At 41.4% G+C, this 57,671-nt stretch carries 40 protein-coding genes and 6 pseudogenes (2 of these 46 cut by a window edge); 21 read left to right on the top strand and 25 right to left on the bottom strand.

Translation table 11 applies throughout. From position 1 onward, the window contains the following. From ACX27_RS20975 to ACX27_RS20960, 4 genes are all read right to left on the bottom strand, one after another. Nucleotides 1-4,670 carry the 5' portion of a PAS domain S-box protein gene (locus ACX27_RS20975; RefSeq protein WP_062295276.1) on the bottom strand. 43 nt of this gene lie to the left of the window's left edge, so only the first 4,670 of its 4,713 coding nucleotides appear in the window; the start codon lies at nt 4,668-4,670; its stop codon lies off the left edge, out of view. A gap of 303 nt (nt 4,671-4,973) precedes the next feature. Continuing rightward, entirely contained in the window at nt 4,974-7,673 is a 2,700-nt protein-coding gene (locus ACX27_RS20970; protein WP_062295275.1) for a family 10 glycosylhydrolase, read from the bottom strand. 262 nt (nt 7,674-7,935) lie between these two features. Next, complete coding sequence (locus ACX27_RS20965; protein ID WP_062295274.1) at nt 7,936-9,261, bottom strand: TIGR03279 family radical SAM protein; 1,326 nt, start codon at nt 9,259-9,261, stop codon at nt 7,936-7,938. 104 nt (nt 9,262-9,365) lie between these two features. Beyond that, a complete protein-coding gene (locus tag ACX27_RS20960) occupies nt 9,366-10,325 on the bottom strand; it encodes an undecaprenyl-diphosphate phosphatase (RefSeq protein ID WP_062295273.1) in 960 nt (319 codons plus the stop codon). A gap of 492 nt (nt 10,326-10,817) precedes the next feature. Between ACX27_RS20960 and ACX27_RS20955 the strand changes: the two genes are divergently transcribed. The 4 genes and pseudogenes from ACX27_RS20955 to nadB all read left to right on the top strand — a co-directional run bounded on the left by ACX27_RS20955 (nt 10,818) and on the right by nadB (nt 15,375). Further along, nucleotides 10,818-11,597, top strand: coding sequence for a DUF3120 domain-containing protein (locus tag ACX27_RS20955; RefSeq protein WP_200929830.1), 780 nt, complete (start codon nt 10,818-10,820; stop codon nt 11,595-11,597). A gap of 159 nt (nt 11,598-11,756) precedes the next feature. Continuing rightward, on the top strand, nt 11,757-12,572 hold the full coding sequence (locus ACX27_RS20950; protein ID WP_062295272.1) for a SnoaL-like polyketide cyclase: 816 nt from the start codon (nt 11,757-11,759) through the stop codon (nt 12,570-12,572). A gap of 515 nt (nt 12,573-13,087) precedes the next feature. Continuing rightward, a pseudogene (psbU, locus tag ACX27_RS20945) lies at nt 13,088-13,517 on the top strand (photosystem II complex extrinsic protein PsbU). Nucleotides 13,518-13,698: 181 nt separating this feature from the next. Next, nucleotides 13,699-15,375: an L-aspartate oxidase gene (gene nadB, locus ACX27_RS20940; protein WP_062295271.1), complete on the top strand. Its 1,677-nt coding sequence runs from the start codon at nt 13,699-13,701 to the stop codon at nt 15,373-15,375. 76 nt (nt 15,376-15,451) lie between these two features. Here nadB and ACX27_RS20935 read toward each other — a convergent pair whose 3' ends face one another. The 4 genes and pseudogenes from ACX27_RS20935 to btpA form a co-directional block, all read right to left on the bottom strand. Continuing rightward, the gene (locus ACX27_RS20935; protein ID WP_062295270.1) at nt 15,452-15,712 is read right to left on the bottom strand and encodes a hypothetical protein; all 261 of its coding nucleotides are present in this window, start codon (nt 15,710-15,712) and stop codon (nt 15,452-15,454) included. A gap of 636 nt (nt 15,713-16,348) precedes the next feature. After that, complete coding sequence (locus tag ACX27_RS20930) at nt 16,349-18,553, bottom strand: CHASE2 domain-containing protein (protein WP_062295269.1); 2,205 nt, start codon at nt 18,551-18,553, stop codon at nt 16,349-16,351. A 469-nt stretch (nt 18,554-19,022) separates the two neighbouring features. Next, nucleotides 19,023-20,008 (bottom strand): annotated as a pseudogene (locus tag ACX27_RS20925) (vitamin K epoxide reductase family protein). Between the two features lie 87 nt (nt 20,009-20,095). Beyond that, on the bottom strand, nt 20,096-20,947 hold the full coding sequence (btpA, locus tag ACX27_RS20920; protein WP_062295268.1) for a photosystem I biogenesis protein BtpA: 852 nt from the start codon (nt 20,945-20,947) through the stop codon (nt 20,096-20,098). 653 nt (nt 20,948-21,600) lie between these two features. On the opposite strand from btpA, the gene rimO reads away from it, so the two are divergent. Together rimO and ACX27_RS20910 are read left to right on the top strand one after the other, a co-directional pair. Continuing rightward, on the top strand, nt 21,601-22,926 hold the full coding sequence (gene rimO, locus ACX27_RS20915) for a 30S ribosomal protein S12 methylthiotransferase RimO (RefSeq protein ID WP_062295267.1): 1,326 nt from the start codon (nt 21,601-21,603) through the stop codon (nt 22,924-22,926). 54 nt (nt 22,927-22,980) lie between these two features. Further along, the gene (locus ACX27_RS20910) at nt 22,981-24,507 is read left to right on the top strand and encodes a DEAD/DEAH box helicase (protein ID WP_062295266.1); all 1,527 of its coding nucleotides are present in this window, start codon (nt 22,981-22,983) and stop codon (nt 24,505-24,507) included. 175 nt (nt 24,508-24,682) lie between these two features. On the opposite strand, the pseudogene ACX27_RS20905 reads toward ACX27_RS20910, so the two are convergent. Beyond that, nucleotides 24,683-25,635: pseudogene (locus ACX27_RS20905) on the bottom strand (aldo/keto reductase). Between the two features lie 136 nt (nt 25,636-25,771). Here ACX27_RS20905 and ACX27_RS20900 point away from each other — a divergent pair. Continuing rightward, nucleotides 25,772-26,008 (top strand): type II toxin-antitoxin system Phd/YefM family antitoxin, encoded by a 237-nt coding sequence (locus tag ACX27_RS20900; RefSeq protein ID WP_062295265.1) that lies wholly within the window; start codon nt 25,772-25,774, stop codon nt 26,006-26,008. Then, a complete protein-coding gene (locus tag ACX27_RS20895) occupies nt 25,990-26,394 on the top strand; it encodes a type II toxin-antitoxin system VapC family toxin (RefSeq protein WP_235526298.1) in 405 nt (134 codons plus the stop codon). Before ACX27_RS20900 ends, ACX27_RS20895 begins: the two co-directional genes overlap by 19 nt. An 84-nt stretch (nt 26,395-26,478) precedes the next feature. Here the strand turns inward: ACX27_RS20895 and ACX27_RS20890 are convergent, their stop codons facing one another. Together ACX27_RS20890 and ACX27_RS31110 are read right to left on the bottom strand one after the other, a co-directional pair. After that, nucleotides 26,479-28,284, bottom strand: coding sequence for a PmeII family type II restriction endonuclease (locus tag ACX27_RS20890; protein ID WP_062295264.1), 1,806 nt, complete (start codon nt 28,282-28,284; stop codon nt 26,479-26,481). A gap of 419 nt (nt 28,285-28,703) precedes the next feature. Further along, entirely contained in the window at nt 28,704-28,880 is a 177-nt protein-coding gene (locus ACX27_RS31110) for a DUF1902 domain-containing protein (RefSeq protein ID WP_083468792.1), read from the bottom strand. Between the two features lie 192 nt (nt 28,881-29,072). Between ACX27_RS31110 and ACX27_RS20885 the strand changes: the two genes are divergently transcribed. The 7 genes and pseudogenes from ACX27_RS20885 to ACX27_RS20855 all read left to right on the top strand — a co-directional run bounded on the left by ACX27_RS20885 (nt 29,073) and on the right by ACX27_RS20855 (nt 35,230). Continuing rightward, the gene (locus tag ACX27_RS20885) at nt 29,073-29,345 is read left to right on the top strand and encodes a hypothetical protein (RefSeq protein ID WP_062295263.1); all 273 of its coding nucleotides are present in this window, start codon (nt 29,073-29,075) and stop codon (nt 29,343-29,345) included. Next, on the top strand, nt 29,342-29,710 hold the full coding sequence (locus ACX27_RS20880) for a clan AA aspartic protease (protein ID WP_062295262.1): 369 nt from the start codon (nt 29,342-29,344) through the stop codon (nt 29,708-29,710). The genes ACX27_RS20885 and ACX27_RS20880 overlap by 4 nt, the downstream gene beginning before the upstream one ends. Before the next feature lie 126 nt (nt 29,711-29,836). Further along, complete coding sequence (locus tag ACX27_RS20875; RefSeq protein WP_062295261.1) at nt 29,837-31,270, top strand: BCD family MFS transporter; 1,434 nt, start codon at nt 29,837-29,839, stop codon at nt 31,268-31,270. A gap of 118 nt (nt 31,271-31,388) precedes the next feature. After that, nucleotides 31,389-32,195 (top strand): inositol monophosphatase family protein, encoded by an 807-nt coding sequence (locus tag ACX27_RS20870; protein ID WP_062295260.1) that lies wholly within the window; start codon nt 31,389-31,391, stop codon nt 32,193-32,195. 266 nt (nt 32,196-32,461) lie between these two features. Further along, nucleotides 32,462-33,497, top strand: a pseudogene (locus ACX27_RS31885) (IS630 family transposase); the annotation flags it as partial. 12 nt (nt 33,498-33,509) lie between these two features. Continuing rightward, nucleotides 33,510-34,110 (top strand): annotated as a pseudogene (locus ACX27_RS20860) (hypothetical protein). Between the two features lie 160 nt (nt 34,111-34,270). After that, a complete protein-coding gene (locus tag ACX27_RS20855) occupies nt 34,271-35,230 on the top strand; it encodes an MDR/zinc-dependent alcohol dehydrogenase-like family protein (RefSeq protein ID WP_062295259.1) in 960 nt (319 codons plus the stop codon). 45 nt (nt 35,231-35,275) lie between these two features. On the opposite strand, the gene ACX27_RS20850 is transcribed toward ACX27_RS20855, so the two are convergent. Together ACX27_RS20850 and ACX27_RS20845 are read right to left on the bottom strand one after the other, a co-directional pair. Continuing rightward, nucleotides 35,276-35,563 (bottom strand): hypothetical protein, encoded by a 288-nt coding sequence (locus tag ACX27_RS20850; protein WP_062295258.1) that lies wholly within the window; start codon nt 35,561-35,563, stop codon nt 35,276-35,278. Nucleotides 35,564-35,696: 133 nt separating this feature from the next. After that, complete coding sequence (locus ACX27_RS20845) at nt 35,697-36,485, bottom strand: SDR family oxidoreductase (RefSeq protein WP_062295257.1); 789 nt, start codon at nt 36,483-36,485, stop codon at nt 35,697-35,699. Nucleotides 36,486-36,866: 381 nt separating this feature from the next. Between ACX27_RS20845 and ACX27_RS20840 the strand changes: the two genes are divergently transcribed. The 5 genes and pseudogenes from ACX27_RS20840 (at nt 36,867) to ACX27_RS20820 (ending at nt 40,235) form a co-directional block, all read left to right on the top strand. Then, nucleotides 36,867-37,217, top strand: a complete 351-nt coding sequence (locus tag ACX27_RS20840; protein ID WP_062295256.1) for a transposase — start codon at nt 36,867-36,869, stop codon at nt 37,215-37,217. 22 nt (nt 37,218-37,239) lie between these two features. After that, nucleotides 37,240-37,689 (top strand): annotated as a pseudogene (locus tag ACX27_RS20835) (transposase); the annotation flags it as partial. 124 nt (nt 37,690-37,813) lie between these two features. Then, nucleotides 37,814-38,569 (top strand): reverse transcriptase domain-containing protein, encoded by a 756-nt coding sequence (locus tag ACX27_RS20830; protein WP_062295255.1) that lies wholly within the window; start codon nt 37,814-37,816, stop codon nt 38,567-38,569. Nucleotides 38,570-38,635: 66 nt separating this feature from the next. Next, a complete protein-coding gene (locus ACX27_RS20825; RefSeq protein ID WP_062295254.1) occupies nt 38,636-38,824 on the top strand; it encodes a hypothetical protein in 189 nt (62 codons plus the stop codon). Between the two features lie 19 nt (nt 38,825-38,843). Beyond that, the gene (locus tag ACX27_RS20820) at nt 38,844-40,235 is read left to right on the top strand and encodes a hypothetical protein (RefSeq protein WP_062295253.1); all 1,392 of its coding nucleotides are present in this window, start codon (nt 38,844-38,846) and stop codon (nt 40,233-40,235) included. A gap of 97 nt (nt 40,236-40,332) precedes the next feature. Here ACX27_RS20820 and ACX27_RS20815 read toward each other — a convergent pair whose 3' ends face one another. From ACX27_RS20815 to ACX27_RS20800, 5 genes are all read right to left on the bottom strand, one after another. Next, on the bottom strand, nt 40,333-42,969 hold the full coding sequence (locus ACX27_RS20815; protein WP_062295252.1) for a beta strand repeat-containing protein: 2,637 nt from the start codon (nt 42,967-42,969) through the stop codon (nt 40,333-40,335). Between the two features lie 78 nt (nt 42,970-43,047). After that, nucleotides 43,048-45,192 carry an OmpA family protein gene (locus tag ACX27_RS20810; protein WP_062295251.1) on the bottom strand — a complete coding sequence of 715 codons (2,145 nt, stop codon included), beginning with the start codon at nt 45,190-45,192 and terminating at the stop codon, nt 43,048-43,050. 8 nt (nt 45,193-45,200) lie between these two features. After that, complete coding sequence (locus ACX27_RS20805; RefSeq protein ID WP_235526296.1) at nt 45,201-48,233, bottom strand: TonB-dependent receptor; 3,033 nt, start codon at nt 48,231-48,233, stop codon at nt 45,201-45,203. Beyond that, nucleotides 48,142-48,858, bottom strand: coding sequence for a hypothetical protein (locus tag ACX27_RS34130; RefSeq protein WP_235526295.1), 717 nt, complete (start codon nt 48,856-48,858; stop codon nt 48,142-48,144). Before ACX27_RS34130 ends, ACX27_RS20805 begins: the two co-directional genes overlap by 92 nt. 1 nt (nt 48,859) lies before the next feature. Beyond that, nucleotides 48,860-49,780, bottom strand: coding sequence for a DUF11 domain-containing protein (locus ACX27_RS20800; RefSeq protein WP_062295250.1), 921 nt, complete (start codon nt 49,778-49,780; stop codon nt 48,860-48,862). Nucleotides 49,781-50,872: 1,092 nt separating this feature from the next. On the opposite strand from ACX27_RS20800, the gene ACX27_RS20795 reads away from it, so the two are divergent. After that, nucleotides 50,873-51,814, top strand: coding sequence for an LPS biosynthesis glycosyltransferase (locus ACX27_RS20795; protein WP_200929829.1), 942 nt, complete (start codon nt 50,873-50,875; stop codon nt 51,812-51,814). Nucleotides 51,815-52,116: 302 nt separating this feature from the next. Here the strand turns inward: ACX27_RS20795 and ACX27_RS20790 are convergent, their stop codons facing one another. The 7 genes from ACX27_RS20790 to ACX27_RS20765 all read right to left on the bottom strand — a co-directional run. Continuing rightward, complete coding sequence (locus ACX27_RS20790) at nt 52,117-52,404, bottom strand: hypothetical protein (protein WP_062295249.1); 288 nt, start codon at nt 52,402-52,404, stop codon at nt 52,117-52,119. Nucleotides 52,405-52,839: 435 nt separating this feature from the next. After that, entirely contained in the window at nt 52,840-53,052 is a 213-nt protein-coding gene (locus ACX27_RS34675) for a CheR family methyltransferase (protein WP_250635675.1), read from the bottom strand. Then, nucleotides 53,015-53,554, bottom strand: coding sequence for a CheR family methyltransferase (locus ACX27_RS20785; RefSeq protein ID WP_250635674.1), 540 nt, complete (start codon nt 53,552-53,554; stop codon nt 53,015-53,017). Before ACX27_RS20785 ends, ACX27_RS34675 begins: the two co-directional genes overlap by 38 nt. Beyond that, the gene (locus tag ACX27_RS20780) at nt 53,554-54,618 is read right to left on the bottom strand and encodes a protein-glutamate methylesterase/protein-glutamine glutaminase (RefSeq protein WP_062295248.1); all 1,065 of its coding nucleotides are present in this window, start codon (nt 54,616-54,618) and stop codon (nt 53,554-53,556) included. The genes ACX27_RS20785 and ACX27_RS20780 overlap by 1 nt, the downstream gene beginning before the upstream one ends. A 103-nt stretch (nt 54,619-54,721) precedes the next feature. Further along, the gene (locus tag ACX27_RS20775; RefSeq protein ID WP_062295247.1) at nt 54,722-56,005 is read right to left on the bottom strand and encodes a methyl-accepting chemotaxis protein; all 1,284 of its coding nucleotides are present in this window, start codon (nt 56,003-56,005) and stop codon (nt 54,722-54,724) included. A 12-nt stretch (nt 56,006-56,017) separates the two neighbouring features. Continuing rightward, entirely contained in the window at nt 56,018-56,467 is a 450-nt protein-coding gene (locus ACX27_RS20770) for a chemotaxis protein CheW (RefSeq protein ID WP_062295246.1), read from the bottom strand. Further along, a protein-coding gene (locus tag ACX27_RS20765; protein WP_235526294.1) for a chemotaxis protein CheA crosses the window boundary here: on the bottom strand, nt 56,460-57,671 show its 3' portion. The gene runs 1,050 nt beyond the window's last position; 1,212 of the gene's 2,262 nt are visible here — the last part of the coding sequence; its start codon lies off the right edge, out of view; the stop codon is at nt 56,460-56,462. The genes ACX27_RS20770 and ACX27_RS20765 overlap by 8 nt, the downstream gene beginning before the upstream one ends.

Here is a 57,671-nt window from a genome sequence, read left to right as displayed (position 1 = left end):
AGAGTGACAGTAAAGGTAGTACCTACTCCCAAGGAACTAGTTACAGCAATTTGACCTTGATGTATATCAACACACTTCTTGACAATTGCCAGTCCTAACCCAGTTCCGAGAATATTGCCGACATTTTTAGCACGATGAAAAGACTCAAACAAATGTGGTAAGTCTTCGGGAGGAATCCCAATCCCTCGGTCTTGAATTTCTAAGATTACTTGTGCATCTGTACAAGTTAGGTTTAATTTAACAGTACTCTTCTCTGGAGAATATTTAATTGCATTTGAGAGTAAATTATGAAGAATATGTCCGAGTAATTTTTCATCCATACAGCATGATATGACAGGATATTGACTCGTAAACGCAATCAAACAGCGATTGTTTTGATTGAGTTGTGCTTCTTCAATGACGTGATCACAGTAGGCTACTAAATCAAAAGTCGTAGGCGTGTATTCTATTTTTCCAGCTTCTGCCTTACCAATCACTAAAACATCGTTCAACATTTCATTGATGCGGTTCACTGCGGCTTGAATGCGATGCAGATGAGTAATTTGTTTTTCTTCTGTCCATTTATGACGATAATGTTCCAGTAATTCAGCAGACGACAAAATTGTACTCAAAGGTGTGCGAAATTCGTGAGAAGTCATAGAAACAAACCGAGATTTCAGTTCATTCAGTTCTTTTTCTTTCTCTAGGGCGACTCTGAGTTCCTGTTCTAATTGCTTGCGTTTTGTGATGTCTGCCAAATAACCCACCATTTCCACTGGGTTACCCGCATCATCCCGGACGAGTTTACCTTGGTCAGATACCCAACGGTAAGTGCCATTTTTGTGGCGAAAACGATATTCTAAGCTGTAATGTTCTTGCTGCAAAATTTTATTGAGTTCGGCAAGAACATTCTTCACATCTTCGGAGTGGATATGGTTCGACCAAAAGTTAGGGTCTTCTGTGAAATCCTGTGGTTGATAACCAGTAATGGAACTAATATTGTTGCTGACAAAGGTAGGGCCAAAATTCGCGGCGGCTTTGCTGGTGTAAATTACCGCCGGGCTGGATGAGAGTAAGTATTGCAGTCGCTGTTGACTGACTAGTAAAGCTGTTTCTGTTTGTTTGCGTTCAGTAATATCTGTTTGAATGCCGATGTAATGGGTGAGTACCCCATCAGCGTCGTAGACAGGAGATATATTCAGTTCATTCCACCACAGACTGCCATCTTTGCGATAGTTCCGTAGCACGACAGTACAAGCTCGACCAGCTTGCATGGCAGCTTTGAGTTCTTTTAAACCAGATTGTTCCATATCTGCGCGTTGGAATAAGCCAAAACTTGTCCCAATGACTTCAGATGCAGTGTAGCCGGTCATCCGTTCAAACGCGGGATTAACGTAAATAATTGGGCCGTTGGGAATGCTGGCATCGGCAATGATAATACCATTACTACTGGCAGCGATCGCCCGATCACGGAGTCTTAATCCTTCTTCGGCTTGTTTGCGCGGTGTAATATCCGTATGGATAGCAACCAATCCGGCAATTTTCCCCGTGGCATCTTTAATGGCGTTAGCTCGGAGATAAACTTGTAATAGCCGCCCACGGTGAGTTTGCATTGTCACTTCACCACGCCATGACTCTCCATTGGCGATCGCAGTTAATACTTGAGTTAACTCTTGTGGATACTTGAAAATACTAGTTGCTCCGCCAGATGCTTGATATTCTTCTAAGGTGTAACCGTATATTTCCGTAAATCCCGAATTAATGTAAGTGATGTGACCTGTAATATCCGACATACACACAGCATCACTAGTACTTTCGATGGCTTTTTGAAAGCGAGTTAAAGATTCCTCCGCCAATTTGCGTTGTGTAATATCTGTAGATAAACCACAAACAGCGTAAGGAACCCCATCAGCATCTTTTAAGGGAAACTTCACGGAAAAGTAGGTGCGTAACCCATCTTCTAAGGGGACAGATTCTTCTACTTGGATGGGCAAACCATGAGTCATTACCTGGAGGTTATTCTTCGCAAACCCATCGGCAATTTCTGGTGGCCACAAATCATAAACACTTTTACCAACAATTTGCTCTGGGGTGATATTAAGTAGTTGTTCTATATAACGATTCACCAACATAAATCGATGGTTGGTATCAAAGATATAAATTGCCGCAGCTGAGTGATCTAAAATTGCCTGGAGTTGCTGTTGAGTTGCTTTTAATACGGTTTCAGCTTGTTTACGTTCGGTAATATCTCGATTTGTGCCACGATAGCCAACTAATTTACCATCTGCATCAAAGACCGGCACGCCACTGGTTTCTAACCAAACTAAATGTCCATCTTGATGAACTTGAATGTTTTCTAAACATTTAAACGGTTGTGGTGAGGCAAAAATTGCTGCAAAACCGGGGGCTAGGGTTTCATGCAATTCTGCTGGCATGAAATCTAGGGGTGTTTTACCTAAAACTGCTTCTGGTTCGTAACCCAAAATGTGTTGAATTTTGGGACTGACATAAGTATAAACACAGTTGAGATCCACTTCCCAGATGACATCGTAGCTAGATTCAACCAAGTTCCGAAAGCGTTCTTCACTGATTTTTAAATCTGCCTGTGCTTGTTGACGTTCAGTGATATCTTCCACTGTCCCCAAAAGACCAACTACATTACCTGTAGGGTCATGGATAGGGATTTTACTAATTTTTAACCAACTTTGTTTGCCATTTAAGAGTCGGAGGGGTGAAATCAGATGATGTTCTGGTTGATTTGTCGCCATCACTCTGACATCGCATTCATAGTGAAAGTCTGCTTCTGATTTACTTGCCAGAAAATCATGTCCAGTTTTGCCAATAATATCTTCTGGTTTTTCCACACCTACAAGTTTGGCAAAATTCCGATTACAACCCAAAACCACAGAATTGCAATCTTTCCACAGAATACCTTGGGGAATGGCATCCATGACTAATTGCAACATGGTTTGAGACTGCCGTAATTGCGCTTCGATAATTTGACGTTCGGCAATTTCGGTTAATAATTGCTGATTTGCTTGCTGTAGGGCTGTGGTGCGTTCGGTAACGCGCTGTTCTAATTCTTGGTTGGCTTGTTTGAGGGCGGCTTGTGTTTGTTTGAGTTCGGTGATGTCTCGTCCTTCGCTAATTAGCAATAAGATTTTGCCTGTTTCATCTTTGAGGGGTTTCAGGGAGAAATCTATGGTGCGGACTGTTTGGTTAGCACCTAAAATATCTACTTCGTAACGGATAAATTCGCCTCTAGCGGCGATCGCAATTGCTTGTTTTAATTGCTGTGGAATAGTAGGCGAACTCTGCCACCAGGGAGTTTCCCAAAACAATTGACCGACTACATCTGATGCTTGCAGTCCACCAAAATCCAATAATGTCTGGTTGGCTTCGAGTAAGTTGCCTTCTGGGGTGAGTAAGCCAGAAAATTGAAATGTGCCATTGAAAATTGCCCGGAATCTTCTTTCGCTTTCGTGCATGGCGGCTTCTGCTTTAATGCGTTCAGTCACATCTACATCTATAGCGATGAAGCGATAAATTTGTCCATAATCATTTTTGAGGGGAAAAATTTTGCTAGAAATCCAGCATTGTTCACCATCAGGGCGCAGAATTTGATATCGTTCCGAGAAATCTTGACCAGTGAATAAGTTTTGAAACGCTGCGATCACGCGATCGCGGTCTGGAGCATCAATGGCGGCAAAATATGATTGGGGATCTTCAATGAGGCGATCGCAACTTCTGCCCCAAATTTTTTCGTAAGCTGGGCTAACATAAAGCAATTTTTGTTGATTTGCATCCCAGACATAAAAAGCTTGGGGGAGATTTTCGGTTAATTGGCGAAATAATTCTTCGTTCCACTGTAATGCGGCTTCTGTCAATTTGCGCTCTGTAATGTTGCGGTGGATAGCCACAAAGTGCGTCACTCGTTCTTGATCATCTTTGATCGGCACTAGGTTCATGTCCACCCAATAAGTTGAGCCATCCTTGCGATAGCTAAGTAACTCGGTTCTAATGGGCAAACCCGCTTGCACAGATGCAAACAGTCGATTCATTTCGGTACGACTAGTTTGTTCGCCATGTGAAAATCGCGGTGTTTTGCCGATGACTTCTTCTAGGGTATAGCCCGTCATCTGTGTAAATGCTCTGTTGGCATAAACTATCCTTGGTTCTACTTGGCCGTTAGTGATGTGAGCAGCTGTAATTAAAATTGAATCGTTGGCATTGACTACTGCTGACTCTAGTAAACGCAGTCTTTCTGCTTCGGCGGTGCTTTGAGTTGATTTTTCTAGTACTTGACAAATACTTTTAGGGGTAACTGTCCCAATTAGTTGACCTGCTGTATCAAGAATGGGCAAAATATTTAACTGATGCTGACGTAACAGTGATAATACTACGGTAATATCCTGAAATTCAGAGATTTTCAGTGTAATTACTGGAGATTGCATCACCTCAGTAATTTTAGTAGTTTGACAGTCAATATTTGCGGCTAAAATTTTCACCACATCTTGCGCGGTCAGCCATCCTATAACTTGCGAAACTGAAACTACCAAAACATCCACTCCACACTTTGCCATCAGCGAGATTACCTCTGATACTGTTGCTTCCGGCTGAACCGTTAGTGGCGAAAAGTCAATTGCAGCCTCTAAGCTTTGTAGCCAGAGATGTTGTTCTTGAGTATACATAGATAATCACGATAGCTATCATCAACGAATAGTTATCTCAACTTATATATCCCCGTATGTTCTGGGATTAGGCGGGTAAATTAATAATATTATCCTAATGAAAAATACTGTAAGTATAATGTAAATTTTAGATGAAGAACTCAAAATATAAAGAATGGTTAATATAGCAATTCGATTTGGTTTATAAATTTATTCGTCAAGAAAAGGAACAGGGAACAGGGAACAGATTTGTTTGGCTCTCATTTCGGACGGCTATAGTCATTAGTCCTGCTTAATTCTTCTCCCTTGTCTCCCTTATCTCCTCTACCGTAGTTGCGATCGCCTCTCGCCATAACGCAATAATCTTTCAATCGTGGCTAGGCGATTTTCCCAAACTTTGACTTGATAAGGGTTATTAGTTGCTGCTTCTCTCATCCAAATCCGAAATTGCGTCTGGAAGCGAGTTAAAGAAGCTTTGGCTGTGAGTAGTTTAGCGGGAGAAGGTGCAGCCGCTAATTGAGTTAAAGCTTTTTCGACTACTTCCATTTGATTATTAAAATCAGCAATATTGATGGCTGGGAAAGAGATTTGCTCGTTTTGAATGACCAACTGCCATTCGCGTTTTAACAATCCATAACGCACGACGGCAGTTTCAAAAGGTTGGCGTAGGGGAATTGGTTCATCAGCCACAGATAGCACTTGACCTTGAGTACTATTCAAGATTTTTTGTAAATCATGATTAAAATTCTCAGCCGCAAATAAGGCATAACCACTGGCGGGTAAATCTCGAATCAGTTGTAATTGGTCAAAGGCAGCTAAATTCGGTAACGACAGTAAACGAATTCCTGGTACTAATAAAGTTGAACCCAACTGACTAGAGGCTATCCAAGGTTGGGCAAGACGTTGGAACCTGGCCGTATCTTGAGCATAAGTCATAGGGACAATCACATCTATATCGCCCCGCCTTGCCCACACTTCCCAATGTTGTTGGAGTTTCTGAATCCGTTCTCGTTCTGGTAAGGGAAACACAGCCACAGACAAAATTAAATCCTTGCGCTTTTGCCGCAGCATTTTGGAGACATCAGCTACAAAGCTATCAACTTGTTGGGTACGAAATTCTGTCCACTTTTGCCATAACTCGGTTTGGCTGGGGGAAATCGTCAAGGGATCAACACCAGTCAACTGTTGAAATTGCGCTCTGGCAGCTTTGCCATAACCATAACTTCTACCAGCAAAGGGATCTTGGAAGGGATAGCGAATGTAATCTAGCTGTAAACCATCTACTTGATATTCGCTGACAATTTCCTCAAACAATTTCAGGAGATATTGCCGCAGTTCTGGGTTAGCTGGATCAAAAAATGGTTTGGTTTGGCCAGGAGGAATAGTGTTGCCTTTGTTGTCGTAGTTTGCCCAATCGGGATGGGCTGCCAGGACTGGCCCTGGATAATCGGGATGAACATTAATGACTTGGTTGTGGCGTTGATTTCCAGCCGCAAAAGTCCACACCCAGGCGTGTAATTCCATCTTACGTTCATGGGCTAATTTCACCGCCACGGCTAAGGGGTTCCAGCCACGAGTCAGGGGGTTTTGCTGGGGTGCAACTTTACTAGGGTAAATGGGATAACTGGCGTTGACAGTTTCAAAAAAAACGGTGTTAATGCCTGACTGTGCCAAGCGGTCAAAAATTTCGGCTAATTTCTTTTCACCACCAGCCCGGACAATTGTCCCCCTATCTAACCAGACAGCGCGGATTTCGGCGGGGGCTAATCGTCGGTTCAGGGGAAAATGTTTCCATAAATTGGTTCTGGTGGCTAACCACTGTTGCCGGACTAGGGCATAGTTTTTATTGGCTAGGAGTTGGGGAATATTTTTGGCGACTAGTCGCGCTTGGGTAATGGCTTGTTCTTTACTCTGACTAGATAATCCTGGTCTGGTGGAAGCGACACGGGTTTCATCTTCTTTCAAGGACTGGGGATTGCTGGTGATAGCTTCATCCCGATTCGCTGTCTGAACTGAGGCGGCTAAATGGGCGCTTTCTACCCGACTAATTAAATTTTCTAATTCTTGCTGGAGAGCGATCGCTTCTTTTTCATCAATGGGTGCATTGGAATTTGGTTCGACATTCCAATGTACTGTTTGTTCTAGTTGGTCAATGGCTTCGGCTGGGGATGATGGACGTGGGGCGCGGGGAACGAATGGTGCTTGAGGAACTACAGGCGTAACAGGCGGAATATTGGCGGTGGCAGTCTCAATGGTCGTCGCACAGCGAGAGTCAGCCCCAGGAATTTTTTGCTGTCCTGAAGATGAGGCAGTAATATGATGATCAATGGCAGCTTTTAACCAAGCATTATCTAATTCAAAACTCGAAGCCGCATCTGTTCCCCAACGCCAGCCAAGTAAGGTAGACCATTCTGTACTGACAACGGCGGCAGGATTATCTTGGGCGTTCCAAACGGCGGTGGCTTGACTAGCCCCACCTTCAGGAATAATTACACCGCCACGCACTTGCCCAAATAGTTCTTTTTGGTTAGCCCATCGTTGTGGTTTAGTGGTGGCTGGTTTGATTTGTTGTGTTTCATCTAAACCAAACCCCCAATAACTCCCCAGGAGCGATCGCAACAACTGTCGGACTCCCGGTGCTGATAAACTACCAACTGGGCCACTAGCGATAACTTTACCGCCTTTACTCACCCAGGATTCTAAAGCGATCGCTTGGGCAGGGTTTAAAGTTTCGACGTTGGGTAGAAATAATACTTTGCGATCGCCCCAATCAGCACTGCTTCTCACTTGTGCTAAGGGAATAACGCAATACCTCACCCCAAGTGATTGTAAGCGTTTAGTAATTCCTGTCCATTGCTGTTGATTTTCTGCACTCTGGACTACACTTAATACAGGTTCTGCATCTGCCGCCCTAACTGATAAAATATTAAAACTAGTTAAACAATTAATCATTAAAAAGTTAAAACTAAAAATGAAGAATCTGGCTCGTTTGGTGACTTTGGTTGCAGTTTCCTGATTCTCCACTTTTAATCCTCACTTTAATTTAGTATTAGATAGTACTTATTATTTATCATTCAGCATAACAATAAAATGCCTCCGAAAAACAACTGATGTTTTTATATTTGTCAAAGAGAGTTTAGCAGCAGGATTCAAGATTCTGTTTTTAACGAACTACAAAGGGCGCAAAGGACACAAAGAAGAAGAGAGAAGAGAGAGAAGAAAAAAATTACGCATGATTCATAAACAACTCTCATCCTTGTCCCCCTTGTCTCTTTTACTCAAATAATCATTCTATACAAGTATTAATTAATTCTTCCACTCCCGCGACTGGCAAGATTTTTGTATTTAATTTTGTCGCTAAGTCTGCAACTTTGACATCATCTAAAAATACTAATTCGCCATGTTTAAGCATGACATTTGGCAGCAAAATCCCATCACCTAAATCTTTGTTTTGTAAATTCAAAAGTAAATCATGACCTGTAAGTAAGCCAGTCACACTAATAGCTTGCCCCCAATAATCACTGGCTAAAGCCATCATATTTACTTCTAAACCATCAACAGAATTTAGGTGTTGCAATATCGGTTGAAATGCTTTTTCGACGGCGTTACCTACTACCCAAGTAAATTTTCTGGGTGGAGAAATTTGGCTTGGGAGTAATTGCGTCGCGGCAGATGCAAATTGTTTGATAAATAACTGAATTGAACCGACACCGTTATCAATTTGCGGATAGTCTTCGTATTCTGCTTCTGTTGGTAGTTCTTCCCCAGCAATTAAAAACCATTCATCGGCTAACCAGACAACATTTGAGCCACATTTTTGGCGAAATTGTTTGGCGATCGCTCTCACCTGTAAAATAACTTCTTGGGCTTTCTCTCTAGTTACAGGTATCAGTTCGTCTTCTTGGGGGCGAAACCGCGTCAAACCTACCGGCACGACTGCCACCGATGCCACGGTAGGTACATCACCAGTATAAAAGGACGCTAAATCTTTGAGGGTTTGTTCCAGATGTTGTCCATCATTAATCCCTGGGCAAACCACAACTTGAGCATGAATTTGCAAGCGTCTTTCTTGGAACCACCGCAATTGTTCCATAATTTGTCCCGCACGCTGATTTTTCAGTAGGCGGATTCTAATATCTGGTTCGGTGGCGTGAACTGACACAAATAAGGGTGACAGGCGCATTTGTTCAATTCGCTGCCATTCCCGTTCGGGTAAATTGGTTAACGTCAGGTAAGAACCATACAAAAAGCTCAAGCGATAATCATCATCTTTGAAATACAAGCTTGAGCGTTTACCTGGGGGTTGCTGATCAATAAAGCAAAACGGACAGCGATTATTACACTGAATTAAAGCATCAAATAAAGCGGTTTCAAATTCCAACCCTAAATCATCGTCGTAGTCTTTTTCAATTTCAACATGATGGGTTTTGCCAGTAATATCTAAAACTTCTAATTCTAAAAATTCATCTGCACAGAGAAATTGATAGTCAATTAAATCGCGGGGACGTGTACCATTAATAGCAACGATCGCATCCCCCACCTCAAAGCCAATCTCGGCGGCGATGGAGTCGGTTAGCACCTTGGTAATTTTGGCTGGATGAAGGTTAGTCATTCGTCATTAGTTATTGGTCAATTGTCAATAGCCAAAGTCATCACTCAACTCTGGACTATTGACTATGTTACTCATGAGTCAACACTCATCATTACTATGGACTATTAACTATTTTTCAAAATTCCGGCACTGATCGCACCTAAAATAGCTATACCAAAGGCGAGGCGATACCAAATGAATACCCAAGTGCTTTTGGTTTTGAGAAAGCGAAGTAAGCCAGCAATGGATATATAAGAAAATATTGCGGCAGAAATTACACCCGCAATCAACGGTACGATGCCAGTACTGTTAATATCTCCTAAAACATCTTTTAATTCGACTAACCCGGCTAGGGTAATGGCGGGAATGCCGAGTAAAAAGGAAAATCTGGCGGCTGTTTCCCGTTGTAAGGTCATAAATAAGCCGGCTGTTAGAGTAGAACCAGAACGAGAAACTCCAGGAATTAACGCCAAAGATTGGGCTAAACCCATCAATAGCCCATCATTCATGGTTAGTTGTTCAAAATCCCGTTCTCGTTTGCCGAGTTTTTCTGCTATTCCCAATAATATAGACATGACTATCGAGGCGATCGCGATCGCGCCGATACTTCTAATCGGTGAATTATCATAATCTGGGATAAATCTTTTAATTAACAAGCCAAAAAAGATAATTGGCAAGGTTCCCAAGGCGATGCCGATAGATAAACGCAAGTCATAATCAGCATAATCTTTTTGGGCGATCGCTCTGAATGCGCCAGTGGCAATTCTTGTCAAATCTCCCCAGAAATACCACAGTACAGCTGCAATACTTCCCAACTGAATCACCGCCGTAAAAGCAACTCCCGGATCACCCCAACCAAGAACTACAGGCACAACTTTTAAATGGGCGGTACTACTAATTGGCAGGAATTCTGTCATTCCCTGCACAAAACCTAAAACAATTGCTTGCAAAATATTCATTTGTTGCACTCCCCCAGCCTCTGGGGTGGGTGGAGTACTTAGAACTTTGAGTGGAAAGGCCGCAACTGAAACCATTGCCGATGCGACACTCATAAACACGAACCATTGACGTTTTGATAAAGCCATCAGTCTACCTGCGATCGCTGCGATTACAACCAATTACACAAACATCTTTTTGAGAAGCTTACAGGATACTTATAGCAGTCCTATTTGAGAAATGAACAAAAGAGACAAGGGAGATAAGGTAGTCTCGATGAAATAAGTTTCATCGCCAAGTATGAAAGTGAGACTAGTATTTTTACTCAGCACTCAGCACTTTCAAGTCAGAGAGATGTTGGTACATCATTTATGATTGCTACAGGTGACAGAGTTAAAAGCTTTATAGTGTCTAAGTTTTAAACCTGAATTGTTATTTTGCTGGCAAAAATTCTATCCATTCAGACTGCTTGTAAACCTATATTTTCCCCCTCTTCTCCCTTGTCTCCCTCATCTCCTCACACCCCTTCAAACAGACATTCCAAATTACGCAAAATCTATGTACAATAAAAATGCCCCAGGGGGGGATTTTTGAGTATGTTATCTTAAATAAGATAAAGATTAGTTACAATTATTAAAACTTTGATTAATAACACCTTGTTGAGTTATAACGCCTCTACCACCACTATTGATAAGAAATTACCTGTAAAGAATGCTGGTTCGCTGGGTATAGAAGAATTAGAATCTACACTTTCCGCGTCGCCATCTTTACCATTGTTAACATTGTCCCGACAAACTTGGTTAGTGTTGGCGGCGGCGGTGTTTTTAGTATCAGTGCCAGTATTTATTGAAGCACCACTGGTGCGATCGCTACCCAGCCTTAGTTTAGCCATGACCGGATTTTGGGTATGGTTGAGTTTTCGCTTAATGTCCCGTCCTGCAACATACCTCTGGGGGGATTTACTTTTAGGCTTTAGCTGGAGTTGGTTAGCAGGGGCCATTTATTGGGGTTGGTTGCGTTGGGAACCTTTGTGGCATTTACCAGTAGAGTCTATTGGCTTACCCTTTGCTTGTTGGTGTGTAGCAAGAAACTGGTGCAAGGTTGGTAGTTGGTTTTATTTAGGTTCCTTGTTCGGTACAGTTTTAACCGATGTATATTTCTACATAGTTGATTTAATGCCCTATTGGCGACAAATCATGCAAGTCGAACCTGATAAGGTGTCGCCTATTTTACAAGCTGCTGTTACTCAAGTCCGCACACCTTGGGGTCAAGCTTGGGCTGTAGCATTGGCATTAGTGTTACTCACAGCCGGAATTGTACCTTTACGTAACCAGCAAAAACACTGCTTTGCATTTGGGGGAGCAGTTTTAAGTACTATTTTGGTAGACAGTTTATTTTTACTAGCTGCTTTAGTCGCTTAAATTCAACAAATTTCTGAGTTAGCTTCAGTAGTTAATTATTCATAAAATCTGCTCAAAAAGCTGTAAACTTGTGGCGATCGCACTTCGGGGATATCTCTGCAACTCGCTAAATATCAGGATTTACAAGTTCTTGTTGGTAATTTTTGAGCAGAGGTATTTATGACTGAAATTAACATTGAAAATCTGCCACTTTGGGTACAAGAGCGAGACATCGTACTTAAATACAATACTCAGGCAACATGGCGTTATGGTGAACAACCAGATTACACTCGCTCTAATGAAAATTTAGCTAAGGAAAGTCTGTGCAATCATCCAGCAAATTCCCTGGAAAAACTTGTCCAGAATTTAGTAAGAACTTTCGACATTGAAGCTAATTTCAAAACAAATCCTCAAGAGTGGTTGTCTGTAGTTCAAGATAAATTTCGCATGAGTACCAATGGCGGTAATAGCTATAAATTAGAGGATTTAGTTCAGGCAGGTACTTACAAACTTTTGATTGGTAATACCCAACACTATCAAGCTACTCAAGAAGATTTTGAATCTTCTACTCAGCTATTTCATAATGCCTTCCCTGATGGATTTTTGTGGGAAGTATTAGAAGTTTATTCTGCACCCCCTACCATTGCTTTTAAATGGCGACACTGGGGACATTTCCGCGGTAATTTTAAAGATTATGTCCCAACTGAGCAGATGATTGAAGTAGTAGGAATGAGTGTTGTTAAAGTGACGGAAAACTGCAAAATTCTGTCTTTGGAACACTATTACGATAATGGAAAATTTCTCAATCAATTAACTTCTGGCGGCAAAATGGGAACTACTATTCAACAGCAGCCAACCCCAGAAGGAAAACCAGCTGCTAATGCGGGGAAACAAACTTTATTAGGTTTTTTCCGCCGCTTTTTGCCAAGCAAGCCTAAACCAAAATCGGCTAATTTAAGCAGCAGTGGTTGTCCGTTTGCGTCTTTATTACGTTGACATACGCGCTGGGTGTAAGGGTGTAAAGGTTTTTCCTTACCTACACCCCAAATCCTTGATGTTGCGTCTTGAAGTTTCTAGGTATAACTTTACAAAAAGTTACAAGGTGAGCAATTAAAAAATTTACGCTTAAACGCTGGCATTAGTTTGTCAGGAAGTGAGATCAGCGAACAAGCTAGAGTATCTTAGCCAGTGCTTTGGGAAGCACAGCACAGCTGTGGCGATGTCAGCAAGTCAGAGAAGTAAAATAATTTTTGACAAAAATAGAGTCAAACCCAGTAACAGTAAATATTGTGGATATTAATACGCTGTATATTAGTTTCTGATGACTGCTGTGTGTTGATTGAGCTATCAGTTCCCAGTTAACAGGAGCTAGTGCTGTTGTCGGCTGTGCCGAGTTGTAGCAACTGGCGTTCAAAAATCAAGAGTCATAACTGTGCCTCAAAGATTATAAACTGTTGACAGCTGTCAGCTTAAAGCCATTATTCAGTTTGATGGAAAGAGGTAAAAAAGTCGTGAAAAGATTGGTGCGTTTATTAACAGTATTTAGTTTGTTGCTTGGTTGCTGGGGATGGTTAGGTACAACTGGTGTAGCCCAAGCTGCTGGTATCAACAGTCTGGCTTTACCACAAGTGCCTGTTTTAGCAGTGGAGTTCCGAAACAAGGCAGATGCTAAATTAGCAACGGAATTTGGTAAAAAAAATTGATTTGAATAACACCAACGTCCGCGCTTTCCAAAGTTACCCCGGTTTGTATCCTACCCTGGCTAAGAAGATCATCAAAAATGCTCCTTACAAAAGTGTAGAGGATGTATTGGAACTACCAGGATTGAGCGATCGCCAAAAACAAATCCTACAAGCTAATTTAGACAACTTCACTGTTACCGAACAAGAAGCTGTCTTTAACGAAGGAGATGATCGCTTTAACAACGGTATCTACAGATAAGCCAAATTATCGTTAATGTAGACATATAGTAGTCCACTCCCAATTTTTGGGAGTGGTTCTCTTATAGCAAAGTGCTGAGTACTGAGTACTGAGTGCTGTACACTGAGCGCAGTCGAAGTGTACATGCTGAGTTTACAAGCTGGTTTTCAAAACATTCGTAAAAACCTCCCCCTGTCTAACTTTGCCTGAAATAGAAATTCCTCGCCAATTTGATGTGATAGTAGTCGGCGCTGGCGCTGCTGGACTGTACACAGCGTTGTGTTTGCCAGAGTCTTTGCAAGTCGGCTTAATTACCAAAGAAACTGTTACTTTGTCTGCTAGTGATTGGGCGCAAGGTGGTATTGCGGCAGCGATCGCTCCTGAAGATTCCCCACAGTTGCATATTGAAGATACAATTCAAGCTGGTGCTGGTTTGTGCGATCGGCAAGCAGTAGAATTTCTCGCCCAAGAAGCCCCTAGTTGTATTCAATCTTTGGTAAATTTGGGCGTAGCTTTTGACCGTCATGGTAACGCCTTAGCTTTAACTTTAGAAGCTGCCCATTCTCGTCATCGGGTGCTTCATGCTGCTGACACCACCGGTAGAGAAGTCACAACTACTTTAACAGCGCAAGTATTACATCGCCAAAATATTCAAGTTATTCAGCAAGCTTTAGCCTTGAGTTTGTGGCTAGAACCCGAAACAAATCGCTGTCAAGGAATCTGTTTGTTTTATCAAGGTCAAATTACTTGGGTGAAAGCCAAAGCTGTGGTTCTCGCCACTGGTGGTGGTGGTCAAGTTTTTGCCCAAACAACTAACCCAGCCGTCAGTACAGGCGATGGGGTGGCGATCGCTTGGCGGGCTGGGGCTATCCTGCGAGATTTGGAATTTGTGCAGTTTCACCCCACAGCCTTAACGAAACCAGGTGCGGATCGCTTTTTAATTAGTGAGGCTGTCAGAGGTGAAGGCGCACATTTAGTTGATGATACCGGGCGACGCTTTGCCTTTGACTATCACCCCGCCGGAGAACTCGCACCGAGAGATGTGGTGAGTCGAGCGATTTTTAGCCATCTGCAAAAAACTGCGGTTGATCCAGCTACCGCCCATGTCTGGCTAGATATGCGCCCCATCCCGGCTGACAAAATTCAGCATCGCTTTCCCAACATCATCAAAGTTTGTCAGCGTTGGGGAATTGATGTGTTTCATGAACCAATTCCGGTTGCGCCTGCGGCGCATTACTGGATGGGTGGAATTGTCGCTGATTTACAAAATCGTACCAATATTCCGGGTTTATACGCAGTCGGAGAAACTGCGAGTACGGGAGTACATGGAGCCAATCGTTTAGCAAGTAACTCCTTACTAGAATGTATTGTGTTTGGCGCACAGATGGTCAATATTAAATTGACAGATGTGGAATGGCAACCAGAGTTGTCAGAGTTATCTGTGCGGGAGTTTAATTTAGATGAGAATGCTTGGCAAACCCAGCAAGCACAAATAGAAGCTTTGCGGGAGAAATTACCCCGTTTAGTGTGGCAAAGTGCCGGGATTTGTCGAGAACAGTCACGATTAGACGAGGCGATCGCAACTATCGAATCTTGGCAGCAAGATTTTGCTATTTTACCTTTGAGTCAATTCTTACTGTCTTTGCGTGCCAACGAAACTGTTAAGTTCCAAACTCTGGATATAGAACGCCAATTAAGACTTTGGGCAGAAACTCGTAATTTACTGGATGTGGCTAATTTAATTCTCAGAAGTGCTGCTTTCAGGACAGAAAGCCGGGGCGGACACTACCGCAGCGATTACCCAGAACCCAATCCACATTGGCAAATGCACACAATCGTACAAGCACTTCATTGGAGTAAATCTATACCTGTAAGTTAGTCACTGATCAACTACAGCTTATCTTGATGTGTTACGACTGCAAATTAATGATTAATTAAGTTGGGTTTGTTACGCCTTAGCGTGTACCGCTACCATGCTGGCTATCAGGAAGGCCATAATTTGGCGGTACATATACATCTGCTAACTCCTGAGAATCACCACTGGAGCTTTTAACACTGTTGTTTTCTGTGTTAGTTAAAGCACTAGCCACTAAATCGTGAAAATTTGCTCTAGCATCAGCAATTGTCGGAATCGCTAAACAGGCACTCGCACACAGTATCAAAATACTTGTGATTTTTAAGTTGGTCGCCATCAAGTTTTTATCTATTTTTTGCATTCTGATTTCACCCAGTACTTTTTTTACCTACATCCGATGTGGAATTAGTTTCGTGGAAAAATTAAACTTTAGTAAAAATTTTTATTGCTCAGGAAAATTCTTGAGTAAAAAACTTGGGGCAGAAAATCTGCTCAACACTTAAGAAATATACCTAAAGGTTGCTGGCAGACATCAGCCAAAAGTTAGAACTCATAAGGATGATGCTGTTCGATGTTCGTTAATTACCTCTAAAGTCAGACACAGAAATATAAAATCTTAATAAATTATTTACATTTCTACGGCGAATTCCTGTCTTGACTTGTAGCAAATAATACTAAAAACCTCAGTATTTCCGAGGTAAATTGAGTACATCTCCGTAAAAACCAGGGATTAACACTACAAAAATGGCTCATTTCGTGATTTCTTTATCAAAATTTAATTTATGAAACTAAGTATAATTCAAAATTAGTTTAAGTAGTGTTACTCATATATAAATTTTTAGACTAAATAAATCACAATACAATAAATCGTTACATGGTCAGTATAGTTCAATTGTACTATAAAAATCCAGACGTAAAACATTCAGCCATTTGTCACAACGGCTGAGACTATTGTCTATTGTAAAAATTACTGATTTTTTTAATATTTGCTGACCAATCAAGTCAACTCATATCGGTTTTTACCTAAGTGTTTAGCACGGTACATAGCTGAATCGGCTTGTTTAATCAGGGTTTCTGCATCTTGACTATTTATCGGATAAACACTGATGCCAATACTGGCAGAAATTTTAGTAGTGTATCCTGATAGCACAATTGGCTCGGTTAGGCTGGCGAGAATTTTTTCTGCAACTCTAGCCGCCACTTGAACTTCAGGAATTGCGCGGAGAATGACTGTAAATTCATCACCACCTAGACGGGAAACAGTATCACTGCCGCGCAAACAATTACTGAGTCTTTGGGAAACAATCACTAACAAGCGATCGCCCATATCATGCCCCAAAGTATCGTTAATATGTTTAAAGCCATCCAAATCAATAAACAACAGTCCCAGCAACAAATTGTTGTTTTGCGACCACTGTAAAGATTCATGAAATTGTTCTATAAAGAATTTGCGATTCGATAAGCCTGTCAGGGGATCATGATAAGCCAGATACCGTAAATGGTCTTCTTTGAGTTTTAATTCCGTATTCGAGCGAAATAACTCAGCCGCAGTGCGTCGTAGTTCTTCTTCCATCAACTTGCGCTGGGTAATATCTCGAATCACTCCTACTAAGAAAAAATTACCAGCCGCATCTTTGTGGAGCGATCGCTTCGTGGCAATTAAATGGGTTTGACCCGCAGCATCAGTAAATTCTTCTTCATTTTCGCGCGGTTTTTGGGTGAGAAATACTAAATTATCTTGTTCTCTAAAAACATCAGCTTCATGGCGAGGGAAAAATTCATAATATGACTTTTCCAGCAACAAGCTATCAGGATAACCAATGAATTGACAGTAAGCATCATTTAAAACAATCCATTGATGTTTTTCATTTTTGACAAAAATGGGATCAGGAATGGAATTGATGACTTGATGCAAAAATTCCTTAGAGCGTTTCAATTCTTCCTGCATATATGCAATATGAATAATCATCCAAATTGAGGCGCTACTAAAGCCAAGAGTTGCTGGGATTAATGGTAGCCACCACCCCAGTAAAAAAGCTACATAACTACACAAAAAAAGTATGAATAAAGATAATAAAAGGCTGGGAATACTTTTACTAAAAGTTTTAACCTGCCAAATAATTAACGAACCCAAATAAGACCAGGAAAAAATCCATAAACACTCCCATACTTTTGCCCAAACTCTTAATGATGGTCGTCCTGCCAAAGCAGAAGAAATTAACTCACTCACAAAATAAGCTTGCAGTTCAATCCCCGCTACCGGCTTGGCTGTACCCAGCATTTGGCTAGAGTAGGGAATAAATGCAAAATCTTGCAAACTGGGAGCAGTTGAACCAATCAATACAATGCGATCGCGTATCCAACTAATGGGAACTTTGCCATCCAAGACATCACTCATTGAGATTTGACGGAAATTACATAACTCACTAGCCATTTTTCTACATGATGGTTTAGGGAAGTTTGCTAAAATTTGATAGCCTCGATCATCAGCCCTCACATAACCACCATCATTCGCTTGAAAACGGGTAAATATAGCCTTACCTAATCGGACATAATCACTATTTTTAGCAGCTTTTTGTGGTGTAATTTTTTGATCTTGCAAATAGAGTAATGCTAACTTTAAGGCAAAACTTTCATAGTGTTGATTATTCATGTGGAGATACAACAAATTTCGCCGGACTTTGCCATCATGGTCGTACAGTAAATTATTAAAACCAACTTGCTTCGGATTCAGTTCTAGAGGTGGCAAAACACGCATATCTCGGTTTGGTGTTAATAGTTGAATACCAATTAAATTTGGCATTGAACTATAAAGATTAACTAGTTCTTGGTGTCCTGGATTGACTGCTAAATCCCGATAAATATCTAAGCCAATAGCGCGAGGTTGATGTACTTGTAATTTCTTCAATAAATCAGCAATCACACCATCAGGAATCGGCCAAGAACCCACTCGCCGCAAAGAATCTTCATCAATCGCTACAATCGTGATGCGTTCTTCTGGTTCTTCGGTTGCACGTAAGCGAAAAAATTGATCCAATCCTGCTAACTCTAAGGATTGAAACACTCCTATGAAGCGCAAAATTATAATGCCGATTGCCACAATACCAGCAACGACTAATTCTTTATATTTTCGCTCAGGTGACTGTTGCAGGTTCCAATTTAAAAATAACCTGACAAAATGCTTGTCTAGCTGCTTATTCATTCCCAATTACCTAGTAGGGAGAAGTATTTTTAATTGGCACAGATATCAAAAACTAGCCAACACTCAGTAAATATCCTGAAGATAATCCAGTGCTGATTGTCAAAAATTTTATCAGTATTGTTATGTTCCACCAAATAATTTGAAATAGTGTTAACAAAAAAGAACTCATAATGACTGATGATTAAACAAAGATTAACCAGTATTTCTGTATCAAAAAGAAACAGGTGCAGTATAAATATTGATTGCTAATAACAAAAGTATATTTTCGTTGCCTAAAAAGTGACAAATACTTGATTTGGATTATGAGAACCAGCAGATGAAGGATTTTTATAATTTGTTGTCACTTATACTAACGCTGAAAAACAAAATTTGCAAAAAAATAAGTCAACTGGGAATATGATTGCGATATTCAGCCAGTTGACTAGCAAAGGTGAGAACTAATTTAGAAAAACAATTGCGCTGACATTGATTACTTAAAATACTTAAAATTTGTTGGGCCGGTATATTGGTAATCTTGGCTAGTTCTGTGAGGTTTTGGACTCCACTATAAGTTTGACCATTAATAATCCAGGTCGGGAAAGCTTGGACATTTGCAGCTCGGCACAATTCTGGTTTACCTTTAGGACTGTCACCTGCACACTCTACCTTAATATTATCGTTAATGATTTGGTAAGCTTCTTTCCCAAAAATTAGCTTTTGTTCGTGGCAATGAGGGCACCAGTAGGCAACATATTCTTTTGCACCTGCCTGGACAAGATGTTTGGCTAGGGCGATTTCTGCTTCTCCAGATTTTGTGGTGATTTCCCAACCATATTCAGGGTTAGGCGTTTGTGATGGTGAAGGGATGAAGGAAATTCTTTCTTGTCCTGTGGTTGAACCAGGTGTTTGTGATGTATTCACACCAGCATATACACCTAAAGTCCCAATCAGCGTCACCATTGCCACAATCAGAGCGGTAAATAAAATTTGTCCAATATCTTCCCAGGTACGTCCCAAAATTGTCAAAACTAACAAACTTAGGGAGAAGAAGGCAGAGGCTAGACAGTAAGGACACAAGGCTTTGATTTGAAAAGCCAGCACATACATTAAATAGCCACTGAAAACAGACATAGCAATTGCTCCCACCAACAACAGCAGCCAAGTCCAATTTTCGATTTGTTTACGCTGGTTGCTGTTTTCCGAGTTCACAACTAAGGGCGCTAAAGCAAATATCATCATACTGATATATGCTAAACATCCAAATAATGCCAATGGCTGACCGAAAACAGTACCCCAAGGGCTGGAAAGTACGTCATTACAACCTCTCGTGCCAGCTTGTGCTATGCAGGCGGCGCTGCCTCCTGTTAACTTTTCAATGGTGAGATAGCCAGTGACTAAAGTACCACATCCGGCGATCGCGGCAATTATTGGGCGCGACCATTTATGAATCCAAGGAGTAGAACGGCGGCGAATCATAACTGCGAAGTATGAAGTATGAAGTATTAAGTCTGAAGTGTGAAGTCTGAAGTATACAAGTTCTTCCTACTCCCCACTCCCTACTTACTAAGAATGTAACTTTATTTGTTGGGTTGATTTGCTTGGGCTTTTGGAGTTCCAAGTACGATGGGCTGCTTCAACAAATTGACTGACGCGAATCGGATCAATTGGTTGCTCAATCCGACCATGACGTTTTAAGGAACTGGAAACTATCACCCCATCTGCTGCCTGCAACAGTGTAGCAACATTTTCCCAGTCGTCGGCTCCACTACCGATAAATACTGGTGTGCCTTTAGCTGCTCCGCTCGCTAGTTCTAAATCTTCCTGAGTGGGCGGACTACCTGTTGCCCAACCAGATAAAATTACTGCGTCTGCTAAACCTCGTTCAATTGTGTCTTGAACCGCAACTGTCAAATTGGGCGAACTTAATGGCCTGGCGTGCTTGACCAGCACATCTGCCAAAATTTTGACATCAGAGCCTAATTCTCGGCGATAGCGCAATAATTGGTGGGCTTCACCTTCAATTAATCCTTGGTCGGTGGCCATGACTCCAGTTAGCACATTCACACGGATAAATTGCGCCCGCACACAACTGGCGATCGCGATCGCACTTTTGGCATCATTCCGCAATACATTTAAACCTATCGGCAAGGTTACTAAATTTTGTATCCTTTGCACTACCACAGTCATTGCACTCACAACTGCTGGGTCAACTTGGTTTTTTGTAAATGGCGCGTCGAAAAAGTTCTCTACAATAATGCCATCTACACCGCCACTAGCAAGAGCAGTTGCTTCTTGTTCAGCACGGTCAATTACGGCTTTTAGGCTCCCTCCCCAACGGGGTGAGGTGGGTAATGGCAGTAGGTGAACTACGCCAATAATTGGTGTACGAGTTTTAAAGGTCTGATATAAGTCCACGTCTTCAAAATATTATTCAGAGATCAGGGATTAGGGATTGGATTTTAGGATTAAAATTCACCTAGCTCCTATTTTCTCGTCTCACGTCCCTAGTTCCTTGATTAGCATTCATGTTTTCCCTGGCACTTGTTTTACTACCTCCATCTGGGGATGGAATTTGGCATAAAACGTTCCATAAGATATGTTAAGATAAAACCTGGCTACAAGAGGAGTTTGCCACTCACAAGACGCAAGGCAGCTTCCCGTGCTTTGGGCATCTTGCCTGAGCATTAGGGTAGCATTACTGCTTGATTAGGCGTAGTCGCAAGCGCGATTTCCCTGAGGGTAGCGACTTCTCATAACCAGCCTTTTGGGCGGCTTCCCGACGGGTAAATTAGCAACGCATACGCTACGGTAGTGTAAAATACTAACAGGCGATTTGTTAAAAAATATTACAAGTGTCCAAAATAATCAAAGACACTCCGATTTACCCTGGGAAACAAACTAATAGTAGACGTATCATAACATGGCCTCAATTTATCTAGGTCATAGCAAAGACAGTTACTGGTAGTGGAAAAATCCACCTAGGTGTTGTCAGCATCAAGGCGTGCATCACAAAGAGCGAAGTCACTGCACTTTGTGTGACTAAAAGAAAAAACCTTAGATATTAAAGTATGGGTGAAAAGCCAACAATAGCAATATCTCATTTGGGCTGCGAAAAAAATCGAATAGATACAGAACATATGCTAGGGCTGCTGGTAGAAGCAGGTTATGGCGTAGATACAAATGAAGAGTTAGCAGATTACGTTATCGTTAATACTTGTAGTTTTATTGAAGCAGCGAGAGAAGAATCTGTCAGAACTTTAGTAGAATTGGCAGAGGCTAATAAAAAAATCGTGATCACAGGCTGCATGGCGCAGCATTTCCAAGAGCAATTATTGGAAGAGTTGCCCGAAGCCGTAGCCGTGGTTGGTACAGGTGATTATCACAAGATCGTCAATGTGATCGAGCGAGCTGAACAAGGAGAGCGCGTTAAACAAATTAGCGCCGAACCCACTTACATCGCCGATGAAACCACACCGCGTTACCGCACGACAACAGAGGGTGTTGCCTACCTGAGAGTGGCTGAAGGATGCGATTATCGGTGTGCGTTTTGTATTATTCCTTATCTGCGAGGTAATCAGCGATCGCGTACCATTGAATCGATTGTGGCTGAAGCCGAGCAACTAGCCAGCCAAGGCGTAAAAGAAATCATTTTGATTTCCCAAATCACAACTAACTATGGATTGGATATTTACGGTAAGCCCAAACTCGCCGAATTACTCCGAGCCTTGGGGAAAGTGGACATACCTTGGATTAGGATGCACTATGCCTATCCCACAGGATTGACCCCAGATGTAATTGCAGCAATCCAAGAAACACCCAACGTCTTACCTTATTTGGATTTGCCATTGCAGCACTCTCATCCAGAGATTCTGCGCTCCATGAACCGTCCCTGGCAAGGACGAGTCAATAATGAAATTATTGAGCGCATCAAAACTGCACTACCAACAGCAGTATTACGGACAACCTTGATTGTTGGTTTTCCCGGCGAAACAGAAGAACATTTTGAGCATCTACTCAACTTCGTGCAGCAGCATGAATTTGACCATGTTGGTGTCTTTACCTTTTCACCAGAAGCAGGAACCCCCGCCTACAGTCTGCCCAATCAGTTACCCCAGGAAATTATGGACGAGCGGCGGCAGAAAATCATGGAAATTCAGCAGCCCATTTCTTGGCGGAAAAATCAACAGGAAGTCGGCAAAATCGTTGATGTCCTGATTGAGCAAGAAAATCCTGAAAGTGGGGAATTAATTGGTCGTTCTAGCAGAAGTTCGCCCGAAGTTGATGGTTTGGTGTATGTCACAGGCGCAGCAAAATTAGGAACCATTGTGCCTGTTGCAATTCGCAGTGCTGATACTTATGACCTCTACGGTCAAGTGGTTGAAAGTCACAGATAGATTTCGATTTCTCAATCAAAACAAAAAGTCAAAAAGCAAAATCTAGGAGAGTTGATGAATCTTTCGTTTATTGAACTAGGAATTTCCCAAGAACGCGCTGAACAATTAGAAAAAATTGGTTTTACCGCACCTACTAACATTCAAATCCAAGCTATTCCCCAACTGTTGGCAGGACGAGATGTAGTAGGACAGTCTCAAACTGGTACAGGCAAAACAGCCGCCTTTTCTCTACCAATTTTAGAGCGGCTGGATGTCAGCCAAAGAGCAGTGCAAGCTGTAGTTTTAACACCAACTCGTGAATTAGCGATTCAAGTCCATGATGCTGTCAGCCAATTTATTGGAAACAGTGGCTTACGGGCTTTAGCAATTTACGGTGGTCAATCAATTGACCGTCAAATTATGCAACTTAAGCGGGGCGTTCACATCGTTGTCGGTACTCCCGGACGGGTGATTGATTTGTTAGAGCGCGGTAGCTTGAAATTAGATCAAGTGAAGTGGTTTGTATTGGATGAAGCCGATGAAATGTTAAGCATGGGCTTTATTGATGATGTCGAAAGAATCTTGTCCCAAGCACCCCAAGAACGGCAAACGGCATTGTTCTCCGCGACAATGCCTCCGTCAATTCGGATGTTGGTGAACAAGTTTTTGCGATCGCCTGTTACTGTAACAGTTGAACAGCCTAAAGCTGCACCCAACAAAATCAACCAAGTAGCTTACTTGATTCCCCGCCACTGGACAAAGGCCAAAGCGTTACAGCCAATTCTGGAAATGGAAGATCCAGAAACAGCGTTAATCTTTGTGCGTACCAGAAGAACTGCGGCAGAACTCACCAACCAACTGCAAGCAGCTGGTCACAGTGTCGATGAATATCACGGTGATTTGTCCCAACAAGCCAGAGAAAGGTTACTAACCCGCTTCCGAAATCGTCAAGTGCGCTGGGTAGTAGCAACTGATATTGCTGCACGCGGTTTAGATGTTGACCAACTATCTCACGTGATTAATTACGACTTACCTGATAGCGTGGAAACCTACGTGCATCGGATTGGTCGGACTGGTCGTGCTGGTAAAGAAGGTACAGCAATTACCTTAGTTCAGCCCTTCGAGCGTCGCAAACAGCAAATATTTGAGCGTCATAACCGTCAAAGCTGGCAATTACTGTCGATTCCCACACGGGCGCAGATTGAAGCACGGCACATCAACAAATTGCAAGAGCAAGTCAGAGAAGCCCTAAGCGGTGAAAGACTGGCTTCCTTCTTACCCATTGTCAGCGAATTAATTGAACAGTATGATGCTCATGCGATCGCTGCTGCTGCACTGCAACTTGCTTATGATGAAACCCGTCCTGCTTGGTTAAGCTCTGAGGTGGAAATTCCTGAAGAAGTTCCCGTAGCTAAACCCAAAATCGTCAAGCGTCGTGAATTTTCTGGTGACAGAAATCGTTCTTGGAACAAATCAGACGCTAACAACGGTGATGAAGGACGCTCCACACCCAAGCCTAAACTGCGCTCAGGTCGCCGCGAAGCCCCCGTTTCTGCCAATCAAAAGCTAGGTTCATCTACAGCAAGAGAATCTGCTTCTTAGTCAAGAGTCATTAGTAAATGGTCAATAGTTATTAGGTACTGACTGTTGATCATTAGCTTTGATTGCTAACGGTTTATCAGCTTGTAGGAACATAGATAAATACATATTGCCATAGTCTTATGTTCGCTATTGCAGACTTAGAGCAGCTACAAGCTGAATATTTACAATTCGATAGTTAATTCAACCAAGGACGAGTAATTGTCTCTATTTCTTCAATTTCATCGTTATTTAATTTCCAGCCTAAAGCGCCAGCATTTTGTTTTGCTTGTTCGGCTGTTTTTACGCCAGCTATGGGAATAACATTACCTTGGGCAATTAACCAGTTGAGCGCGACTTGGGCAGGAGTGCGATCGCGTTTTTTCTCCAATCTCACGTAATAAAGATATCACTGGTGCAATTTTTTTGCAAGCCTTCTTTACCAAATTTTGGATCTATCTTTCTAGCACCGCTTAATTTGTCGAGATTTTCCGGCGTGTATTTACCTGTAAGCAATCCTTGGGCTAAAGGACTGTAAGCTAAAATTGTCACACCAAGCTCACGAGCAGTTGCAATAATGCCGCTACTTTCAACTTGGCGCGTAAGTAGAGAATAACGTACTTGGTTGACAGCTAAAGGAACGCCCCTCGCTGCTAATATTTGATGGGCTTCTCGCATTTGGGCGGCTGAGTAATTACTGACACCGACTGCGGCAATTCTGCCCCGCTTCACTTCATCGCCTAAGGTGTTCATCAGTGTTTCTTGGCTCAAAAAGAAAGCAAACGGCCAATGCACTTGATACAGTTCAATTCTCTCTAGTTGTAGACGCTTGAGGCTTTCTGTTAAGGCATCACTCACAGATTGTCCGGTAAATCGCCAAGGCAGAGGGCCGAATTTTGTGGCAACTTGCACAGGTTGGGTTGTCTGTTTAATAAATTGCCCTAAAAATTTTTCTGACAGTCCCATTCCGTAAACTTCGGCGGTGTCAAAAAAAGTAACACCCGCTTCTAACGCTGCTGTAAAGGCTGCTTGTAATTGTTCGGGGCCGTAATCGCTGCCATAATTCCAAAACAGTTTATCACCCCAAGCCCAAGTTCCTATACATAGAGGTGGAACAGCCGGGCCGTTTTTGCCTAATGTGATAGTTTCCACGATCGCAATATTTATAAATTTACATTTCTTTACTTTCTTAGTGTAGCGTTACAAAAAAAACTGCAAACGGGAAAACATACACTGACCTGTGTGCAGTTTTTTTGCTTAAAATTTAAGCATACTCAATGACAACTCTATGAAACACATTGCCAGCAACGAGTTACCAGCAACACTCCAACAAATATTTGCAGAAATACAGCGTACCAAAACACCTTTAACTGTTACTCATGATGGAGAACCTTTGGTCATTATCTATCCTGCCAAACCTCAGTCCGAACGCACAGTATTTGGAGCAATGAAAGGTAGTGGTGAAATCTTGGGAGATTTGATTTCTCCCGTTATTCCTGATAACACATGGGAAGCACTTCAGTGAAGCTCTTACTGGATACCCACATCTGGATTTGGTATTTACTTGGTAATGAAAGCTTATCTTCTCAGCTTCAAACCACCATTGCAGCGACAACAACCGAACTGTGGCTAAGTCCAATTAGTATCTGGGAAACGCTACTCTTAGCAGAAAAAGGACGAATTTCTTTACAGCCGCATCCAGTTGCATGGATTGATTTAGCTTTAAATACTCTAGAAATCCGAGAAGCGCCACTTAACCGCCAAATTGCTATTCTCAGCCGTCAGCTTCAGCTACCACATCAAGATCCTGGCGATCGCTTTATTGCAGCTACCGCAGTTTACCACCAGTTGACTTTAGCTACAGCCGATGCAAATCTCACGAGTGCTTCTTGGTTAAAAACTTTAACCTAGCCAAAAAATTTACAGATGAGTGTAATAGCTGGGGAGCGATCGCTCTTTACTATACCAGTCTTTTTTACTCACCTTACAACCGTTCTACTCCTCAAAATCCAGCGCATCGGCTAAATCCAGAGGTTCTTCTAAATCTGAATCTCTTCCTTCTAATTCCAATGTCAACTGTTGAGATATGGGTTCTAATTTGACCTCTCCTTTTTTAGAGACATAATCAACCAGCTTAATCCAATCAATACGACCGTTCCTAGTAAAATACTGCATAAATTCAAAAGTCATCTCATTAACTTTTGCATCCAGAGTAGACTTAAAAATTTCATCCTTTTTATTTGCCTCTTCTCCGATAGGCACAATCATTTCTTGATAAAGATTGGGATTTTCTGAGATAAATTCCCAAAACTCTTGCCCTGCATATTTAAAATATGTTTTATCAGCATCTACATCTTTTTTCAAAGGATTACTATCTTTGCCATACATACAGCCATTAATAGCAATGATATTACTTGTGACACCTTGTTTAATTAAAAACTGCCTAGCTTGTTTAAAATTTTCTTTCATCTTACTAATTTGGTCAGAGTTGCCCCAATTAGTACCAGATTTAATCCCTACAATATAATAATTATTATCCCTGTTAAACTCTAAATCAATACTGTTGAGCTTTGATTTAAAACCACCGTACAAAGTTTCAGATATATGTATTGCAAAGCCTTCTAATAAATTACCAAAGATAGTTTCTTCTTGTGAAGAAAGGAAGGCAGTAATTATACTATCAACGAAATCTTGGGCGCGTTCAATATTTTTCGCCTTGAACAAATAAGGGTTTTTTCGTTTCAGAACATCTTTGAGCTTTAATTTACTCAACTTTTCAAATCTTTTGTCATAGAAAGGTGTAAGAACATATTTAATCAAATAATCATGATAAATTTCAGAGTTTGCGCCAGCCACATTTAATTCCTCATAATTTTGATTACTGTTATTTAAAGTTTGAGTATGAGAAACTGCGGTTTTAATATTCAGTTCTGCTAATTCACAATATTCTCTTTTAATTTCAATTCCTACATAATTTCTGCCTAATTCTTTAGCAGCTACGCAAGATGTTCCTGAACCAGCAAAGGGGTCGAGGACTACATCATCTACAGCAGTGAATAGCTTGATAAACCATGAAGGGAGAGTTTTCGGGAACGCTGCACTATGATTTTTATTGCCACATTCAGTTGCTAAATGTAAAACATTTGTTGGATAGGCCATTTTACGTTCTACCCAATTAGAGATATTTTTACCAAATCCACTCTCAACTTTAGAATTATCACGTCTTTTATCTGTCTCGCTCAAATTCTTAAGACGGGATTTTGCCCAATCTCCCATAGGAACCATAACAGATTCCTGATACATCTTGAATTTCTTTTGCTTGTTAAAGTGTAAACAACGTTCCCAGGAATCTCGAAAACGATTAGACCATTTGCCAGGATAACTATTTTTTTTATGCCATATATATTCTTCAGTCCATAACCATCCTTGCTGCTGCATTCCTAAAATTAAATTCAACACGTATGAATGTCTTTGCCCATCAACAACTTTCTCTTTAATATTAAGAATGAAGGAACCTTCTGGTTTGAGGACTCTTTTTAGTTCTAAAGCTCTTGCTAGAAACCAATCTGTATATTCATCGGGAGATATTCCTCCATAGGTTTTTTTGCGACTATCAGCATACGGAGGCGAGGTGATAATTAAATCAACGCTTGCAGAAGGAAGCTTTTGGAGTACTTCTAAACAATCACCAAGAATCAGCTTATTCTTCCAAGTTGGTGGGTTATTCTGGTCAACGAAATCCAACTCTTGAATAAGAATTTTCTCAGTTTCCAAGGTAATATTTAGTGCTGCTTCTGCCATTGTCGAACCTATTAGAATTAAATCTTGCTTGACCACAATATACTTAAGTATGCAGCACTCTATACTACCTCAAAAAATGTATAAAAAGATGTTAGTCTTTTGATTAACTCAGCTATTCTTGACGATTAATCGCGTGTTTTACGGAGTTAGCTGTATATGAAGCTCTAAGGCACTGCTAAATCGCTATTTTAAGCTGTCAGATTCAGCTACCACATCAAGCCCAAGCGATCGCTTGATTGCAACTACCGCAGTTTACCACCAGTTGACTTTAGCCACTGCCGATACTAAACAATTTACGTTTGATTGTCATAGCTAGAGAGCGATCGCACTTTTGAATTCTCAACTAAACTCAAAAATATTTATTTAAGCCAGCTTGCTTCAAAACTCCGTTTGCAGTGTGGCGTGATTTAATTTTGCTATCAACTACAATCTACTTGATTTAACTCACAAAGTTCTGGAATCATCAATTTGAGTTTTTCTGTTAATAATTCAATAGTAGAAGCTTCTGTAATCAATCCAGGTAAATCATCACTATTAGCTACCCACACCTCAGCTTCCGAATCCCAAAAAGCACTTACTCTAATCACAGTGTTCATGCTTTACTTTTTTAGTTATTGTGTATTCTGTAAATAATTTTAGTTAAGTTCTTCAGCTTTTCGCAAGTTACTTACAAAGAGAACCTTCGATTCTTGAGAAACATTCATATAATCCGGCATTACCCTCTACCTCTGTAGCTTTTGCTCTACAATAAAGTGAAGAATCTAACCGCTTAAATAAGGGATTTATTTATGTCCCACCCAACACTTAGTAACCAAGAAGTCGCTCGACGTGGAAAGGAACTCTACGAAGAAAGTATCCGTGCCAAAGTTGAGACACAAGAAAATATTGGCAAAATTATCTCGATTAATGTTGAAACGGGAGATTACGAAATCGGTGATGATTTAGTCGAAACGAGTCTGCGATTAAAATCCAAGCAACCCAATGCAGCACTTTGGGGAGAAAGAATTGGTTATGATGCCGTTTATGCCGTTGGTGGTACATTGCTCAGGACGGCACAGTGATACACGGAAATGTAGTTGGACTTCAGGCAAGAATGAGTTTGATGATTATTGCCCCAGAAGGTTCAGGTGTAGAAATCGAATGTGTTATTGATACAGGGTTTGAAGGGTTCTTAACTTTGCCGCCTTCTGTAATTGCTACTCTTGAGTTGCCTTACCTCATAAATATCAACGCAAACCTAGCTAACAATTCCAGTGTGGAAACTGATGTTTATTTGGCAACAATTATATGGAATGGAATAGAGCGTAATATTGCAGCACTAGCAATGGGTCGTCGTCCGCTCATTGGAACTGCTTTGCTGGAAGATTATCATCTTGGCATAGATTTTTGTGAAGGCGGTACGGTGCTGGTGGATGAAATTCTATAACTTGAAAGCATCTCTATCGCCAAAACTCAAAATTCATCACCCGAAATAGCTGGGTTTTTGGAATATCGAACAGTTTATCTTTAATTAAAGAGAGACTATTTTGATAAACCATCAGAAAAAACAGCTATGGCAAGCGGTGAAGTGTTTGAGAGTGAAACAAAATACCCAGTTGCGCCAAGGGTCAATTTACCGACTATGTTTCGGCTTGGCTTGTTTCAAATGGGCTTGAGTATGATGTCGATTTTGACTCTGGGTGTACTCAACAGGGTCATGATTCAAGAAATAGCGATTCCGGCGACGTTGGTATCGCTGGTGCTGGCTTTACCTGCTTTTGTGTCACCTTCGCGGATTTGGTTTGGTCAGATTTCGGATGCGAAACCGTTGTGGGGTTATCACCGGACAGCTTATGTATGGGTGGGGGCGGCGATATTTGCGATCGCAGCTTTTTTAGCGGTACAAGTAATGTGGCAGTTAAATAATGCTGCTAATATTTCTGGTGGCTGGACTTGGACAACTGACACTATCGGCTGGACTGCGCTGTTATCTTTAATTTTTGCAATTTACGGTTTGGCAATTTGCGCTAGTGGTACAGCTTTCGCAGCTTTGTTAGTAGATGTGTCGGAAGAAGATAACCGTTCTAAAGTGGTGGGTGTGGTTTGGTCAATGCTGATGGTAGGAATCATTGTCGGCGCAATTATTAGTTCTAGCTTGCTCAAGCAATTAACCCCAGAAGCAACCCCAGAAACATTACAGGCATCAATCAACCGATTATTTATGATTGTGCCAGCAATTGTATTTGTATTAGCGATCGCCGCAACTTTTGGCGTGGAAAAAAAATACTCCCAATACGCCAAGCGTTCCACATTGGTAAACCGTGAAGACAGCATTACTCTAAATGCAGCGTGGAAAATCTTAACCGCCAGTCCCCAAACAGGTTTGTTTTTCACCTTTTTGGTGGTGATGACGCTGTGCTTGTTTATGCAAGACCCAATTTTAGAACCTTATGCCGGTCAGGTGTTTAAAATGCCGTTGGCGGAAAGTACCAAATTAAACATTTATTACGGTACTGGGTTGCTCATTGCTTACGCTGTGGCTGGCTTTTTGATTGTGCCACGTTTAGGTAAGCGTCGCAGCGCCCGTTTAGGTTGTATGTTGGTGGCTTTGTGTGCCGCATTGTTGGGAATTTCGGGATTTACAGCCAATGCAGCTTTCTTAAAATTTGGTTTGGTATTGTTTGGTTTAGCGACTGGTTTCTTAACTACAGCAGCAATTAGCTTGATGTTGGATTTGACCGCAGCCGAAGCCGCCGGAACGTTTATCGGCGCGTGGGGACTAGCGCAGTCGATTTCTAGGGGTCTTGCTGTGGTGATTGGCGGTACACTTTTGGATATTGGTCGCAGAACTTTGCCCAGTTTGGAATTAGCTTATGGGTTGGTATTTGCCTTAGAAGCAGTGGGAATGGTACTTTCAATTGGGTTCCTCAACCGCGTCAACATTACAGAATTTCAAACCAGTACCAAGCAAGCGATCGCATCTGTTTTAGAAAGCGATCTAGACTAATTAAAATTTGGTGTATGGGTATTAAGGTAAGGCAAAAGGAAAAAGGCAAAAGTAAAAAAAATCTTTTACCTTTTTACTTTTAATTTCTTCCTTAATTAATTCACTCCCTAGCATTGCAATGAATGATTTTTGGTTAACGGTGCTTGATTTTGCCCAGACTACAACTACCAGGGTGGGCAAACAACTAATGCAGGATTTTGGACAGGTGCAGGCTTTACAAAAAGCTGATGGTAGTTTGGTAACACGCGCCGATAGATGGGCAGATCAAGAAATTCGAGATGCGATCGCCGCTAATTTTTCCGGTTATGGTATTCTCAGCGAAGAAGCTGACAAGACATTTCCGGGGACAGAATGGTGTTGGGTAATTGACCCCTTAGATGGGACAACGAATTTTACCCGTGGTATTCCGATTTGGTCGATTTCTTTGGCTTTGCTGTATCAAGGTACGCCTGTTTTTGGATATATCCACGTACCGCCATTAGGGCAAACTTTTCACGGGTTTTGGCAAGGTACATCTGGTTTAGCAACACCCACTGGCGCATTTCTCAACAATCATCCCATACATACCAGTGCGGATGCTCCCAGCAATCATCACTTTTTTAACCTTTGTTCTCGCAGTACAGCAGTTATCCAACCAAAATTTCCCTGCAAAATTCGGATGTTGGGTGTGGCGAGTTATAACTTTCTCACCGTTGCGACTGGCGCAGTGTTGGGTGGAATTGAAGCGACACCAAAAGTTTGGGACTTTGCTGGCGCTTGGGTAATTGTGCAAGCGGCTGGTGGGAGTTGGAATTCTCTCAAAACTGAGCCATTTCCTTTGATTAAGGGAGAAGATTATAGCGATCGCTCTTATCCTACCCTAGTTCTCAGCCGTTCAGAACTAGCTCCAATTTTTGAACCATTTCTCAAAGAGTTGAAAATTTAATATTCATCACAACGCTGATGGAACAAGCCTAGACCAGTCTTTTGGGTTTAGGCTTTTTTACTTTAAGTTCACGAAATTATGAATCTAACTCTAATAATCCTGATTGGGTTGAAGTCCTGGTGAAACTTATAAGTTACATAATCTAACCCTGACTCAGTAATCAACCATATAGGAATCATATTTGATTTTTGAAAAAAAACAAGAGATAATACGGAGACAGGTAATAAGTATAAGGAAGAACAATGCTGAATCAGCACTTGCAGCAGGCGATCGCTGAACTAGAGGAATTTATAGTTCAAAATATAAATGCCCGTGAAGCGAGAAAAGGATTAGCAGTAAAGCTGGTTTATCAAGGTTACTTATATGAGGAAATCAAGAAAATTCTTGGTGTTTCACTTGGTTCAATAACAGGTTGGAAACAAGTATATGAGGAGAATGGTGTTGATGGTCTAAGACTAAATTATAAAGGAAGAAAAAGCTATTTGAGTAATGAGCAGCGAGAGGAAGTATTGAGTTGGCTTCAAACAAAGGATTATTGGGAAATAGGAGAATTAGAGTATAAACTAGCTTTTGAATACGATGTAGTTTACGAAACGAAAAAAAGTTACTACGATTTGTTTAAAGCAGCAGGAATAAGTTGGAAAAAAAACACGAAAGTTAACCCAAAAGCCGACCCAGATGCTGTTGATGCAACAAAAAAAGAGATTGAAACATTGTTGGAAAACAACCGGAGCGAAATTGAAACAGGTAAATTAAGAGTGCTACTGATTGATGAATGTCATTTAATGTGGGGAGACTTAAGTGGTTATATATGGGGTAAAACAGACCAAGAAATTATGGTTCCGGTGGTCAATGAACGAGAGAAACAAACATATTATGGAGCCATTGACTATCTTCAAGGAGAATTAATACTTAAAACTTATGATGCTGGAAATTCCCAAAATACGATTGATTATCTACGTTATTTGCTAGATGAGTCTCCTAATCAGCAATTATTTAATTTTTTGGGATGGTGCTAGTTACCATCGTTCTCAAGAAATTAAGAATTTTTTGGATGAACTGAATAAAGGACTTTCAACTGACCAGTGGAAAATACACTGCGTTCGTTTTGCTCCTAATTGTCCAACACAAAACCCTATTGAGGATGTTTGGTTGCAAGCCAAAACCTGGGTTCGACGTTTTTGTGCTTTGCTCCCTTCATTTTCTCATTTAAAATGGATGTTTGAATGGTTTATCCGTCACACTACCTTTGATTTTCCCACTCTTCAGATGTACGGAGCTTTTTCAAAAATCAAATATTAGTCCTATAGGTGTATGTTATCCAATCTAGAGCTAATTCGTGAGTTCGTAGACAAAAGCATCCAAAAAAAAAGACATTTTATTATCTAACTCGGCTTTAACAGCACAAACCGTCTATAAAACTAATCAACTCACAGCAAAATCTCAAGGTGTAATTGCTACAGCCAATTTAAATCATCCAGTTTTGGAGTTTTTAGTTCAGCCAAATTCATCTCATTGGGAATCGATAAATCAGACATTATTAGATTATAGTTATCTGATCAAAGGAGAAATAGATAATCGCGGTTTTTATCATTATAAATATTGTGAAGTGCCGCAGGGTTATCAGATGCACTGTACTCAATCTGTATTGTTATGGCGTGCTTGGTGGAAATATCGCAAGCAGGTTTTAAGGAGTTCTATTCCTTTAGATTTGCTCATTCAAAATCGTGATTCTTGGTATCCCATCCGAGATTTAATTATTAGTGATGGGTTGCTTTATATTAAAACTTTAGGCAGCGAAATCGCCATTCATTCGGAAGATTTGGTAGTTTGGTTAAGTAAATTTGAGATTAATTTCTCTCAGGAAAAGACTGAATTTGCCCAAGTTGAGAAAAATTTGGCAATGCAGAGTTAAACACAAAGTAGACATAAATCGTTTCCAAACATCTCTTCTCCTTGCCTTTCTTGTCTACCTTGTCTCCCTTGTCCTCCTTGTCCCCCTTCTCTCGTCTCCCTTGTCTAATATGACTGCTATACTAATCACCGGTGAGTACAGTATCTACCAGTGAAGTAGTATGAAAGGACTCTGGCTTGAAAACCAACAACTGCAACTACGCACAGATATTCCAGTTCCAGAACCGCAATTAGGCGAAGCTTTGGTACGTGTTTTGCGGGCGGGAATTTGTAATACTGACCTGGAGTTGAAGCGTGGTTACTATCCATATACTGGGATTTTGGGGCATGAATTTGTCGGTGTTGTGGAACAAGGCCCAGAGAACTTAATCAATCAACGGGTAGTAGGCGAAATTAACGCAGCCTGTGGTCATTGTCGCTTTTGTCTTCGGGGACAGCCGACTCACTGCGAAAATCGCACAGTATTGGGTATTGTGAATCGTCACGGGGCTTTTGCAGATTATCTGTGTTTACCCGTAAAAAACTTACATCCTGTACCGGATAATGTGTCTACAGATGTTGCAACTTTTACCGAACCTCTAGCCGCAGCTTTGGAAATTCAACGGCAAGTGGTTGTGTGTCCTGATGACTGTGTGTTAGTGGTGGGAGATGGGAAGTTGGGTCAACTGGTAGCACAAACATTGGCTTTAACTAATTGTCAGTTGTTGGTTGTGGGTCGTCATCCTGAAAAACTGGCGAACTTAGCCGGGAGAGGAATTAAAACTGGTTTAGTTGATGCAGTTACAGATAAAGCTTTTGATATTTCTGTAGATTGTACGGGTAATGCCGAAGGGTTTGCGATCGCTCGTCGCGCTTTACGTCCCCGTGGTACCCTAGTTATGAAAAGTACCTACGCAGGCAACCTGAGTTTAGATGCTTCGTCTCTGGTTGTAGACGAAATCACCCTTATTGGTTCCCGTTGTGGCCCGTTTTCCGCAGCGTTGGAATTATTAGCAGCAGAAAAAGTGGACGTAAAACCTTTAATTCACGCCCATTATCCTCTCATCGAAGGTCTTACAGCTTTTGCAGAAGCACAACGTCGGGGGGTGTTAAAAGTGTTGTTAGACATGAGTAAAGTATGAAGTGTGAAATTGAGAACACTCTCATATCCCTACACCCTTACATTCTTAATACAAATAAGGATTCGTCTTTGGCTGATAGTCCATACAGTTGATCGCTTCTTCTGTGTTAGCGACAGAAGGGTGTACAGTACATTTGAGGCGATAGTCATCGGTAAAAAACTGGCACCCAGGACAGGGAATTTGGTGCATTTGTTTGGCTGTAGCGACACTATCTCGTGCTGTACTCCACAAACTCCATGCCACGAGAATCATTAAACCCCATGCTACAACAAAACAAATAGGTACTAAAAATTTTTGCATCCCGTGAATAAGAAATATTATTGCTTCCAACACGGCTAGTCCTGAATAAAAATCAACGCTTAGAAGTTATGTTATCGCAGTGCTGAGGGCTAAGTGCTAAGTCATAAGTAGGATTTAACCTCATTTCAATCACTGTGAGTTAGCCCATTTTAAAATAAAATTCGACTTAAAAACCAAATGCCATAAATCCGCCATCAACAGCAATACATTGTCCTGTAATGTAAGATGCGGCGGACATACAGAGAAAAGCCGTAATACTTGCTACTTCTTCTGGTTGACCTACACGCTTCATTGGGGTACGAGAAAGGACTGCATCTAAAGTCTCAGGATTTTTCAGTAGAGGTTCAGTGAGGGGAGTTTGAATAAACCAAGGTGCGATCACATTAACACGAATGTGATCACTTGCCCATTCTACAGCCAGCGATCGCGTTAACTGCACAAGTGCGGCTTTGGTCATACCATAAGGTGCGCCAGTGCGAACTGAAATTAATCCAGCCACAGAACTGATGTTGACAATACTGCTGTTTTCACTGGTTTTTAGTAAGGGATAAAACAGTCGAGAAAGTTCAAATATAGAAGTGAGATTAGTTTGAAATATCGCCGCAACTTCTGCTTCTGTATAATCATTTGCTGACTTACGAATATTTGTGCCGACGTTATTCACCAAAATGTCGAGTGTTCCAAAGGTTTTACTGACGTACTCCTCCATTATTTGACGACCTTCAGAAGTTGCCACATCGGCTGCAACTCCATAAACTTTTCCAAGAGAATGCCAATTATTAATCTGTTGCTCAATTGTTTCAGAATTGCGAGCCACAATGATGACTTCTGCACCTAAAGCCAAAAACTCTTGAGCAATTGCTAAACCAATTCCTTTTGTAGCTCCGGTAATTAAAGCTTTACGTCCAGCTAATGTCCAGCGTTCGCGGACTGATGGGTGAATAAAGTTTTCCACTCTAGTATTCCTTATTGCCTTTATACCAATCTAATATGAAGACGCACATAAAGACTCCACCCGCGCTATCAAGCCTGACAGATGTAGGTTTTTTACAAGGGTGTAAGTATTCATTCACTCTCGGCAGAAAATAAAAACAGACTGACAGAGTGAAACAAAGGCTCAAATGCTAAAAAAATGAGTACCTCAAACAGTGAACAAATATAGCGTCACAGAAAATGCCACATAGTCACGCTACGAAAAGTGGTAGGACTAGCAACATAGAGTTTTGTCAGAATTCATTACCAAAGTCAACTCAGAAAAGGCAAATACATTGAACCTATCCCACTAATACCAGCAATATGATAATCTGCTGTTGATGACGGTAAGTTTGATGAGGGTATGGCTGGGCGATTTGAAGGATTAAGTGACCTGGAGTGGAAGCTGTTTGAAGATATATTCCCCAAAGAACCAGAAAAAAGAGAACGGAGAATGCCTCATGCGCCATTTCGCCATGTACTTAATACATTGCTGTATATATTGATAACTGGATGTCGTTGGTGTGATGTGCCAAAGGGAGAGATTTGGGCATCAAAAAGTGCAGCACATAGATGGTTACAACGTTGGGAAACAGATGGAACGTTAGAAAGTTTACAAGCAAGTACATTAGGAATTGCTCAAGAGAAGGGTTTAATCAACTGGAATTACGGCGCTGTAGACGGGTCTTTTTCCCCCTGGAAAAGGTGGCGGTGAGGGGGTTAAGTATGGGTATAAAGGTAAAGGGATTTTGATCCATACCCTAACAGATGGTAATGGAATGCCTTTAGCTAATTGCACAACACCTGCTAATGGTAGTGAACGAGATCAAGTTATTCCACTAATCGATAGTGTCAAAGTCAAGACTAATAAACCTGGTAGACCTCGTAAACGAGTTAAAGTTCTTGCTGCTGACAAAGGTTATGATTCCAAGGACAAACGTGCTGCTTTACGTAAACTTGGTATTAGACCTCAATTGCCCAAGCGTACTTGGAAGACTCAGAAAAATCGAGGTAGACCAATTAAAATTTCAGTTCCACGCTTTCAGCAAGAACGTTGTTTCGCATGGTTTCAACGAAAATACCGCCGACTTGTAGTTCGTTGGGAGAGAATTGCTGCCTGCTTCAACGGTTTTCTTTCTCTTGCCACAATTCACATCTGGATTAATAGAATTTTATTAGTGGGATAGATTCATAAAATACTTCATTCTTGTGTTTCCAGTTAGCACTTAAGGTAATATCGAGTAGTGAGTATAAAAATAAACTATATAATTAATTTTTTACACAGTATTAAAGTCAAAATATCAATCAACGATGATGAGTGAAAATTTGTGGGATAGATTTCTAACTTATGATAATTTTTTACTTGCTTGGCAAAGAACAGTTAATGTTACTAGCCGTATGATTATTGATGAGTTAGGGTTTAAAATATTTGCATTTAATCTTGAAGCAAATCTCAAAGATTTAATAAGACAAATAAAAGCAGAAGATTTTCCCTATACACCTCTAGCGGATCATAAAGTTTATGTTCCAAAACCATCAACGACATTGAGAACAATGTCACTCATGGCTGTACCTGATGTTATTGTTTACCAGGCTTTAGTTAACGTTATTGCTGACGAAAGCCATCAATATTTAGTATCTCACGAGAATCAGCATATATTTGGAAATATTTACGCTGGTTCCGGTAAACGATGGATGCTCAAACCGTGGAAACAACAGTATAACAACTTTGTTAATTCGGTTGAGAAATTATATCGTAATGGGAATTCTTGGATCGCATCAACAGATATTGTGTCATTCTATGACACTATTGATCATGAGAGACTGATTCAGATTGTAGATAAATATTGTGGACATCAAATGTGCAACAAGTTTGGAAATCTTTTGAAAGAATGTCTTTCAAAATGGTCAGCACATACAGTAGATGTAAAAATGAGTCGAGGAATTCCTCAAGGTAGTAATGCTTCAGACTTTTTAGCCAATTTGTTCTTACATGAACTTGACAAGATAATGATTTGCAGAGGGTATAACTATGTACGTTATGTAGACGATATACGTATTTTATGACAGGATAAGCCAACTGTTCAACAAGGGCTAATTCTTTTTGATTTAGAACTTAAACGTGCTGGATTAGTGGCTCAGGTCACTAAAACTAGCATTCATGAAATTGCAGATATAAATGAGGAAATTATACATTTACGCTTTATAATTACAGACCCTACAGGAAATGGAGATTATACTTTAATTAAAGAGCCTGCTAATCCTCTAATTGAACAAGCTGATTTAGCAGCAAATTATATCAAAAAAAACAGCCCCAGATAATATAGAAGAAGTAGAAATATTGCATGGTTTACCGGATTTAGAGAAAATTAATAAAGATTTATTAGAAACAGCTACAGATGATACAGAAGAGTCCGATATACTACATAGCTTACCTTCGTTAGAGGAAATTAATGAAGATGAAGAATATGTTTCAAATACACACTTGAATATAGATATAAATGGAAATAATAAGCTACAAGAACAATTACGAGATACATTTATAGAAGCATATTTGCTATTGAATCATTCAGAAAAATGCAAAGAAGCTGAATCAAATATTGTATTTTGCTTATATCGCTTAGAATCTCATGAATCAATACGTGAGATGCTTCTAGATTTGCTATATAAACTGCCTTGGCGCTCTGAAGTAGTATGTTATTGTCTAGGAAAGTTTAAAAATGATTTAGATATAATAGAAGGCTTGAAAAAATTTATAGATGAACATGAAGTATACTCCTGGCATCGTGCTAATGCACTATGGGCTTTATATCGGGTTGGTAAAGCTAAAAATGCTGCTTATATATGTCGAACATGGTTAGCCGATGCCAGAATGGACTGGTATGCCAGAATGATAGCTGCTCGAATATTGGCTAAACTTCCTGGTCAACATTCCTATTTTATGGAATGCCTGCAACAAGAACAGAATAATAGTAAAGTTTATCCAGAAAATTCATCACTTCTTCGGCAAGAATTAGCTTATGGAGCTTTTCAAAGAATTAAATCGCACAGTAAGCTTTTAGCATTATTTCGATTAATTTGTAGTGATAAAAGCCCTGTAATGCACAGATTAGCCATTTATCTATTGCAAAAAAATAAATGTAATGTTACTTGGCAAGATTTAACCCAGTATCATACAGAAATGAGTGGGTTGTCAGATTTAATTAGAGATGTTGGCTTATCACCAAATGCACCAAAAATATGCTTTATTTATCAAACAATCTCTAATACTTACAATGTTTCGTTACCACCAACTAATCTTTATTTGTTTTATAGAATTCATTATGAAAGGGCTGTTGAGCAATTACGAGAATCTGTGAGTAATTATCATACATCCCCAAGTGCTTATATCAGAACCTTTCATCAATTTGCACCTCTCACTTTCATTGCTTTTTATGAATATGCTTTTCCCAATGAATCAGGATTACATGATGGGTATGCGTCACTGACGGACAGAAAAGTTTTCACCAATTCTCTTCCCAATGGATACGAAACCTGGAAAGAACTTGGCTCAATGCGAAACCGTGTTGATCATCCAGTAGATAAAAAGACAAAATCGCACTCAAAAAAAATTACTGTTGAAGAAACAGAATTTTTTATTAAAAAACTCAATGTGGCTCTTCAAGAACTTTTTAACTTTTGGCTGAAATCAACACCTGTTCCTACTACTTCACTTCCGGTTTCAACAACATGATAATAAATCTAGTAATGGTTAATCTTAATCTAAAAATTTCAAAGCCATTACTGTATGTGTAAGATAGTAAACCTCACATACTCTCCCAATCATTCTATTAATCCACTCGGACACGGAAGCGTACAAAACCGAAATTGCTACCTGCTGTATAGTTGAGAGTGCCGAAATTCACAACTACTGCTCCTGTGGGATTAGTTTGATTAGGACACACATTATTGGCACTTAAAGGAGCTAAAGGTGAAAAAAAGCTACCATTATCGCCATCCGCAGTATTAGTTCTGGGTGTATTTATATTAGCTAAATTCACTAAAATTCCACTAGCGGAAGCAAAGCTGTTACTAATAAATGTTGTACCTGTAGGGATAGGGTCACAAAATCTGGCGTTCTGTATTGCCTGGTTGCCATCGGCAAGAAAGTAAATTGTATATTCAACTTCATCGCCACTTTGTAAAGTGAATTGCGAACTCAGGTTAATAATTCCTACTGGGGAAAGTTGAGACCAACCTGGAGCGTTATCGTTTTGGTCATTAGGATCATCAATAAAACTACCAAAGTTAACACCACTCAAAGGCAAACCATTTCTGACAACATTGGTAATTCGTTTCACACCCCGCAACCTTAAAAGTGGAGTGGGTGTAGCAGAACCAACTGCTACTTCTTCTCCTACTGTTGCGGGGTCGTAAGTCACACTGGTTGTCCCATTTGCTATTGTTCGGGTGGGGTCAAGATAGGTTGCAGTGGCACCATTGTTGTACACTCCATCAGGTACAGTTGCAGCCACATCGGTAGTAAAGGTAATCTGCACACTTGCGCCACCGGGAATATTGAAGCTACCAAAATTCAGCGTTGTTGCACCAGCAGTTGGGTTACTCACACTGGTACGTGTTGCGCCGCCGTTCAAGGTCACGGTAGGAGTAACAGAACCATCAAAACTAAAACCACTAGGCAACGGATCGGTAATATCAATATTGGTAGCAGTAGCTCGGTTAGCAGCATTGCCAACAGTGATGGTATAAGTTGCCTTACCTGGCTTAATAATTGGCCCTGGTGTGCTGGTGGTTTTAGTAATAGTCAGTTGAGGAATACATTGTGCGCCAGAACTTGCACCAGGGATAGTACCAACGGCTTGGCTGATACCACCTGTACCTGCGGTAGCACCAAAATAAGGGTCAGCAGGATCAACGGGGTCTTTTGCTGTGCCACTCTGCCCGCCTGTAACGTTAACACTAGCACCAGAGCTAGTAAAAACAACTCCACCACCGCCACCACCACCAGGGCCATGAGCGCCATCAAACGGTTGAGTTGCACTGCTGAATCTGACATTACCACCGTTACCACCTCTGGCATTTACGGTTAAACCAGTAAGGTTATTATTGGCAGCCATCACCACCACGCTACCACCAGCACCACCCCCACCAGTACCATCTTGACGGACATCAAAAGCACTGGCTCCGTTAGCATTGATAGTGCCAGTACCACTGACACTGCCAGTACGAATCAACACCATACCGCCACCATTAGCGCCACTACTAGCAATACCGTTAGTGGGAATACCTACAGATGCGCTAGTTGCCTGATTTGTTGTGCCAGCACCACCACCACCACCTAAGACAACACGATTGCTGGTAGCAGGAAAGTTAGCGCCACCAAAACCACCAACAAATAACCCAGATGTCCAAGAACGACCGCCTAGACCGCCCGAACCTCCATTACTACCGCCACCACCACCGGAGTTTTCATTGTTGCTAGATGGTCTACCATCGGTACTACCACCACCAGCATTACCAGGTGCGCCACGGCCGTAACTCCCACTAGGATAGCCTTCAACACCAGTATCAATGGCTGAAATAGTTGCGGAATTCAGTACATAGCGGGGTGTGCCAGCAGTACCTTCCCCTTTAGAACCGTTGGCATTAGTAGTGGATAAAGTCACATAATCTGTAAGACTACCAGTGGTATCACCACGTAGTTGGCGACCTGCACCGCCACGGAACCCAATACCACTTACATCTACAGTGGCACTGGCTAAATTTAAGTTGCCTGCAACATCATAAATTAAAATTCCGCCTGAAGCACCGTTCCAAGGTGCGGCGGTGAGGCTAGAACTCATGGTGGCACTGGAATATTGCGGTACACGGATGACTTGATAGGTTCTTTGTCCTTGAGTTCCGAATGGGGTATTACTGTAGGAATTAATTAGTCCTCCGCCATTGATGCCTTGAATGGGGATGGAACTGCCAGATATTGGCCCAGTAGCGACAACATATTCATAATTACCTGCTGTGAAGTTGGCATTGTTGAGGTTGCCACTAGCACCTGTGGTTGCGGGAGCAAGGTTAACATTGGCATTATTGCCACCACCAGAAACTCCATTACCGTAACTATCAGTGTTGCTGGAGTTAATATCTGCGCCTTGCATTTGGATGATGAGCAATAAGTCTCCCGCAGTAATGGGAGTGGTAGAACCGTTGGGGTTAATTGCACCGACAGGGATGGTGGTTGAGCCTGCGGCAACGGTTGTATTTGTTGCACCAGGGTAGTAAGTGTTGATGATGCCGCCTAAGTTGCTGGGGCCGTCTTTACCGGGGGTGGCACATAAGCGGGGTGCGACTTGGGCTGTGGCTGGTGCTTGGGTGAGTAATATTAGGCTTTGATAGCTGAGGGTAGTGAGGATGAGGGTAACACTACGGATAAGTTTTAGGAGATGGTTGTGAGAATGGTGGGGTTTTAGCATTTTGAATAAACCGCAAAGGGCGCAAAGGACACAAAGGTATAAGAGTTAAAGAGGGTTTTTGCGTAAGTTTTGAGTTAGTTAAGAAGTGGGTTCTATTTGCAAGTCTTTCTCTTGTTCTTCAAGGATGATTTCTAGTCCTCTGGTATCTTTGAAAATTATTTCTACTCGTCTATCTCTGGCTGTATCGATGACGGTGTTACCGGAGGTGCGTCGTTGTTTTTCGCCAAGGGAACGAATGGTCATTCTTTCGGCGGCAATTCCTTGTTTGAGGAGGTAGTTTCTGGCAGACATGGCGCGGCGTTTGCCTAAGTCTAAGTTGTAGGCATCACTGGCGCGGATATCTGTATGACCTTCAATTTCAATGACAATGAAGGGATATTGTTGTAAGACTTGAGCAACTTGGTTGAGGACTGTGCTGCTTTCTTGGCTGATGAAGTCTTTGTCTAAGGCAAAGTGAATGATGCGTGGAGCTTTCAGCCGGATAGGTTCTGGTTCGGGTTGTGGGGTTGGTTGTGGTGGTAGGGGTACGCTGACACATTTGGGTGGTGTGGAATTATTTATGGAAGAGGGTGAGTTATTTTTCCCAGATGGGTCTGTGATGATGGCGTTGTAGGCTGGTTCGGATGTACCGTATTTTGGATGGGTGGCGATCGCACTTATTCTCTCCCCAGACCGCAAACCTGCTAAACTACCGCTAAAGTTACCTTTTTCATCGGCAGTTAATGTTGTGAGTGGTTCACTTAAAGGGCCATATTTCTCGTTTCCCTGGACGCGATATATCTGCACTTTAGTACCAGGATCAGCCGCACCGCTAATTAAGGCTTGACCGTTAACTAGTAATAACTGAGAACTTGCAAATTCTGGTGCGTTCACCGCACCATTGGCTGTTTCAAGTCTGCGGTTGGGACTGTTGCGTTTGGGGTTGGGGCCGTCTCCTCGTTGAAAGTCGCTGATGTTTAGTTGCTGCTGGGTGTTGAGGTCAATACTTAAACCTTCTAAATCGCTAAATCTATTATTTTGAATGATGTTAGCGATCGCACTCCCAAAACTACCATGAGTACCAAAGGCTGTCACTGATACTCCCGGCCCGGTTTGGTTGCGAATTTCGTTATCAGTAACTTGATTTGCGTTCCCCATTAAGTAAACTGCGGCGCGGCGCAAACGTCTACCGTTAAAGGTGATGCGGTTATCGTGAATTTTGACGTTACCTGTGGGTTTGAATAAATAAACACCAGCCCCATCGTTACCGCAAATCAAATTTCCTTGCAGTTGAGAATTAGCAATTACCCCTTCTAATCTGACTGCATCAGGCATTCCGGCTATACCGTTACCAACAATGATGTTTTCTGTCATTAAGGTATTTTCAGCACGCACTGAGGTAATAATTGCACTGCCTTCATGGTAAGAAATACGGTTACGTCTGATTGTTGTCCCGGTGCTGTTGAAAACGTAGACACCAAAGGCTGAGGTGTTCTCTGGCATTTTCTCATCTGGGGTAATGCCTAACCAGTTGTTTTCAATTACCACGCCTTTGGGTGGAATGTCTTTGTCTCCAAAGGGAAAATTACTGTTGGGTGGTTGTTGCTGTTTGGTATTAGGAGGCGGTAAACGATGGGAAATGAAAATATCGGCTGGTGGTGTGGTTAAGGTTGCGCCTTGATTGAGGGAACGGAAACCGTAGATACTTAAACCGCGAATCTGCACATTATCAGCGACGACTGTAAAACCACGCAATATCTCTTGGTTGGCGGCGGGTGTGATAGTGACTATTGGTTGAGGAATGGCAATTTCCGCCGTTGCAGAACGTGACGCATCGTAACTTGGTTGGCTAGTACCGTCTACTATTAATCCTGGTGTGTTTAGGGGTGGTAATTCTTGCTGTAGTTGGATAGTGGTTTGATTTGGCGGTAAGTTAAATTCAATTCGCGCGTTGTTATTACTGGGTTGTACCTGCGCTTTTTCTTGGTTACTCAATTTTTCTACGGAGAGATTACCGTTTACTAGGGCAATGGCTTCGCGTAAGGTGAGTTTGTCGTCTGGTTGTATTTGTCCATCTTGGTTAGTGTTGACTGTTACTTGTAGGGATGTGGGGGATGTTTGGGCGATCGCAATTTGGGGGAGGATTAGAAGTAAGAAAGGAACGAACCGCCAAGTACGCCAAGTACGCCAAGGAAGAGGAGTTTGAGAGGGTTTTAGGGAATTAGGGTGGTTTTTTGGTATCATTGCTCTCCTCACTTCGACTCTAAGGCTACTGGTTGAACTACTGACTCTTGCTGTTGTGGTGGTACTACTTTTTGCCTACCGAAACCACCGAAAAGTTCATTGAGTTTAAAGCTGATGTTTAAATAGGGGCCGCCGGCGGAGCGATAACCGCTAAAATCTCGGTCATCTGCACTCCCGAAGGCGTAACCGACACCAATTCGTAAATCTGGTGTTAAATGATACCCACCTTCGACAGCTAACCCAAATTCGTTGAAGCCTTGTTCTGGTTGACCTAGCCAACGTCCTTCGACAGCTAAGTCTGTACGGTAGCCTAATTGGTAAGTTGTGCGTAATTGTGCTAGGTGGACGCTGCTATGGTTGGTAAAATCTTCAGATAGGGAAGTAGAACTGCTGCGGAAGGCGTATTTACCATACAGTTCCCATTGCCAATTGGGTGAATAAATCGCTTCGGCTGAGAAAATATGATCTATGGAACCGTTACCACTACCAGCTAATAAGGTATCTGGTGTGGTGGCGGGGTTTTGGCGATATTCGTACCCTAATAAGGCGTTGAATTTATCGTCGTTGGGGTCACGGTAGGCTAACCCGACGCGCAGATTTGCGGTGTCTCCTAGTCCTTGCAAGAGTTGGTTTGCGCCGCCTGCTTGTTGATAGCGTACCGCCGCAGTTAAAGCGGGGGAGAGTTTACCAGAGGCGGCGGCGGAAATTACTGTATGATTGCCGTCACTACCGCTACGATGTTCTAATCTGGCGTTGGCTTGAAAGTTGGGGTTATCGGTGTAATCTAAGCCGATGCTGTAAACATCACCCGCAAACAACCCTAATGAGGAAGCAGTTTGTCCGACGGCGTAAGGTTGAGCAAATCGGATACCTGTGGCTGAGTCGCCAAAAATATCTTTAAAGATGTGTTCGTAACCAAGGCTTAATTTTAATCCTGGTGCGAGGCGGATACCGTGATTTAGAGATACGGAACCTTGGTCAGTCATGCCATCCGCACCGCCTAAAATTGAGTAACGACCTCGAACGGTGGTATCTGGGGAAAATTTATGTTCGACAATTGTATCTAGGCTGGTGATGCTATTGCCTTGTAATAAGCCACCTTCATAAAATTGGTGTGCTAGTCGCATACTTACGCCAGGATACAATGCCCAATCTAAGCCGAATGTGGTGCGGTTGGGATAGAGTTGGTCGCTTTTACCTAAGTTGAGTTCGTTTTGCGCGTGAAATGTGAGTGATTCGGATAAGGGAACGTCAAGACGAGAGACTAACTGGCTGGCGTTTCCGTTGAATTTGTTGGTAATGCGGTCTTCGCGGGAACGGTTGACGTATTCCAGACTTAAATCTGATTGACCGATTTTTTGTTGAATACCTGCGCGGATGGTGGTGAGAGAATTATTAATTTTGCTTCCTGGTGCGGCTTGGGGTTGGGGGTTGAATAAGTCAATTAACTGAGTGCGTTCGGCTGGAGCAATACCAAAGTTGTCTTCGCGATCGTACCCTAGATTAAAGCTGGTGGTTTGTCCCAATTTCCCAGTTAAGGATGCACCGTAGCGAGTTTGTCCATGTGTGAAACTCCAAGTGGCGTTATTGGCAAAGTTTTCGGTGACGGAACGATAGTAAGCTTGTCCTTGGAAGTTTTTACCGAGATTCGCACTGGCTTCTAAACGGTATGCAGAACCACTGACGTTACCAAAGGCGAGGGTATTATGGCGAGAGTGTGCATATTCACCGATAATTTGCCCAGAATTACCTAAAGGTGCAAAGAAATCAAATCCGTAGAGTTCAAAATCTTGCTGTCCTTGGTCTTCTTTGAGGTAACTTGCACCAATAAAGGGATTTCCGTTTTGAGTATTTTCGGAAGTTCTCAGGTTGTATTGCAGTCGTCCGGCGTAAAGTTTGCTGTCTTCTCCAGCGTCGTTTTGATAGGTAACGACGATGCGGCGTACCAAAGTTTTACCAAAGGGGTTTAATTCTGTAGCGACAATGGGACGACGGAATAATAATGTACCGCGATCGTAATCTATTTCATAGTCGGAACCACGGGATAAAGCTTGACGTTCCAACACCGTACCGGGACGGTTAATTTCTTCGGCTTCGATAAAGACGTTTTCACTACCAGGAATAACTAAACGACGGGAGAGGAAGTAGTAACCACTGGTTCCGTTGGGGGTAATTGCATCGCGTTGGAAGCCTTGAATATTATTGGCGTATAAGGCTGTTAGTTGCAGGTTGCCGAAGTTGTAATTACCTTTGAAGCCGTGCAGTTGTCTGGTGGTAGCTGTATATAACTGGGATGATCTGGCAAACTCTTCGGTGCTGTAGTCACCCCACATAAAATAGTCTGATTCTGCACCTGGGATATCTGGCGTGCGTTCAATGCGAGCATACACACTATCTGTAGAAGGTGCAGTGTTAATAAAGCTAGAACTATCACCATAAACTGGATAGTCTTTTTCACAAGATTGGACACCACCAAACAGGCGGTTATCTCCGTTGCAATCTTGATTTAGGGGACGTTTGCTATTGAATGCGCCTGTAAATAACCAATCTCCAACTTTACCTGTAGCGAAGACGGCTGCATCTACATCTACGTCAGTACGACCGATTTTATCAGGGTTGAGATAGTCGCGGAAACTACCTCGGTAATCCGTACCACCTGCACCAATCCTGACGTTGATGCTACCTGTAGCTAAGGAAGGACGTAGATTGGTAATAAATTCTACATTGGTATAAGCTTCGAGTTCTGCATTTTGGTCTATGGCTGCACGGATTTTGACGTTTTGAGCGATTAAGCCTGCTTGTAGTGTGGCTGTAAACTCACCTTTACGTGCAAGTACCTGAAACCCTGGTGCATCTTTATCTTGATCTGCACCGACAAATTGACCTGCACTAGCTGTTAAGGTGACAGGAATATCTTCGGTGATGATTTCACCTTTTTCGTCAGTAATTTTACCTTCTAATGTGATGAGAGAACGTCCATCGGCTGGTATTCTGGGTTCTTGGGTAGGTGCGATCGCAATTTTTTTTCTGCACCTCTTCAACCGTAACTTTCACACTGGTTGATTTACCATCAGCACCTTGAGCAGTAATAGTATTTTCACCTTTATTTAACGGCACGTTATACCAAATTAAGGTGTTTAACTTTTGTGCTTCGTCTTTATGCAAGTATTGGGAGATAGCTGCATCAATGGGTTTACCATTCAATGTCACCGTGACTTGGTTATTAGGATGATATTGAACTCCCAAGTTAGTAGTTTTGGCAGTTGTCACACCTGCAACTGGTGTGATAATGCGAATGTCTGAGTCAATAGAAGTTGCGGCTGTTTCTGGTGTTTGCTTGGTTTCGGCTTTCTCTCCAGCAGTGAACGTATTTATCTGATCTGAAGAAATATTCGCCTGATTATCTTCTGTATTTTCTATAGAAGAGAAAGACTCTATCTGATCTGAAGTGACTAATTTGTCTGGTTGGCTTGGTCTTGGTGGCGAGAAAACAGCTTCAAGATCATCTTCTACAGGTGCAATTAACTCTGGTACATTGGGTGATTCGACTTTTTGTTGCGTTTGTGGTGGTGTTTGGGCGGCAGCAGTCGCTACTGGCAGAATTGGAAAGGCGCTACAAATGCTTAATAAAGTTAAGTCACGCTTTCTAGCACTAATCTGCGTCATCTTACTTACGCGCCTCCCCTGATGCTGGTGTGACTGCAAAATTCATCCGTCCCATACTTCTGGGTGCGAGTCGGACGAGGCGCGATTGGCTATTTTTCTCGATGTTGTAGAGGTTGGGTGCGAGGCTATATCCAGGTAGGCTGGTTAAATCTAAAGTTCCAGTCCGATTACCTGCAATCACATTGGCGAGAGAAAACATCCCATTGGCATCGGTAAGGATGCGGTTCCCGTCATCCATATAAATTACGGCGTTGGGTATCCCTGGTTCTCCTGGTTGTTGTTCACCATCAAAGTTCTTATCAATAAAGACTCGTCCAATTAAAGTTGCACAATCGGAGATAATACCGGGACGAATCTTGAGTAAATGGCTGGCTGTGTTACTGCGGATGCTACCTGCGGCGGCGACTGCGAGATTTTTACCTGTTCCGCGAACAGCATCGGGTGTGACTGTGACTGCATAGACTACATTCATCGTTCCCTGTGCAGGGATAGTACCAGCGTAGTTGATAGTTACTGTGCGCTTATCTTGACTACTCGATACAGTTACGGGTGTGGTGGTGTTATTGCTGGTTAAAGATACTTGCAGCGATCGCATCTCGAAATTCAAGCCGAGAGGCAGGGTATCAGTCAGGGTAATATTGCTGGCGGGAGAGTTACCAGTGTTACGGATAGCCAGCCGATAAATAACGGTATCACCTGGTTCAACGGCGATGCGATCGGCGGTTTTAATAATCTCTAACGCAGTTGCACCTCTAGTAAAAAACACAGTATTAGAAGTAACAGACTGAATATTGTCGCCTCCCAACACGGCTGTATTAGTAGTTTCTTCAGCAATTACGGCTGTAATTCCAAGTGAAAAAAATCCAGGTAGAAGCAGAAGCAGAATCATCTTCTTCTGCTTCCAGTTTTTTATAAACTTCATAGCTAAACTAAAAAAATGTATTTTTTCTTCAAAAGCATCAAAATGAGGAGGATTTATGATTGAAAATCACTAATCATGATTATTTAAAACACTCTTATTAAAACTAAATATGTAGTTTGAGTACTATGCTCTTCTTACCAGTATTTTTTCTATCCAGATGTTTTTGATAATCAATACATAAAATTTATATTCTTCGGTTTCGATGATACGTTTGCAAATTGCCATTGAGGTAAATATTTAATCCCAAATAGTCCGTCATGCTAAAAGTTGGAAACTATCCAAATCAATTCTGCTGTAACTCGCGCAAATAAATTTAGCTGGTATAGCCGCAATTTTAATCCTGCGATATTAATTCCACAAGTTTGTTCATTTATCACTGAGAGTAAATTCAATACTTAAAATTACTCTCAGAAGATATTTGGTTATACGTCTGCTTCTTTTCCAGCAAAATACGACGCTTAAGACTGTTATTGATTTTTAGGTAAATGCTTTCAGAATACAGTTAGGTAGATGCAGCGGCTTACTTAAAACAAATATAACTACCATGATACTAAATGGCAATTAATTTACAAGAAAATCATTATTAGATAATCAATACAACAAAAGTTTTAACTGTCAATGTAGAAATTACGATATTTATCAACTAAGTTATGATAGATTTTCAATATTTTTCCTAGTATTTACTGTCTAAATGAATAACACAATAATACTTTTATTTTCAAAATAGTAATTATACGGCCATAAAAAAATACAAGCTTGTAGATAAATTTACTATTTACTCAATATTGATGGCTGATAAATATGCTGAGACAAACAAAAGTCTAATAATTTTTACCTTGCTATTAAATCATTATTCGTCAAAAATTAATTTGAAGATTTGAGAAAAATGAACAAGAAAAAGTAAAATTTTTAGCATCTGATCATACCTAAAAATCAAATATCATTTACGGATTCTTAAATATATCTAAGTAGCACTACCCTAGTTGTTTTGGGAAGAAACAGCGAAAGTAAGTATTAACAAGTAAAGAAATATTCATTCGACTTATTTTCTAAGTAATTAAACATTATTAATAGTTATCAGGAAACACTGCCATGTTAGAGTTAACCCTTGCAAATAAAACATCATCTCATTCTCAAGCCATACTTGAGAAAATGCGCCAAAATCCTGAATATACTCGAATAAACTCACAAAATCAAACTTTTTCTTCCTTACAAATTGCTGATGTTATTGGCAGAGCTTTTATTATTGCGTATAAAGAACAAACCAATTTACTGCAAACAGTTTTGATTAAAGAAGGTTTACAGTGTGAAGTCCTGCGACAAAAGCACCAACCACAGTATAAAAACTTTTCTCCTAGTTATCTCTGTTTACTCAATCATTTAAGAGCTTGGCAAATAGCAGCTAGGGAAACTCAACCCACTTTAATTGTTGAGGCAGATTTTGTTCCCGTTCTGGGGTTTGGCAAACTTCCTCTACCTTTTGACCCTAATCAAACTAATGTGGGTATGTGTTGGCTATACACTTGTGCATCTCAAATATATAGTGTTTCAGCCAATGGCTATGCAGAAGGGTTTTCTGTATCAACTGTTGCTTACATTGTTACTCCCCAAGGTGCAGCAAAATTAATTAAGTTTGCTGAAGAACTCATGAAAAACTTGGAGCCTAATGCTTATTCTACTTGGGATACTTATCTTGATAATTTTCTTCGTCGTCACAAGTTGAAAAACTACATTCCTTTCCGCAACTATGGAGAGCATGGCGGCTTACCTAATTTAGAACATTCTCGTCATGGATTAAGTAAAACTCATAGAGCAGATGTGTTATGTAATCAGCTTGCTTTTATGCCGATGTATGCTACCAATCAAGGCGTAAATTATTTCACTTTCTTCTCAGTGAGGCTACAAGCAAGAATAAAGGGAATAGGGCGTTTACTAACAGGGAAATTTCTGCGCTTACCAATTCTCAAACGTTCTAAAGTGCCTGCTAGGTTAGCTAATTTTGCTATTCGCCGACAACTTTTTCTTTATATCTAGAGTTTGGGGCATCCTTTTTAGTTCAGGGAAAAAATGTAGCGGCATTATGATATGAAAAAAGTATGTAAATAGTTTATTAGTATTACTATACTAGTTTTAAATAATATTCTTATAGCCCCAACTTTCCAAAAAAAGTCGGGGCTATTTTTGTTCACAAATGATAGAGGACTGCTATATTAATGCAATGTATAATATTTCCACTCGCCACCCCAATAAATATATTGTATAAAATATATCTAGAATTTTGACAGCAACTTGGTATCAAAAATTAAGCCAAGGTAATCTTACCTTGGCTTAATTAATTATTCGGCGGGGGATTCTTCTGAGACTGGTTCCGTCTCTGTTTCTGGTTCTGGTTTAATCACTGGGGGTTTAACTGGTTTCGGCCCACGCGCTAATGCAGGATTAACTGGCGGTTTAATTTCTTCCTTGGCTGTACCTTTTTTTCTTTTACCAGAGGAGCGATTGTCTCTAGAATTTGAGCGTTTAGGATAAGATTCAATAGAAGGCGCAGAATCAGAATTTTCTGAATTGTTTTCGGTATTAGCTTGGGCTTGACGTTCCGATTTCTTAATTGGGCGTTCTACCATTGTTAATTGTTAAAAATTTACTTGTATGGTGCATCGGTTTGATAATTATCAAACTGATGATCAGGACTGTTTCTGGGTGTTGTTGTGACTTAAAATTAAACTAAGTATAAATACTTAAATATTCTTAATTTTGAAAGACACCTTACAATATTAGCGCATCGGTGCAAGCTGTGTTAACGCAGTAATCTACTATCCAGCGCAAAACTATAGCAGGAGGAAGAGGTTCGACTGCGCTAACCAACCAGGGGTTATGGATATCCGACGCACTCCTGTTAACATATCTATTTTCTGAGTGCGATCGCATTATCTAGAGCTACTGGACGTAATCGATAAAAAATGCTCCTGTCAAACTGCACGCGTTCAAAAGATTCATGTAGATTAATCGTCGTTTCGCCACTACCGAGAAATAAATAGCCATCTGGGTTTAATTGCTGTTTAACTTTGGTGAGTAAATTTTTTTTTAGTGTTTATATCAAAATAAATTAAAACATTGCGAAGCAAGATAATATCAATATTAGGTAAGTCTGACCAAGAATGAACCAGATTTAGCTGGCGAAAATCGATATTTTTGCGAATTTCATCTTGGATTTGCCATTCATTATCTAATAATTTAAAATATCGCTCGCGCAAATTTTTTTGGGAGACCACGTTTAATTTCTAATTGGTTATAACGCCCAGCTTTTGCCCGTTCTAATACTTTACCAGAAAAGTCACTAGCAATAATTTGAACAGACCAATTAGCTAATAAAGGAAAATATTCTCGCAGGAGAATAGCAATACTATAAGGTTCTTGTCCATGAGAGCAAGCCGCACACCAAATATTAAGCGATCGCTCAACTCGCCGTTTTTTTATTAACTCTGGCAATACCAATTGTTTCAAAGCTTCAAAAGGATAGATATCACGAAAAAATGAAGTTTCGTTAGTAACTAATGCCTCAATTGCTTGAATATGTAAATCACTCACAGGCTGATGCCGCATGTAAGCAATTAATTCGGTAATAGTATCAAATCCTGCTGCTTCCGCAATTGGTTGCAAATGTAATTCGGCTAAATAAGTTTTATCGCCATCTAACACCACGGCTGAATGCTGATGAACTAATTGCCGTAAATAGTCAAAATCCGCAGTATTTATACTCTTTGTCTGTTTCATTACAGACCTGACCTTTGAACAAGATGGACACGCTGCATAATTTCATCTGCCATTTGCTCAAGGGGAACAACTCGATTTGCTAGTCCAGCATTCACCACAAAACCAGGCATTCCCCAAACCACACTACTAGCTTCGTCTTGTGCCAATACTTGTCCGCCAGCTTCTCGGATACATTTACAGCCATGCAATCCATCTTGACCCATACCTGTGAGAATAACCGCGATCGCACCTGCACCGTAAACTTGAGCAACTGAACGCAACAATACATCTACCGAAGGACGACAGGAATTTTCTGGAGGTGCTTGATGAACTCCTAGATGCACCTTTGTTCCCTCTCTTTGCACAATCACATGAAAATCCCCAGGTGCCAACCACACATCACCAGCAGTTAATTCCACGCCATCAACTGCTTCCCTCACCTGAAGTTGACACTTAGAAGATAATCTTTCGGCTAGTAACTTTGTAAACATTGGCGGCATGTGTTGCACAATTAAAATGGGAACTGAAACATCTGCGGGTATCCTACTGAGTAATTCAGCCAGCGCATTCGGCCCTCCGGTTGAAACTCCAATCGCTACCACATCCACTGGTATTATTTTGTTTGGGATGGGCATAACAACAGCAGGAAATTGATTAATTAGAGAAAATGCCATAATTCCTGCGCCAAATAGCTTAATTTTGGGAATTAATTCTTGGCGGATATGTTCATTGGCAGCCTCTACACTTCCCAGATTACTGGGTTTGGTGGCGTAATCTGAAGCACCTAAAGAAAGAGCTTCTAAAGTAGCAACCGCACCAGCGTATGTGGAGGTGCTAAACATAATCACTGGTAGATTTGGATAAATTGGTCGGAGGGCAGCCAGAGTTTCTAAACCGTTCATGTCTGGCATTTCCACATCTAAGAGAACAACATCAGGATTAACTTGCGGAATCTTTGCCAAGGCAATGCGACCATTAGCCGCAACTCCCACTACCTCTAGTTGCGGGTCACTGGATAAAATTTTACTGACGCGACTGCGAACCAATACCGCATCATCCACAACTAATACCCGAATTTTTGGCATGGTGTAATTTTAAGAACAAGAATTTAAAGTTTCACGCAGAGTCGCAGAGGCGCAAAGAGTAAACCAAGTTTTTTAAGTCCCTACTCTTTATTCCCCACTCCCTTCAATACTTAAACTGCGTCACCACCTTTTGCAAATCTACAGCCATCCGGGCTAATTCGGTGGCGGCGGCGGAAGTGTTACTGGCTCCAATGGTGGTAGTTTGAGCATTGAGGGCGACAATGCCGATACTTTTGGCAATATCTGTTGTGCCTTGGGCGGCTTCGGCTATGTTGCGAGCAATTTCATTGGTGGTTGCTGTTTGTTCTTCTACAGCACTGGCAATGGTGCTTTGCAGGTCGTTAATTTGGCTGATAATATCCGTAATTTGACTGATGGCGGTCATCGCACTTTTGGTATCAGTTTGAATGGCTTCGATGCGTTGACTAATATCTTCAGTGGCGCTGGCTGTTTGTTTGGCGAGTTCTTTGACTTCGTTGGCAACGACAGCAAATCCTCTCCCTGCATCCCCGGCTCTAGCGGCTTCGATGGTGGCGTTGAGTGCGAGTAAGTTGGTTTGTTGGGCAATGGATGTAATAACTTTGATGACTTTGCCAATTTCAATGCTACTTTGACCGAGTTTATCTATTGTCTCATTAGTGCGATCGGCGGTTTTGACAGCTTGATAGGCGACTTTTGCTCCTTCGGCAACAGTTTTGGCAATTTCTCGAATGCTGGCATCCATTTCCTCTACTGCTGTGACTACTGTGATGCTATTTTGATTCACTTGTTCTGCTGAGACGGAGGCGGAAGTCGCCTGTTCGGCGGTTTGTTTGGCATTTTCTGTCATTTCTTTGCTCACTGCGGTGAGTTCTTCCGCCGAGGATGCAACGGCTGTGGCTACATCTGCCATTTGCTTGATAGAAGAACGCAGACGACTAATCATTTGATTGGCATTATCAGTTAGCTGCTGAAATTCTCCGGCATTTTCGGCGGTGATGTGCTGGGATAAATTACCTTGAGCAACAACAAGGGTAACTTCTTGAATACTTTTAATCTGCTCGGAAATATTGGCAGACATTTGATTAATGTTGTGGAGTAATTCTTGCCAAGCACCTTTCGCACCTTTCACTACAGCTTGAGAACCTAATTTGCCTTCTGTACCGATTTCTGTGGCGATGCGTCCTACTTCGTTGCTGACATTTTGGTTTAAACTCACCCATTCATTAAATACTGTGGCAATTTCACCTAAACCATCATCCGTAACTGCTAAACGGACTGTAAAATCTCCATTTTTGGCGGCTTTGAGTGCGGCTAGTAAAGGTTGTAGTTTTACATCTGTGGTATTTTGATTGTTTTCTGTGGGAGATGTCGAGTTGGCTGTTTTCCCAGTCCGGTTTGTAGCCATTGCCAATAGCTCCTAAATTACTTTAACGTTGAGTATTTTTTCAGTATCAATAACAAATAAAAACCCTTCTGCCAGTGGGTAAGCTCCCGCCAGTATGTCACGCATTCTACCTTTTAAGGTGGCGGGTGGGGGTTGAAAGGTGTTTTCGGGAAACTCTAAGACATCGCCAACATCATCAACTAGTAAACTCACTACTTCATGATCAGAACATACAACGATATTAAACCCCTGCGGTTCTTCTGGTTGGATGTTCCGCCTAGCAGGTTCACCCATATCTAATCGTTGCTGCAAGTCGATGACAGTGATTATTTGCCCACGCAAGTTAATTAACCCACAAATATCTGGTGGTGTTAAAGGTACAGGAGTTATGGCTTGGGGACGAATCACTTCTTGAACATGGCGCACATCAATGCCAAAGTAAGTTTTATTTAACCAAAAAGTGCAGAGTTGTTGTTCAGCCACGATCGCTCACTTGCAACAAGTAGGGGTTAACCATGTTAATCACAGCCTCAATATCTAATATTTCTGTGATTTGCCCTTGAATCACAGCACAAAATAAAACCCCTGGTCTACTAGGCATACCTTTAATTGTCAGTGGTTCTTCTACAATATCAAGAATACGCTCCACAACTAAGCCCACACTTAATCCGACTTTGGGCGAAACAATCACTAATTGCAGTGTTTCGGTTTCCTTATTAGGGTTTGGCTGCTGACTGGGGAAGATTCTTTGCAGGTCAATTACAGGTAAAATTCTGCCAGCAGTCTGCACTACATCTTGATTACCCACTTTTTCAATCGCAGTAGCGGGAATTTCTTCTAACCGAAAAGCGATCGCCACGGGAATTCCCATGTGTGCGCCTTGCGGCCCTTGAAATAGTAAAATTAACTGGCGTTCCTCTGGTTCTGTGGGGATGTGTGCATCAGAATGACTGGACAATAGCTGGTGTTTTTCATAAAGTCCAGCCTGTTTTGCCAAATTTACTGCATCGATAATTAATGCTACTCTGCCATCGCCCATAATTGTCGCACCCATAAACACAGATAAAGCTTGCAATTGCTTCCCTAAAGGTTTGACTACAATATCTTGTATGTCTTCCACTGCGTCTACAATTAGTCCAAATTGGTAGTTGTCGGCTTGGATAACTACTAGGACTAGTGCTGAGTGCTGAGTGCTGAGTGCTGAGTGGGGAGGGTTTGATGGGTGTAGGACTTGATTGAGGTTAACTAAGGGGATGAGATTTCCCCGCAGGGGATATACTGGTACGTCGTAAAATGTTTCAATTTGTTGGTGTGCTTGCTCTGGTTCTAAGCGTACTAATTCTTGCAGGCTGGCTTGGGGGATGGCGTAGCGATCGCCATGACTTTTAACAATTAATGCTGGAATAATTGTTAATGTCAGGGGAATTTTGAGTTGAAATTTGGTTCCTTGTCCCGGCTGACTCTCTATTTCAATAGTGCCATTAATTTTCTCAATATTACTTTTGACAATATCCATCCCCATACCGCGCCCAGAAAGGTTGGTTACCTGTGCGGCGGTGGAAAAGCCTGGTAAGAAAATTAAATTGATGGCTGCTGCATCACTCATTATCTCCACCTGTGTAGGGGTAACTAGCCCTAGTTGCTGCGCCCGCATTTTCAGTTCTGCTGGCGATAAACCGCGTCCATC

Origin of the sequence: Nostoc piscinale CENA21, assembly GCF_001298445.1 — a bacterium.
GTDB lineage: Bacteria > Cyanobacteriota > Cyanobacteriia > Cyanobacteriales > Nostocaceae > Nostoc_B > Nostoc_B piscinale_A.
Note: the sequence above shows the minus strand (reverse complement) of the source record. Positions and strands in the feature narration are given on the sequence as shown.

What these genes read in the sequence shown, in the direction of transcription:
- ACX27_RS20965 (WP_062295274.1), bottom strand. Translation starts at nt 9,261, where the DNA reads ATGACTAACCTTCATCCAGCCAAAATTACCAAGGTGCTAACCGACTCC.
- ACX27_RS20960 (WP_062295273.1), bottom strand. Translation starts at nt 10,325, where the DNA reads ATGGCTTTATCAAAACGTCAATGGTTCGTGTTTATGAGTGTCGCATCG.
- ACX27_RS20950 (WP_062295272.1), top strand. Translation starts at nt 11,757, where the DNA reads ATGACTGAAATTAACATTGAAAATCTGCCACTTTGGGTACAAGAGCGA.
- ACX27_RS20935 (WP_062295270.1), bottom strand. Translation starts at nt 15,712, where the DNA reads ATGCAAAAAATAGATAAAAACTTGATGGCGACCAACTTAAAAATCACA.
- ACX27_RS20930 (WP_062295269.1), bottom strand. Translation starts at nt 18,553, where the DNA reads ATGAATAAGCAGCTAGACAAGCATTTTGTCAGGTTATTTTTAAATTGG.
- rimO (WP_062295267.1), top strand. Translation starts at nt 21,601, where the DNA reads ATGGGTGAAAAGCCAACAATAGCAATATCTCATTTGGGCTGCGAAAAA.
- ACX27_RS20910 (WP_062295266.1), top strand. Translation starts at nt 22,981, where the DNA reads ATGAATCTTTCGTTTATTGAACTAGGAATTTCCCAAGAACGCGCTGAA.
- ACX27_RS20900 (WP_062295265.1), top strand. Translation starts at nt 25,772, where the DNA reads ATGAAACACATTGCCAGCAACGAGTTACCAGCAACACTCCAACAAATA.
- ACX27_RS20895 (WP_235526298.1), top strand. Translation starts at nt 25,990, where the DNA reads ATGGGAAGCACTTCAGTGAAGCTCTTACTGGATACCCACATCTGGATT.
- ACX27_RS20890 (WP_062295264.1), bottom strand. Translation starts at nt 28,284, where the DNA reads ATGGCAGAAGCAGCACTAAATATTACCTTGGAAACTGAGAAAATTCTT.
- ACX27_RS31110 (WP_083468792.1), bottom strand. Translation starts at nt 28,880, where the DNA reads ATGAACACTGTGATTAGAGTAAGTGCTTTTTGGGATTCGGAAGCTGAG.
- ACX27_RS20885 (WP_062295263.1), top strand. Translation starts at nt 29,073, where the DNA reads ATGTCCCACCCAACACTTAGTAACCAAGAAGTCGCTCGACGTGGAAAG.
- ACX27_RS20875 (WP_062295261.1), top strand. Translation starts at nt 29,837, where the DNA reads ATGGCAAGCGGTGAAGTGTTTGAGAGTGAAACAAAATACCCAGTTGCG.
- ACX27_RS20870 (WP_062295260.1), top strand. Translation starts at nt 31,389, where the DNA reads ATGAATGATTTTTGGTTAACGGTGCTTGATTTTGCCCAGACTACAACT.
- ACX27_RS20855 (WP_062295259.1), top strand. Translation starts at nt 34,271, where the DNA reads ATGAAAGGACTCTGGCTTGAAAACCAACAACTGCAACTACGCACAGAT.
- ACX27_RS20840 (WP_062295256.1), top strand. Translation starts at nt 36,867, where the DNA reads ATGGCTGGGCGATTTGAAGGATTAAGTGACCTGGAGTGGAAGCTGTTT.
- ACX27_RS20830 (WP_062295255.1), top strand. Translation starts at nt 37,814, where the DNA reads ATGATGAGTGAAAATTTGTGGGATAGATTTCTAACTTATGATAATTTT.
- ACX27_RS20815 (WP_062295252.1), bottom strand. Translation starts at nt 42,969, where the DNA reads ATGCTAAAACCCCACCATTCTCACAACCATCTCCTAAAACTTATCCGT.
- ACX27_RS20810 (WP_062295251.1), bottom strand. Translation starts at nt 45,192, where the DNA reads ATGATACCAAAAAACCACCCTAATTCCCTAAAACCCTCTCAAACTCCT.
- ACX27_RS34130 (WP_235526295.1), bottom strand. Translation starts at nt 48,858, where the DNA reads ATGACGCAGATTAGTGCTAGAAAGCGTGACTTAACTTTATTAAGCATT.
- ACX27_RS20800 (WP_062295250.1), bottom strand. Translation starts at nt 49,780, where the DNA reads ATGAAGTTTATAAAAAACTGGAAGCAGAAGAAGATGATTCTGCTTCTG.
- ACX27_RS20795 (WP_200929829.1), top strand. Translation starts at nt 50,873, where the DNA reads ATGTTAGAGTTAACCCTTGCAAATAAAACATCATCTCATTCTCAAGCC.
- ACX27_RS20790 (WP_062295249.1), bottom strand. Translation starts at nt 52,404, where the DNA reads ATGGTAGAACGCCCAATTAAGAAATCGGAACGTCAAGCCCAAGCTAAT.
- ACX27_RS20785 (WP_250635674.1), bottom strand. Translation starts at nt 53,554, where the DNA reads ATGAAACAGACAAAGAGTATAAATACTGCGGATTTTGACTATTTACGG.
- ACX27_RS20780 (WP_062295248.1), bottom strand. Translation starts at nt 54,618, where the DNA reads ATGCCAAAAATTCGGGTATTAGTTGTGGATGATGCGGTATTGGTTCGC.
- ACX27_RS20775 (WP_062295247.1), bottom strand. Translation starts at nt 56,005, where the DNA reads ATGGCTACAAACCGGACTGGGAAAACAGCCAACTCGACATCTCCCACA.